Origin of the sequence: Streptomyces sp. AC558_RSS880 (assembly GCF_019049255.1) — a bacterium.
In the GTDB taxonomy this organism is placed as follows: domain Bacteria; phylum Actinomycetota; class Actinomycetes; order Streptomycetales; family Streptomycetaceae; genus Streptomyces.
The window spans coordinates 33,444-88,782 of record NZ_JAGMUJ010000070.1 but is presented as its reverse complement, the minus strand read 5'-3'; the positions used below and the strand labels follow the sequence as shown (position 1 = coordinate 88,782).

Below are 55,339 nucleotides of genomic sequence, written 5' to 3'. Positions count from 1 at the left end.
GCGTGAGGCAGGTCGAGTGCGGCAGGATGGACAACCAACGAGGCTCCCGCGCCGGTGGGTTGAGACGTAGAACACCTCCTCCAACGGCACGGGAGCCTTGTGCGTCGCGGGGACCGATCCCGTCACTCGATCAGTGGCCACGCTGAAAGAGCTCAATGATCGAGCCTCTGCACGCCTGGCTGAGTAACATCTGCGTCCGCCATCACCACCCACCACAGTGATGACCACCGAGGCAGTGCCGTCGACGGGCCGCGAGGGCCTACGCCATCTGCTGCGGGAGGACGCTCCGGGAGTCTCCGCACACAACGTCAACTCCCTCGCGGAGGTTCTTCATGGCGATGCTCCGCCCACTCGGACAGCAACCGGTTAAGCACCTTGCTGTGACACGACGGTGAGCCACGCGACCCAGCTGCCTGAATACGCCCTCATTACCCTCTGACCTGCGAAGATGACGCACCAAAAGGATCCAATGGGGTGGTGAGGGCAACGAGGAGGAAGGAGGGAGTCCCAGCGGCGGAGAAAGGGCAGCCCGCACCAATCTGCTAAACCGGTTACTTAACTTCCGCAGCGGCATGGACAACGCTGTCGTCATCCAGCACAGTCGGCACCACAACCGCCCAGGGTGCAGGCTCGGGCATGCCAGGACGCCGACGAGCGGACCGTCGGCGTGTGGTGCGCGCACCGGCCCGGCCTTGTGGTCAAGACCTCCCTCATTGTGAGACCCGGCCGCGTCCAAGGAGACAGTCATGCACAAGCCTGCCGTGAACCGCCGCTCGTTCGTCCTCCTTGGCGCCACAGCCGCCGTGGCGGGCGCAGGGACACCCATGGCCTCGGCAGCAACTCCCGCCGCGGCGCCGGCCGGCGCGCCGATGTCCGTCCGGATCGTCGATGACAAGGCGACGAGCGCCACGCGCGCGCTGTTCGCGTACCTGATGCGGCAGCAGGGCAACGGCATCCTCTTCGGCCACCAGCACGCCCTGTCCTACGGCTTCACCTTCACCACGCAGGACGGCAAGTCGTCCGACACCCAGGCGGCGGTGGGCGACCATCCCGCGCTGTTCGGCTGGGACACCCTCATCCTCGACGGTGACGAACGCCCCGGCGGAGAGGACGCGCCCGAGGCGGAGAACATCGCCGCGCTCAGCCGGTGCATCCGGCAGGCGGACGCGCTCGGCGGCATCAACACTCTCAGCGCGCACATGCCGAATTTCGTCACCGGCGACAACTTCTACGACACCTCCGGCCGTGTAGTCAGCCAGATCCTCCCCGGCGGCACGAAACACGCCCAGTACAACGCCTTCCTCGACCGCATCGCCAAGGCCGTCAAGGGCGCACGGCGGCCGGACGGCACGCTGATCCCGGTCATCTTCCGCCCGTTCCACGAGAACAACGGCGGCTGGTTCTGGTGGGGTGCCGGGCACACCACCTCGGCGGAGTACATCGAGATCTTCCGCTACACGGTCGAGTACCTCCGCGACACCAAGGGCGTCCGCAACCTGCTCTACTCGTACTCGCCCAACTCCAGCTTCGGCGGCGACCCCGCGGGCTACCTCAAGACCTACCCGGGCGACGGCTACGTCGACGTCCTCGGCTACGACGCCTACGACAACTCCGCCGGCTCGGACGCCTGGCTGCAGGGCCTGGCCCAGGACCTGGCGATGGTGGTCCGCCTGGCCGAGGGGAAGGGCAAGGTCCCCGCTTACACCGAGTTCGGCGAGAGCGGCGAGGAGGGCCGCAACCCGCAGTGGTTCACGAAACTGCTGGGCGCCATCAAGGACGACCCCGTGGCCCGCCGAGTGACGTACATGCAGACTTGGGCCAACTTCGGGGGCGACACGCGGCAGTACGTGCCGGTCCCGGGCCACGCGCTGCACGCGGACTTCGTCCAGTACGCCCAGGACCCCTACACCGTCTTCGCCGGTGATCTGCGAGGCGTGTACGCCGCGCGCACCCGCGCCGTCCGGAACGCCCCGTTCATGCACCTTGTGGCCCCTACGGACCGGCAGCGTCTGACGAGCGCCGAGAGCACCGTCCGGGTGCGGGTCACACAGGCGACGGCGAGCAGGGTCACCTACTCGGTGAACGGCGGACGCGACCAGCGGCTCCGCCTGGACGCGGACGGCTTCCACTCCGGCGACTGGTCGATCGACCCGGCCTGGCTGGACAACCGGTCGGTGACCCTCTCGGTGGACGCCCGGGTGAACGGCAGGACCCTCACCGACTCGGCCCTGGTCCTTCTCGGCGAGGTCACCCCCCTGCCCGCCGGATGGATCGACGACTTCGAGGGGTACGCGGGAGACGACGCCACCCTCAGCGAGGCCTACAGCCACATCAACGCCAACACCACGACCCTGTCGGCCGACCACAAGGCCTCGGGCTCGTACGGGCTGGCATACTCGTACGACTTCACCAGTGCCGGGTACACCGGCATCGGCAAGTCGGTCGACGCGGACTGGACCGCCTTCTCTTCGCTGGTGCTGTGGCTGCAGGGCGACGGTTCGGCGAACGGCGCGACACTCCAAATCGTTTCCAACGGCGCCTATTTCGAGTACAACATCCCGCTGTCCGACGCGACCGCCCGCGAGATCCGGGCCCCGTTCAGCGAGTTCAAGCCCGCCCCCTGGGACACCGCACACGCCGGGGAAGTGCTCGACGCCGCGCACCTCGCCAAGGTGACGACGTTCAACTTGTACCTCGGCCACGGCAGCGGCGCCCCAGTCACGGGTGTCGTGTACGTGGACGACATCAGGGCCGACTGACCGTTCCGTTCACGACGACCCCGGCGGCCAGGCCGTCGTGCATACCGATCAGAAACTCATGGGGGTTCTCGTCCAGGATGTAACGGACAGTGGGGCCGTCGAAGTAGCCCCAGCTGATGTTGGCGTCTGCGGAAGAAGCGGCGGGTCTCGGCGGCGAGTTCGGTCTGGTTCCGGGCCCGGTGCTGTCTGGGCCAAGCCGCGGCCGAACCGGTCACGGATCTTCGCCGCCACGCAGGACTTGCCGGACGCCGAGCTGCCTCGAACAACGACGAGCCGGGTGACTTCGCTTCCCACCATCACCCGGCCACGCTACCGGCCTGCAGACATACCGCGGGTCCGCTTCGACAAGGCCACGGCCACGGACCGTGCCATCGGGACCGGGGGACACAGGCGGTTCACGGGACGTCTCAATCCCCATCGGCACTCGGGCTGCTGAGCACTAGCCAGCCGCGTTCCACCAGCCGTTTCATGAGGCCGGCCGGTGACTGTGTGTGAAGGGTTTCATCCTGAGGACAACATCCGTTTTCTCACGCTCGCGAGGCTGCTCGAGTACGGCACGAAAGAAGCACCTCCCCAGGTTCAACAGGCCCTGTGTGAAAGGCTTCACGTGATACGACGCATGCTCGTCTGCTCCGTCACTCTGAGTGTCCTTGCTCTCGGCGCCCCTCTGGCCTGTCCGGTCTCCCCAGCCTCCCCTGCCGCGGTCGTGTCCCGCGTCGTGGTGTAGGGGATCAAGCGTTACGCGTTCCGGTACGTGGCCCCCGACGATCTCCGCAGAGGCCGTGGCCCACGGGGCGCCCTGCTGAGGCGCGTCGAGCACCCGCTCCGGCGGGTCCATCGCCTCATCCAGTCGAACCACCGTCGGCGTATGCCCCCTACCCGCCTCCGGCTCGTCCGCCAGCACTGCGGCCCTGTTCTCCCGAAGGCGCATCGAAGGGCTCTCGTCCTGGGGCCGTGTCACTCGGCGGCTGCGGTACGAGTGGCGCCACCTGTCGTCTCGGAGTGCGGCGGGCTACCCATGGCCAGCGGCTTCGCGGGCTCGTCGGAGGGCTGCGCCTGCTTCCGGGCCGCCTGCCACGTGCACCGACAGCCCCGGCAGGAACGGCAGCGTCGCCCAATGGGTGACGTGGTCCTCACTCGGTCCGCCCGGGGGGTAGCGGATGAAGCCGTCGGAGTCCACGAAACAGTCGTGGTAGTGGCTGTCGTCCTCGGACTGGTGCTGGAAGGTCATGGGGATGTACAGACCATGAAAAACCATGGGCCTGACCAGCCAGTAGTGTTCACCTGCGACGGAACGGTCATGGAAGTCGTGCGGGTAGGTGCCGAACGTCGCCGCCGCAACAGGCTCCCCGGGTTGAGGCAGCCTCTCGCGTGCGTCAACCCATTCCACATTCACCTGCATATTCGGCGTTCCTCCAGGGCGCTCGGTTCCTGACTGTCGCGTGTTGCCATTCCGCTCCGGCGCGTCGGGGAGAGACCCGATCACGCTCGTCTTCTGAGACGTCTCGACATCCGGCAGGGTTGCCTGTCCGCTTCCGACGCGCTGGGAGCGGGGGCGGGCCGTCCGGCTTCGGCGGCGGGGAGGGGAGCGCCGCCCACCGCGAAGACGCCCGGACGGGAGAACCTGGCCGGTCGGGCTGGAAGCCTGGCCAGTCGGACAGGAAGTCTGGCCGGTCGGCCGAGGCGGAGCCGGGAAACGCGGGGCTAGCGTTCCTTTTCGGCAGGTGACCCCACGGAGAGGGAGAGGCCCGATGGAGCAGCGCACGTCCGACCGCGACGCCGGCGTGACCACCGAGTTCGAGAGGGACGTCGTCAAGCTGTTGCTGGAGACCGTACGTACGGCGGCCAGGCAGGAACGCGACGACATCGGTACGGAAAGCTTGCTGAGCGCGCTCGTGTCGGGTGACTCGGCCGCGGGTTCCGCGATCGCCCCTGGAATGAGGGCCGCCGGCACGCTCGGCGGTTCGATCGGGTACCGGGGGACATCCGTGTGGGTCAGTGATGACGCGGGTGACGGCACAGCCGGAAGTCCGGACGACGAGCGGGAGATCGACGCCTGCTGGCGGGAGGTCCGGCAGGAGGAGGCCAAGAGGCTGCGCTGGAAGAACCGGAAGCGGAAGGAAGAGGAGCGGGCAAGCCTTGACCTTCCGCCGATGAGCGGTGCGTTGCGGGCCTGTCTGCGCAAGGCGCTGGAGGCCGCACGGGAGGAGGGCACCGTCTCCGTACGCGTACGTCACGTGGCGCGCGCACTGGTCGAGCTGCCCGATACGCGTGCCCGTGAGGCCCTGGTGGTGCAGAAGCTGGACGCCTCGGCTGCCTCGGCCGCGCTCGACGCCTTGCGGGGCACTGATGAAGCGCCGGAGCCCAGCCCGGTTCTGCTGCTGCGCAAGGCGGGGACCTTCGGGAAGAGCGGTAATCCGCTGACCCGGACGTTCATCGCCTGGGTATCCGGGGGCGGCGCCGGATTCGGCTCCGCGGTCGTGGGCGCGGTGCGCACGGAGGCACGACGGTCGGCGGTACGACGCGGGGTACCGGAGCTGGAACCCGTCGATGTGCTGCTGGGCATCCTGGCGCTGGACCGGTCGTTGACGGTCGCGGGGCGTGAGCTGCCCGAGAACCTGGCGGAAGCGAACCGGGGGGCGGAGTTCCTGCGCCGGTACGGCGTACGGCAGGATGCCGTCGCCCGGGTGCTGCTTCCCACCACCGGGATCGCGGAGGGTGAGCCTCCGGAGGTCGACGGCCCCGCCGACTTCGACCGGCGGCTCCTGCACGTCACCGAGTTCACCGCCTCCGCCAAGGGCTCGCCCACGGTCGGCACGACCCACCTGCTGGCCGCGCTGCTGGACAAGACCGGGACGGACGCGGAGTCCGTGGCGGAGATCGAGCGCGTGCTGACCGAGAGCGGCGCCGACGTCGCCGGGCTGCGAGCGGAGCCGGAGCTGCGGGTCCCGCGAGGAGCGGCACAAAGTGCCTGAGGCCGCGGCGGTTCGCCCACGCGTATGACCATAGCGGCCGCGTATGACCAGAGCGGCCGTGAAGAGCGGCACCCACACGGAGGAAACCATGAGCCCGGCAGTACGACCGTGGGGGCGGCTGCGCCGCGAGACCGCCGCGATCCGGGAGGCGGTGCGCGCCGCGCCCCGGCGGACGGTCGTCACCGAGTCCGCACTCACCGGTCTGGTCCTGCTGTGTTCACTGGCGCCGGTTCCGCTGGTGCCGCCGCCCCGCCCGGTGGCCTCGGCTCTCCTGGGGGTGTGGACGGCGCTGCTCGTGCCCGCGCGGCGGGTGTACCCGTCCCTCACGGTGCTGGGCTGCGTGCCGGTGGTCGCCGGGGACAACGTGTGGGCGATGGTGGCGGTGCCGTGCGTCGTATGGTCCGCCGTGCGCCGGATCACTCCCGCACGGCGCGCCTGGGGAGTGCTCGGGGCGAGCGGTGTCGGCGTCGCGCTCGTGTTGATCACCGTACAGTCCCTCGCCGGGCTCCCGGAGACGCCGTACCTGGCCGGCGGCCTCGGCCTGGGCGCGCTGTTCATCGTGCTGCCCGCGCTGTCCGGCCTGATGATGGGGCGCCGCCGCCCACTGACGCGGCTGCTGCGGGAACGCAACGCCTACCTCGAACACGCCCGCTTCCTCACCGACGAGGCGGCCCGCATGGAGGAACGGGCGCGCATCGCCGCCGAGATGCACGATCTGCTCGGCCACCGCATCAGCCTCCTCTCGGTGCACGCCGGAGCCCTCCAGCTCGCCACCGAACGACAGGCGCCCTCGCTGGCCTCCCGGGCCGAGCTTCTGCACACCACCGCCCGGACGGCCATGGAGGAGCTGCGCGGCATCCTCGGCGTCCTCCGTCACCAGCCCGGCGAGGACACCGGCGAGCGCGGGACCCGCGAGGATCTCGCAGCCCTGGTCGCGGGTTCCCGGAGCGCGGGGGTCGACGCCGAACTGCACTGGGAGGCGGCCGGGCCGACGGACGCGGACCCCCGCACCAGGCAGGCCGTCCACCGTGTCACCCGCGAAGGACTCACCAACGCGCTGAAGCACGCGTCCGGCGCGTCTGTGCGTGTGATGTTCCACGACGAAGGGGACACGGTGGTGATCGCCGTCATCAACGACGCCCCACCGGCGCCCCGTTCGCCCGGGGGCGGGAGCCGCAGCGGACTCGTCGGCCTACAGGAAAGGATCAGCCTGCTCGGTGGCACCCTCCACGCCGGACCGCGCCCGGAGGGCGGCTTCGTCCTTTCCGCCCGAATACCCGTACGGCCCGACTCGCCGCCCGTGTACGCCGCCCCGCCCCAGCCGGTGTCCGACGGGGCGGGCTCCCGGCCCCCGCTGCCCACGGATGTCCTCACGTGGCCCCGCCTCCTCGGCGGTGGCTGCGCGGCGCTCCTGGTACTGCTGCCGGTGACCGGCGGCACCATCGCCCTGCTGATCTTGGCGGTTCTACACTGAACCGATGATCCGAGTCCTGATCGCCGACGATGAAGCGCTCATGCGTGCCGGCATACGGCTGATCCTGGAGAACGCCGACGAGGTTCACATCGTGGCCGAGGCGCAGGACGCCCACGAGGCCGTCGAAGCCTGCCGTGCCCACCCCGTCGACGTCGCCCTCCTCGACATCCGGATGCCCGGTGACGGCATCGCCGCCCTCGCCGAGATCACCCGGCGCTCGCCCCGCACGCGGGTGGTGATGCTGACGGCTTTCGGCGAGGAAACGACCGTGGCCTCCGCCCTGCGCGCCGGAGCCCACGGCTATCTCCTCAAGGACACCGGTCCTCGCGACCTCATCGACGCCGTACGCCGCGCCGCCGCCGGAGAACCCGTCCTCGCCCCGCAGGTCACCCGCCAGCTGATCGAATTCCGGGCCCGGCCGGGCCACGGCAGCGACACCGCGGCACGCCGGATCGCGGACCTGACCCCGGCCGAACTGGACGTCCTCCGGCTGTTGGGCACCGGCCTCTCGAACGCCGGGATCGCCGCACAGCTCCACCTGAGCCCTGGCACGATCAAGGCCCACATCAGCAACATCCTCACCCGCACCGACTGCACCAACCGCGTCCAGGCGGCGGTGCTGGCGCAGGAGGCGGGGCTGCTCGACTGACGGCCGGCAGGCCGTGTAATCAGCGAAAGCAGTGAAACCGTGAAGATCGACATCGAGACGAGAGACCGGCCGGCCGCCATCGCCGCCGCCCGGGGCACGAACGTGCGCGCGCTGGTGGCGGAACTCGCCGTCCAGGAGGAGAACCGGCTGAAGCTGGGCCAGGCCACCGCCCCCTTCAGGGAGGCCGTCTCCCGGCCCGGGATCGCCGAGGCCTTCGACCGTGACTTCGGCGGCATCCCCCAGGCCGCCGGCCGCACAACATCCTGGGCACGCACCGCGTCATGTTCACCGTCGACGACATCGAGGACACCGTTGCCCGCCTGCGCCCCCACGGCGCCGAACTCGTCGGTGAGATCGCCCGGTTCGAGGACAGCTATCCGCTCTGCTGCATCCGCGGCCCGGAGGGCATCATCATCGGACTGGCCGAGCAACTGCGCTGAGAAGGAGGACCAGCGCCCGACCGCCGTCCTCTTCCGTGACGGCAGGCACCGGGCACCCGAGGGACCCGCCCGCTCATCCTCACCGCCGCCACGGTCCTCGGGGGTGCTCCTCGGGTTCGCGCCCCGGTCCGTCCTGTCTGCCGCCCGCGGTCAGCCCCGCACGTGCAGCCCGAAACCCGTACGGCCCGCAGGCTCCAGTCCCTCCTTCAAATGCAGCGAGGGGATCTCGTAGTCGCCGAAGTTCTGCCGCCGGAACGCGATCGGCTCGGTCGACTCCAGGGTGAGCAGGCGCCGCTCCCAGGCCTTGGCGACGTCCGGGTAGTCCTCGGCGGTCACCCGGTCGGCGCCGTACAGCACGAACGGCGGCAGCGCCTCGATGCCCGGGTAATAGAGGATGCCGTGGTGGATCGGGAACAGCAGATCGTCGATGGGACCGTTGATCCCGCGAGCGGCGTAGTGCGCCTCAGGGCCGCCGACGGTCACCGACAGCAGAGCCTTCCTGCCCGCGAGGGTGCCCTCGCCGAAGCGCTCGCCGTACTTGGTGTCGCTGTGCTCGCCGACGCCGTAGGCGAAGCGGTAGGTGAACACCCGGTCCACCCAGCCCTTGAGGATCGCGGGCATCGTGTACCACCACAGCGGGAACTGGAAGATGACCGTGTCGGCCCACAGCAGCTTCTCCTGCTCGGTGCGGACGTCCGGGGTGAGCGTCCCGGCGTCGAAGGCCCGGCCCGAGTCCCGGGCGACTTTCAGCGGACTCGAGGCATGGGGGCCGTAGTCCGCGGCGTCCACGACCGCCTTCCAGTTCATCGCGTACAGATCACTCACCCGCACCTCGTGCCCGGCGGTCCGCAAGGTGGACACCGCCAGGTCCTTCAGTGAGCTGTTGAGCGACTTCGGCTCCGGGTGGGCGTGGACGATCAGCGTCTTCACGGGAACTCCTTCGGATCGGATGCCTTCGATCCTGGGCGCCGCGGTGCCCGGCGTTCAGGGGCGCCTCTTCCGTCGGACGGGACTTCCTGGTAACGGCAAGACCACCTTCACGGGCAACACCGAGGCCATACTGGGGACATGGACGATCTGGCGGGCTTCCTGCGGACCCGGCGTTCCCGGGTCGACCCGGCAGCCGTCGGCATCCCCACCGACAGCCGCCGTCGGGTCGAAGGGCTGCGCCGCGAAGAGATCGCACACCTGTCCGGAGTCAGCGTCGACTACTACGTACGTCTGGAGCAGGGGCGCGCGACCCAGCCCTCCGAGCAGGTCCTCGACGCGCTCGCCCGTGTCCTCGGCCTCGACGAGATCGAACGCGGGCACCTCTCCCGGCTCGCCCGGCAGCGCCGCCGCCGCGCGAAGGCGCCGGGCGGGCGGGTGCGGCCGGAGTTGCTGCGCGTACTCGACCTGGTCGCCGACGCACCCGCGCTGATCATGAACCACCGCCTGGACGTGCTCGCCGGGAACCGTCTCGCCGGGCTCCTCTACGGCCGGCCGATGCCGGGCCTGAACACCGCCCGGCACCTCTTCCTCGAGGAGGCCGAGCGCGGCCTGTACCCGGAATGGGAGAACTGCACCCTCGACGCGGTCGGGCACCTGCGCCTGGCCGCCGGGAAATACCCCGAGGACCCCCGCCTGGCCTCGCTCATCGGCGAGCTGGCGATGGGCAGCGAGCGCTTCCGCCGCCTCTGGGCCCGGGCGGACGTGCGCGCCCGCACCCATGGCCGCAAGGCGTATCGGCACCCGCTGGTCGGACTGCTGGAACTGCACCAGGAGAACTTCGCACTGACAGACGAATCGAGCATGGAGCTGCTGGTGCTGTCCGCGGCCCCCGGCAGCCCCGCCGAGGACGGCCTGCGGCTGCTCACGGGCCTGGGCATGGACAGCGATGACGCGCATCCCACACTGAACGCTCAGGTTCGCGAGTAACTCGATGACGCCCACCCACCGTGGGAAGTTCGGGCAGGCCCACGCCGGCGCGCTGCGCCGCCGGCAGCCTCGGCCTGGGGACAGGTGGCATCTGGACGAAGTCTTCATCAAGATCAACGGTGAGCAGCGGTACCTGTGGCGGGCCGTCGACCAGGACGGCCACGTGCTGGACATCCTGGTGCGGAACCGCCGGGACAGGGGTGCGGCCAGGCGTTTCTTCCGCAGGCTGATGAAGAGGGCCGGTGCGGTGCCGCGGGTGGTGGTCACCGACAAGCTCCGCTCCTACGGTGCGGCCCACCGCGGCCTGACTCCAGGCCCGAAGCGCAAGCCCACCACGCCCCTGACGCACCGTCAGGCGCCCACTCACCCAACAACGCGACAGCGCCTATCGGGCGACAGCACTGCGGACCGTGTCAAGAACCCACGTCGACCGCGGCTGACTCGTAGCCCGTGATGTCGTCGGGCTTCACCAAGCCGTCTTCGATCGCCCGGGCCAGCATGTCCGCCTTTGTCGGTGCGGACCTGCCGACCTGCGCGTACTTGACTCTCGCCCGACGGATGTACACGTCCACGGTGTGAACGGACACCCCCATGCGCCGGGCGACCGAAGCCTTCGACATGGACTGGAACCACCACAGCAGAGCGGTACGTTCCTGCGAGGACAGCCTGGGCCTGTTCGAGCCGCGATCACCTACGAGAACCCCGGCGGCCGTCGGGGTGACGTACGGCCTGTCTCCCGCCGCCGCCAGCACCGTGTTCACCAGGTGCGCCCGTCCTTCGTTCTTCGCGACGAACTCGCATGCTCCGGCCTCCAGCGATTCGAGCACCACCCGCTGCTCGGTGAACTGCGAGAAGGCGATGACCCGTTGACCCGCCGCGGCCAGCGTGGCGATATCGCCGATGACGAGTCTGCCGTGCAGATTCAGATCGAGAATAAGAACATCGGCGACGCCGGGCGTCACATCGGCGGATTCGCCGGTGTATACCACCGAGATGCGCGGCTCCTCGGACAGCCAGGTCTGAATGCCTTCGATGACGACAGGGTGATCGTCGATGATGGCAACGGTCAGGGAGTCGGTCGTACCGGCCATCGGGTTTCCCACCACAACTGGTCCTCCTCCTGGTCGTACATGGAGGACACGGTGAGGGGACCCGGCGGTTCCACGAGCGTCTCCGGCGGGGCGTCGGCCACCACACTCACCACAACCTCCTCGGGAGTCGTCACGACGGTCACCCGCGCTTGGGTGGTGGCGGTGGCCAGGACCAACAGGGCCCTCTCCGCCAGCTCTCGGCGGGCAGACGACGGCAGTTCGGGCAAGTCACCGTAGCTCAGCAGGGTCACGCGTACACCACGCCGCTCAGCGACATCGGCGCAGGCCCGCAGTTCATGCAGGAGCGGGTGCGGGGTGTCGTCCGTCTCCATGAACAGCCTTCGCAGCCGTGCCGCCTCCACGGCGGCGCGCCGGCGTACGACAGGGTCCTCCGGGTCCAGTTGATGTCCTGCCAGACCACGCAGCAGCGGTTCCACTCTGCTGCCCAGGTACTCGTAGCGGCGTTGGCGCTCGGCGTGCACGGTCTCGTCGGCGGTGGCACGGGCGAGGTGCTCCGCCTGTCCCGCAGCGATCTCGGTGGCTTCCCGCGCACCGTCGTTGAGCTGCCGTGCCAGGTACGCGAAGGTCAACTGGATACCGGCAGTGGTGTAAACCGCGGCCAGCAGACGAGAGACGGTGACATGGCCGAGCGCGCCGTCGGCGGCCAGGAAGCCCGCCGTGACAGCCGTGTTGGCGCCGAGCAGGGTGATCAGTTCCCACAGCGGACGCTGCATCAGAAGCAGCACGCCGAACCAACCCACGGTGTTCCACGCCCAGCTCACGTCGCCGATCGCCCCACCCGGCGGGTATGTGGCGGTTGCGACGATGCCGGTGACCAGCGCCGCCCCCGCAAGCATCCGCGCGGTGTGCGTGCTGAGCGCGGAACGCAGCAGCAGGATGGAACCGGCCGCCTGGATGACCGTGAGGGCCAGCCAGGCGCCCGCGGCCACGGCCCGCGGCTCGTACACCGACCAGCCCTTGAGCACCAGCAGGGTATCCAAACCCAGGTGCCAGACGCCGACGATCGCCACCAGCCCGATATTGACAGCCTGGGCAAAGCGGGTGGCGACCACGCCCTCGACGACGCTCATGGTTCCCACCTCAGCACGACCCGGGTGCCGGCGCCGGGAGACGATACCGCTCGGGCGCTGCCGCCCACGGCACTCATCCGGCCGTAAACCGATTCCCGCAGGCCGCGCCGGTGGGAGGGAACAGCCACAGGGTCGAACCCGCCTCCCCTGTCGCAGACTTCGACGGCGACGCCCTGCCCGACGCGTCGGGCCGAGACTCGGGCAGCGCGGGTGTTCGCGTGCTGGGCCACGTTGGTCAGGGTTTCGGCGACCGCTTGCGAGAGGGCTACCACGACCTCGTGGGGCAGGTCCAGCGGCGGCACGTCGAACTCGATGTCCAGTGAGGGGAGGCCGACGCGGCGCGTCAGTACGACGGTGCGCAGCGCGACATCCAGCGGTGCTGGGACCTGCGCCACATCGCGTGCGATGTGGGGGTGGGCCCGCAGGTCCGCAATGACGGCCAGGTCGGCTGCGGCCCGTTCCGGCAGCGCGGCAGAGTCACGGGTGATGCTGCCGGTACCCACCATGGTGAGCGTGGCAAGCACGGTGTCGTGCAACAGCCGCTGCTGGTCCAGCTCGTCGGTGCGGGCGGCGGACCGGGCCCGCGCCGACGCACGCGCCGACGCCTCCTCGGCCAGCGCGAGATCCGCCCTACGCGCTCCATGCCGCAGCAGGACCATGACAGCGGCGGCGAGCAGCCCCTGGAGCACCAGGACGACGGAGGCCTCTCGTATGCCGCCGCCCACCGCGTGGGCCGCCGCGATGGCGATCGCCGCGGTCATCGCCAGGGGCTGACGCAGCATGAACTGTGCGATGAAGACACCGGTGCTGGCGACCATGTCGATCCATCCGGAGCCCGCACTCGCTTCCAGGACCTCGGCCGGGACAAGATTGCCCTGCGCCAGGCAGAGCACGAGAACGACGGCGACATCACCGGCGTAGAGCCAGGGACGAGGTTCTGGCCTGAGTGTCAGAACGGTGAACAGGCCGCTCCACAGAAGCAGTCCGACGACCGCGACGGCCACCCAGACGGAGCGGGCGGGCGGTGCGAAGCCGACCACGGCGACCAGGGCTGCTCCGACGGCAGTGGCTGCCCTCAGGACAGCGGCCAGGCGCGCGGACCTACGCCGAAGCTGGAGTTGGGCGGGCCCCCGCGTCACGCCGCCTCCATCAAGGGAATTCCCACCTCTGCTGAGCAGATCGAGGGATCTGGCCGCATTCCTCACAGTGTGCCCCCCGCATGTCGATGGGACCCGCTTCCCAACCTAAACGAACGCGAGTGGGACCGGCAGGGTGCGGGTGACATCTCCCCGCCACTGTTACGGGGCAAATGAACCTGCTTCCAGGCAAAAGACTCACATGGGTACAGGAGCGCCGGCGTTGTCACGTGTTCGCGTGACATGCCCGTCTTCAGTCCGCCACGTAATCTTCGGTACCGGGCCACCGGGGGCAGAGGGGGATCCCGGGTGCGATTCGAGGTTCGGCAGAAAACCTGAGAACCGGCCCGCCCTCGTGATCGAAGGCCCGATCCCTACGAGTTCCACCTGAGTACCTGGAAGGTAGGCTCATGCAACGATCTCGAAGATCAACCGCGTTGTTCATCAGCACACTTCTCGCCGTAGCGATTACCTTGGCGGTAGCTGCCCCGGCAAGCGCCGCGGACGCGCCGAGTCGGTCCAACTCCAAAAACAACGTGGTGTTCTTTGTCCACGGATTCGACCCAAGTGGCGCGGCGGATACGGACTGTTCCAGCTACTGGTCGAGCGCGCGTACGCACTTCAAGAACAAAGACTGGACCGGCGGCCTGGTCACGTTCGGCTACTACTCTGAGGGAAAGAACTGCACCTACAAGTACAACGGTACACGTGGAACGTCCATCACGACGGTAGCCAAGGCACTCGCCAACCGTATCTACAACAACTACTCCCGTCACGGCAGGAAGGTCGACGTGGTTGCCCATTCCATGGGTGGCCTCGTGATCCGCTCCGCGCTGTACAACGTCAGGAACGGCGCCTCGGGCTTTCCGCCGTACCTCTACATTGAGGACGTTGTCACGCTCGGCACTCCGCACAATGGGGCGAACGGGCTACAGCTCCTCGGGTGCAAGGCAGCCTTCCGCGGGCAGAAACAGTGTTCGCAAATGACTCCGGGCAGTGTCTTCCTCGAAAGACTTCCGGAGAAGCCGTCGATCTCGCGCATGGGAACGGACTGGACGGTAGTCTCGTCTTACGACGATGCCACGGTTTCGGAGAATTCTGGAGTCGGGGTCGACGCGAAGCACAAACTCCAGTACAACGCCAACGGCGCAAGGTCGATCGACCACACGGAACTGAAGAGCCTCCGAAGCGGCACTTATCTCGGTCGAACTAAGACCGGTAGTGGTACGTGGAGCGGCTGGGCCGACCGGGGTGCACCGCTTGAGCGGGCACGTCAGGCCGTTTACTGGCACTCCAGCAGGTAGTTTTCTCACCGCGGAGAGGGCGGCCGTGTTGATAACGGGCCGCCCTCTCCGCGGTTTCTGTCGCGTTGGATGCGGACGGCAATGTCCGGGCCCGCCGGCAGGGCCGCGACCTTCCAGTGGCCGCGGATCAAGCTCGCGAGCTTGGCGGGTGTGGCTTGTTCGGCAGTGAGGTTGGTGACCGCGTAGACGGTCTTGACGCTGATCTTGCTGGTCTTGCGGTCCACTCGGCGACGCTTGAGCTGGACGGCTTGGCGGGCCCCGGGGAAGAGCAGATTGCTCACCGTGCGCACCTTGACCCGGCGGCTCTCGCCCCGGCCGTGCCAGGTGTTGTGGGTGCGTGACGGCAACGGAATCTGCTGCCAGGGATCGGCATCCACCAGGCCGTCCAAGATGTCAGGCACTCGCTGGGTGGCTTCCTCCAGCGCTGCATGTACTGCTTCGAGGACCAACTCCAGGCGGGCGAGGTCCCGCGCGGCGGCTGGAACCTGGGTGGAGTCGGTGCGCTGCTTCCCGCGTTCGACGACCATGCCGGTGTCGCGCATCCGTTCCAGCGACAGGGAGGGCGCTGTCGCGTTGTTGGGGGGGGTGAATGTCTGACGGTGTGTCAGGGGCGTGGTGGGCTTGCGTTTCGGGCCTGGAGTCAGGCCGCGGTGGGCCGGCCGACAGCGCCGGTGATCTGGTCCCAGACGGCGAAGCGGACGGTCCTCTCGGCTCGGTGGTCGTGTGCGGGCATCAGATGGCGACGGGGCCGGAAGTGGGGTGCGATGCCGCTGAAGGGGACGGGAACCGCTGGGCCCCGCGCCGGTACCGTGGAAGCCCTTCATCGCGCGTTCGCGCTGGCGGGTGGGCCGGTGGCTGTTCTCCGCCCGGTTGTTCAGACCCTTGTGCGAGCGATGTTCCACCGAGGGCATGACCTCACGGTGGGCCGCACCGTGGGAGCGGAACCTGTCGGTGGCCACCACCCGCGGCACCGCACCGGTCCTCTTCATCAGCCTGCGGAAGAAACGCTTGGCCGCACCCCTGTCCCGGCGGCGCAGCGAGTCGGCGTAGGCGGCCTGCCCGAACTTCCCGCACCACCGCCGCACCGTCTCATAGGAGACCGTCACGCCACGCTCGAGCATCAGTTCCTCGACCTCGCGGAACGACAGCGGGAAGCGGTGGTGCAACCACACGCAGTGGGAGATGACCTCGACCGGTTACTGGTGCCCCTTGTACGACGTCGACGTACTTCCCACGGATGGCCCTCTCCACCATGATCAACCCGAAGATCATTCCACCCGGTCAGTCAACGTGACAATGCCCGCGAAAGGCCTGCGGGACGTTCACCCACACCCATTTCGGGGCGGCGCGGACCTTGGTGAGCACGCGCCAGTTCTTCAGGTGCGCGAACCCGTGCTCGACCGGCGCCCGGACGGCGGCCAGCGCCTTGGTGGACGGCTTCTGGCCACGGATGAGCGGCCGGTTGCGGGCGGCCTTGTAGCCGGTGATCACTACCGGGTCGGCGTCCGGGCCGCTGTCGTCGAGGGCGACGAAGCCCAGGTCGGCGATCGCGCCGACGCCGACCGCGCGAAGACGGCCGGTGAGCTGGTCGTGGCGGCAGGCCGTGATCTCCGACTTTGGCGGGGCGCCCTCGGCCCGTCCTTGGGGTCTCCACCCGGCCCCTTGACACGCCTTCGCCCTTTGCACCGCCAGCGTTCCAGCCAGAACCCGTGCCACCGTTCTCTGGCAGGCACCCGAGGGAACGACTACGAAGCGGCGCTAATCTGGAGCGAACGGCTCCTCGCCTTGGCGGCGGCGCTTCTCACGCGGTACGACGACAGGACAGCACCCTCGCGAAGGGACTCACGATGACCCCCGGAAGACTGGGCGTGCTGCTCGTCACCCCGCTGATGCTGACAGCCGGGTTCGGTGCATCGTTCACCGGGACGGTCGTGTTGATCGCCGGGCTGGTCACCACGGGTGATGGACCTCCGACGTGTGACGGCAAGGTCATGCGCCCTGGAGACCAATGCGTAATCACCGTCAATGAGCAGCGTTCATCGGCCGGATACGAAGAAATGACACGGCGCAACGAGAGTACGCAGCGGGACTCATTGATCATTGGGGGTTCCTGCCTCGGCGGCGGCGTGGTGCTGTTGCTCGGAGGCTGGGGGCTGATGCGCCGGATGAGCGCGGATCACTGAGCCCTTTCAGGGCGGCCACTGATCGGGCGACGGGCTGGCGTCCCGCAACGGACGAGGCCCCCGTGCCGTTGAGAGAGGTGTTCGACGTCTCAACTCATCAGCACAGGAGCCTCGTTGGTTCCCTGTCCTGCCGTACTCGACCTGCCTCGCGCGCTGGTCGAGTGGGTCACCATGCTCATCGTCACCCGTGAGGGTGACCGCCGCTGCAAGCTCCCGCCTCACCAGCGTGGTCTCGTCGCCCTGGTCTGCCTGCGCCGGCACGACCCGCCGGCGCAGATCGCCGCCGGGTTCGGGATATCCGTCGGCACCGCCCACGCCTACGTCACCGCCGTCGTCGACCACCTGTCCCGGCGGGCGCCCGGCCTGCTGCGCATCCTGCGGGAGACCGACCCCGACCACGTCCTGCTCGACGGAACACCCGCCGGGTGCGACCGGGTGGGCGACAGCCGGGCCGACTTCTCCCACAAGCACCGCCGACACGGCGTGAACGTGCAGGTCGTGGCCGATCCCGCGGGCAAGCTGCTGTGGATCTCGCCCGCCTTGCCCGGCCTCACCCACGACCTCATCGCCGCCCGCACCCACCGCGTCATCCGGATCTGTGAACGCCAAGGCGTGCCCGTCCTCGCCGACCGCGCCTGCATCGGAGCCGGCCCCTGGGTGACCACGCCGGTCGGACGCCCACCTCTCGGAGAGTTCACTCCCGCACAGCGGACGGTCAACCGAGCTCTGTCAGCAGCGCGGGCACCGGTCGAACGAGGTGTCGCAAGGCTGAAGTCCTGGCGGATCTTCCGCCGAGCCCGATGCGGCCCGAACCGCCTCTCGTCAATCGCTGCCGCCGTCCTCACCCTGGAGCGTCAGCGCTGAAAAAGCTCACTGGACTCGATGCCCTTGCGGGCGATGCGCACGCCGATGCGCTTGCCACGGAGCCATCCGCGCAGGTCAGCGCGGTCTTAGGCTTTATCCGCGTGCAGGCGCTGGGGCTTGAAGTAGCGGCCGTTGTGGGGGTCGTGTCTCGTGTGGTGACCCTCCACCATCGGCTTCAGCCCTTCGCTGTCGTGGGTGTTGGCGGCCGAGATGCCGACGAGGAGGGGCAGTCCGTTCGCGTCCGACAGGACGTCCAGATCGTCGATGCTGTCCGCGCCCACGACCATGCCGCCCACGATGCTGGTGACCTTGGCGTCCGCCGCCGCACCCGCGCCGTTCTTCGCCCCGGTCAGCTTCGCCTTCCCCGCGATCAGCCGCGACAGCCCGCACCGCTCGGCCAGCCGCATCACCGGGACCAGCCCGGCATGCGCGATCAGATTCGCGTCATCGAACGCAGCGGAGACAGCCGCCGGAGTGTGGCAAACTTTCATTTACGAGGTGCCTTGCCGAGTGTGCGTGATGGTTGTGTGGGAACTCCCATCTTCGCAGGTCAGCAGGCACCTCTCTTCGATTCTTTATCCACAGGACACGAGCTGACCGGTAGCCCCCGGCTCGTGCCTGCACCGTGGCGACCGGTGACACGGGAGCGGTGGAGCGGCTGCTGCGGCAGCAGTTGGCGTACACGCCGCCGACATGACGGAGAGTCCGTGCCCCGGGCTCGTCGGGGGCACGGACGCACTGGCTACGCCCGCACGATGCGCTCCACCAACTCCGGGACCCATTCCACGTACTCGACCTCTGCGCCACCGTGATGGCGCGCGTACAGGAACCGACCGGTGACGCTGGCGCTTTCCGGTGTGGTGATCTCGGCGTCGGCGGTCGCGAGCGTCTTGATCAGGGTATCGAGGTCGTCGACGATCACGGTGGCGCTGGCGTGGGAATAGCGGGCACGCTCCGCAGGCGGCCCTGCGATGACGAGGAAGTCACCGATCGCTGCGAGTTCGATGGAGTCGAAGGCGAAGCGGAGATCGGGCTCTGCGCCGGTCAGTTCACGCAGCAATGCCAGCGACCTGTCCAACTCGTCGGTCCACAGGCGGGCGTACGTCTTGAGAATGGTCATGGCGTGTCCTCACGGTAACTTGTGAATACCTGGGAACCGTAGGAGAGTGAAGAGGCCAGAGGGAAGAACGCACTTTTGCGAGAGAAGGGCACCTGGTGGTTACCGAAGAGGTCAGGCGCGCTTCGGAGGACGCCGATGTGACACGCGCCCACTCCCTCGCGCGTGAGATCTTCTCCGGCATCGCGAACAAGTGGACGCTGCTGGTGGTCAGCACCCTCGGCGAGCGCACCCTGCGCTTCACGCAACTTCGCGGTGAGGTGGAGGGCATCAGCCACAAGATGCTCACACAGACGCTGCGCGGCCTCGAACGCGATGGGCTCGTCGAGCGCACCGTCTACCCGACCGTGCCGCCGCGCGTGGAATACGCGCTCACGGACGCGGGTCAGGAGCTGCGGCACACCGTCTACGGCATGTGCGCATGGACTCGCCGGTACCTGGAACACATCGAGGAATCCCGCGAACGATACGGCCGGGCGCCACAGGCCGCGGCCACGCCCGTCAAGAGCCGACCGGCGTCAGCCGGTCGCTGATGGTGCGAACCGCGCTCTCGTGACCGCCTCGACCATCCGCGTCAACTGGCGAGGGGGCGCGGATGCCGCCGAGGCAGGCCGGCATGGCACCGTGCCGCAGTCGGCCGGCGTCCTCGATGCTGTCCCTGTCCGCCCCGGTGCACATCGCTGCGATCAGCGACATCACCTTCGCGTCCGGGTTCGCCCCGCCACCGTTATCCGCGTCCTTGATGCGTATCGACTCGCGGGCCGGCGCCGGCAGCCGGGCCCGCTCCGCCAGACGGACCACCGCAACCAGACCGGCGTCCGCCACCAGGTTCAGCCCATCGAACACGGCGGAGACCGCCGAAGCGGCATCGGAAGATCGCATCTCGCGGATGCTCTCCCGATCTAGAGATATGGAGCCGTAGGAAGTTCAATCGTCCCAGCTCAGAGGGCATCCGCGCTGTCATGTCTGGCTACTGGACCGACCATCAGCCGGTGGATCGAGGCTAAGGAGGCGCGCCACCGTCGCGCCGGCTGCGCCCACTCCACCCCCGGCTCCCGCAGCGCCTGCATGTCCAGAAATAGCGCTTGTGATCAGTAACGGGTGTTCTGACCTGGGCTGATCGGTTTGGGATGTGGCTGTGGTCAGACGGTGCTGCCTCGGTAGCCGTGGCGAGTGTGGACGCTGGTTCCGGGCTGGGGGTCTGAGCTGCAGGTCTGTCAGATAGCGGACCGTGGTGATCAAGCCGTGTCAGCTGCACTGTGCCCGGTGTGCTTTTGGTGATCGTTGGTATACGGCGGTGCTGGGACGGAGCCCTTGCTTTTAGAGCCGGGACATGGTCCACAGGCGTGGGGTCGAGGCTCGCCAGTATTCGGGCCCCCTTCGGTCCGAGGGGGTGCGGACGCGGCCGGGGGTGCTTGCTCCGCGTCCTTGCCGGGCCTTGATGGTGGGCTTCTTCGCGCTCCCGGGGGCGGGGCGCCGCGGACGCGGTTGTTCAGGGCGCGAGCGGAGAGATCGCCACGCGACCGAGCTTTGAGTAGATTGTCCGGTAATGTCGACAGTGATCACAAAGGGGCTTCGATATGGGAATCAGGCGTACCGACATGTTCGCGATCTACGACGATCACGAGGTAGCGCGCTTTGAGGGTAAGTGGATCGCTTTCGACCCTTCCGCAGGGGTGAGCGGCGACGTGGCCAAGTCCGGGGCGGGTTCCACCACAGCTATGACACTCACGGGAGCCCCGGCTTTGTGGGTCAAGTGCATTGACGGCTGGGAGGAAGGCGGGGACTGGGCCGGGCACCTGCAAGTTGCCTGCGAGCACGAGAAGGGCAAGTGGATCGACTCAGACGACGGATGGGTCAAGACCGTGGCCAGCAGGGACAAATGTGAACCCGTGTGGTTCGTCGACAAGGGCGACCACTACGAGCTGTGGCAGGGCAAGACCAAGCGCCGCCCCCTGACCAGGGAAAAGAACTACCTTCGTTTCAACCTGGGCGCGACCCCGGGTCGCTTCACCCTCCGCGACCTGGTCGACCGCGGACATCGCTGACAGCAGCGAGGCGCTTGATCCTGCCTGACAGCGGTGCTGCCGGCCCAGGCGGGGACGCGGGACCCTGGCGGACCGGGCCGGTGTTGGCTGCAGCAGGCACACGGTGAACCGCCTTGACGCCACCGAATGCGCCCGTCTGGCGGAACTGTCGGCGGGCTGCGGCCACCAGACCCTCGAATACACCCCGGCCCCGTAACAAGGCGGGCTTGGCTGCAGCCGTGGCAGGTGTGCGGTCACAGGCCGGCCCGTCAGCCGTCGCCGCCTGCGGTATCCCGGCCGTGCAGCGGGCGATATCCGTCCCGGTGCCGGTGCTGACGGCACGCACACCGCATCCGTCGCGGTCTGCCGTGTCCTTCCCACCATTCCGTCCTGTGAAAGGTGTTCGTGGTGAGCCGAGGTCTGATCGTGGTGGACGTGCAGAACGACTTCTGTGAAGGGGGCAGTGTCCCGGTCGCGGGCGGTGCGCGGATCGCCACGGCGATCGCCGATCTGGTCCGCGAGAGCCGGGGCCGCGACTACCAGTACGTGGTCGCCACCCGGGATCATCACATCGACCCGGGAAGCCACTTCTCTGACCATCCCGACTTCCAGGACAGCTTCCCCGTCCACTGCGTGGCAGGCGAGGAGGGCGGCGAGTTCCATCCGCACTTCGCCCCCGCTGTCACCGGCGGCCACGTCGACGCCGTGTTCTTCAAGGGTGCCCACAGCGCCTCCAAGAGCGGCTTCGAGGGCGCGGACACGCAAGGGACCTCCCTGGCGGACTGGCTGCGCGCCCGCGGGGTGGAGGACGTCGACGTGGTGGGCATCGCCACCGACCACTGCGTGCGGGCCACCGCGCTGGATGCCGTCGCGGCGGGATTCCGTGCACGGGTACGCCTCGACTACTCGGTCGGGGTGGCCCCGCACACGACCGCTGCCGCCCTGGACGACTTCCGCCAGGCGGGCGTCGCCGTATCCGGCGAGGCGCCCACCAGTTAGGCCCCGGCACGATTCGCGGCCGGTGCCGGGCAAGTGTCTGACCAACGCGCCGGATCTGCTGATCAGGAGAGACGTCCGTATGCTTCGCTGCGCCGGCACCTGAAGGAGGCCTGGGGGCGGCACCGTCCGGCCGGACGCGTACCGCGTCAAGCGAGGTCAGCGCGGCGCTGGGCAGATCAACGCAACGGTGAATCTGCGCGGCTGATGGCGGTCGGACTTCGTCCCAGCTCAGTCGCGGTCGCTGTGACCGTGGCGTTCTGGCTGGGCTGTGTGTCAGGTGATGCTGGGTGCGGGTGGGGTCCAGCGGTGGTTGCGGAGCACGGTGCCGGTGACACCGTAGTCGTTCTTCAGCTGTTCGGGGATGGCGTAGTGCATGACGCGTCCGCGGGTGAGGGAGGACAGTTCGAGGTTGGTGGTGAGGTGGCCGAGGCGGTCCAGTGCCCAGGCACCGAGCGGTGAGCGGTCCTCGATGGTTTCCAGGATGCCGAGCAGATGGGGGACCGCTTTGACGACGGTGTCCCAGGGAGTGCGGGGGACTTGGAGCCAGTCGGCGCAGGTGTCGCCGATCAGGTGGCGGATCAGCGCGGAGACGATCGGGTCGAAGAACGTGCCGGGGACGACTTCCTCATACAGGTCGATCAGCTGCCGGGTCAGATGCGCGCCCTCCTCGGACGGCCCCATGTGCCGGATCATGTACAGGTCGAGGAACCGGCGTGCCTCCTCGAGGGATTCGGGGACGGTGTCCTGGTCGACGCCGAGCATCGCTCCGACGACTCGCCAGGCGTAGAAGTAGGCCTCGGCGCCCTCGGTGGACATGTGGATGCCGAGGCGGTGCAGGGAGTCCAGGACGAGCAGCGAGAAGAACATCTGCCCGCCGATCATGTCCTCCTGGCAGATCGGCACGCCCAGCGTGGTGGTGTCCCAGCGATTCTCGCGCTTGAGGTGGTGACGGATGGAGGCGTGCAGGAGGCGAACCTTCTGGGCGGCCGGGATGAAGCGACTGCCGGCCTCGAACGCGCCGGGCTGCATGAGGTAGACGGTGAACTGGCCGGTCTCCGCCATCCGCTTGGAGGGGTACTTCAATCCGTGGGTGGCCGACAGCAGCCGGGCCACGTGCGGGACGACGTAGCAGGCCGGCATGGAGGCGAACGACAGCGCGGTGGAGATGTGCACGTTGTTGTCGATGAAGAACAGGCGGGCCTTTTCCATCTCGGCCCAGTCCACCCAGGTCGGCGGGGCGCTGGTGGCCTGGAGGTATTCCCGGGCCACGTCGGGCAGCCCGTCGGGCAGGGGAGCACCGGCGGTGGACACGTACCGCATGAGGGTGTTGAACGTGCCGACCTCGCCGCGTTCGAACAGGGTGGCGACGGTGGCGTCGGCGAGTTCGTCACCGGCCTGGCGCAGGGCGTCCATCGACGCCTCGGTGTAGCTCATCACAGGGCTCCTTGGTCGTGCGGGGCGAGCAGGGCACCGTCGCGGGCATGAGGCGGTGCGGTGCGGCTGCCGTTGTTCGAGGGAGTCAGTGGTGGCGGGCCGCCGCCGACTGAGCAAGGGCGGTCAGGGCCGCGGTGGCGTGCCCGGGAAGGTCCAGGTCGTGCAGGCTGCGTGTGGCCTCTTCGACTCGCGAGGTGATCATTTCTTCGATGCGGTCCGGCGCCTTCAGCCGCCGCATCAGCGCGCGCACGGCCTCCAGACCGCTTGCGTCCAGGTCGCGTCGGCCGAGCAGGGTGCGCAACTGCTCACGCTCCTCGCCACTGGCGATACGCCATGTCTCCGCCAGCAAGGCGGTGGGCCGGTGGCCGCGCACATCGTCGAGGTTGGCCTTGCCGGTGCGTTCCGGATCCCCGAACAGGCCCAGCAGATCGTCCCTGAGCTGAAACGCCTCGCCCAGCGGCAACCCGTACGCGGAGTACCCCTCCCGCAACCGCTCACCGGCGCCGGCCAGCGCGCCGCCGATCAGGAGGGGCTGCTCGACGGTGTACTTGGCGGTCTTGTACCGGATCACCTTCAGCGACGCGGAGGTGTCCGGGGCGGCACCGGTGTGCAGAATCTCCAGGCACTCACCGGCGATCAGCTCGCGGGCCAGAGCCGCCCACAGCGGGCGGGCCCGGCCGAGGTAGGCGGCGGGCAGGCCGCTGGTGACAAACAGCTGACCGGCCAGCGACATCAGCAGATCCCCCACCAGCATCGCAAGCGAGCGGGCCGCGTTCGCCGCCCGCGGCCGGCGCCGCAACGCGCTCCGCAAGGCGACATGCGCGGTGGGGCGTCCGTGGCGCAGCGCACTGTCGTCGATGAGGTCGTCGTGCACCATCGCGGCGGCGTGCACCAGCTCCATGGAAGCAGCCGCCCGCACCAGCGCATCACTGTCCGGCTGTCCAGCCGCACGCCAGCCCCAGTAGCAAAACGCCGCCCGCAGCCGCTTGCCGTCCGCGACCGCCTGCTCCAGCTGCCGGGCGACGGGGTCCAGAGCCGGATCGACCGCCGCGAACCGGTCGGCCTCCCTGGCGACGAAGTCGCACAGCACCTCATCCACGCGGGCCTTGAACGCAGCCGCTTCCCAGCGCTCAGACACCATCGCCGGCCTGCCGGGCCGTGGCATGCCGGGCGAGCACCTCCAGATGGGCCGGTGGCGCGGCTGCGTACTGGTCGAGCACCAGGCGCCCGCGCGCGATCAGGTCCTGCTCAGCCTCAGCCGCCAGCTCCGCCGTGTCCGAGCGACGCAACAGCCCCCGCACCGTGCCGAGCGCCGAACTCAAGGTGCTCACCGCCAGATCGGCCAACCCCGCCACCAGCAGCACTACTTGCTGTTCCGGATTTCCAGGGCGTTCCGCTTCCCGAGTCATGCCTACCCCCACCCACGAAAGAATGTGAAGGCGCCAATCCCGCGCCGCGTCTCCCAGCGTCCTGTCACACCAGGTGGAGAGAGCGGAGAACTCACCAACGAGCGATCACACCGTATGGATGTACGGCCCAGCACATCCCCACCCGCCGCCCTTCACCGGACCCGCCCCGCCGGAGTTGTGCGTGGTCGGATCGCTGACATCCCCGTTGCGGTCGCTTTGACGTTCTCACGTTGGCTGACCGGCCTGGGATGACCTTGGAGTTGGTTGTGCCGGGGAGGGGTTCGCTCGTGTCGTCCGCGTCGCCGTCGTACAAGGGGCACCGGTACCCGGTCGAGGTGATCGCGCACTGCGTGTGGCTGTACTTCCGTTTCCCGCTCAGCTTCCGCGAGGTCGAGGAGCTCATGCTCGAGCGCGGCGTGCTCGTCTCCCACGAGACGGTCCGGCGCCGGTGCGCGAAGTTCGGGCAGATCCACGCGAACGGCCTGCGCCGCCGACGGCACCGTCCTGGACATCCTCGTGCGGAACCGGCGGGACAAGACCGCGGCCCGGCGCTTCTTCCGCCGCCTGCTGAAGACGACCCCCGCGGCGCCCCGGGTGATCGTCACCGACAAGCCGCGCTCCCACGGCGCCGCCCACCGCCAGGTCATGCCCTTCGTCGAGCACCGCTCGCACAAGGGCCCGAACCACCGGGCCGAGAACAGCCACCAGCCCACCCGGCAGCGCGAACGCGCCATGAAAGGCTTCCGCAGCATCGGCGCAACCCAGCGGTTCCTGGCCGCGTTCAGCGGCATCTCATCCCACTTCCGGCCCCGCCACCACCTGACGACCGCCCCCGAATACCGCGCCGAGATGACCATCCGCTTCGCCATCTGGAACCAGATCACCCGCGCCGCCGGCCGGCCCGCCGAGGCCTGAGCACCGGCCCGGAACCCGGCCCCCACCACGCCCCGACGCGCCGCCAGAGACCCACGCACCCAATAATGTGACAGCGCCGCTCGGGGTTGTCGAAGCCAACGAGCTGTTCCGGGAGGCCCTGTTGTCGCAGTCTCTCGCGCTCGCGTGTGTGGAGTCCGATTCGGGTTCTCCGTCGTGTGACTGCCTCGCGCACAGGTTCGGCAATGCGGCCGACGGCCCAGAGCGCGCCCCTTGTTACGGCCCGGACATGAAGGAGGCGGAATGGCAGATCGTCCGGGCTTTGCTGCCCGTTCCGGCCTGGCTGGAAGGGCGGGGCGGCCGCCCGGAGGGGTATTGCCACCGGCAGATGATCGATGCGGTCCGCTATGTCGTGGACAACGGCGTCAAGTGGGCGAACCTCCTCTGCGACTTCCTACCGTTCAAGCGGGTGCACGCCTTCGCCCGCCGCTGGCAGATTCAGGGCCTGCTCACCGAGCTCCACGACCGGCTGCGTGACCGTGTCCGGCAGAAGGAGGGCCGCGCGGTGGACCCGACGGCGGCGATCGTGGACTCGCAGTCACTGCGAGCCGCGGCGAACATCCCCCGCTCGACGTCCGGCTGGGACGGCGGGAAGAAGGTGGCCGGGCGCAAGCGGCACCTGGTGGTCGACTGCCTCGGCCTTGCACTGGTGGTGATGGTGACCGAGTCGAGTGTGCACCGCGACCAGTCCAGCTCGCCGCGGGAGCCGAGTTCGTCGAGGACCAGGCGGTGGAGCCTGGCCCACACCCGGGCCTTGGTCCACTCGGTGAACCGGCGGTGCGCCGTGGCCCCGGACGGCCCGAATGACTCCGCGGGAAGCTGCTGCCAGGTGCAGCCCGACGTGGCCACGAACACGATCGCGGCCAGCACCTCGTGGTCCCCGTGCCGGCGCCGGCCGCCGCCTTGAGGTCGCGACGGTGCCTCCGGTACCACGCGCTGGAACAGCTCCCACAGCTCATCCGGCACCAGTCGCTCAACGATCCCTGCCACGGCCGACAGCCCACCGAGCCAGATGAGATGACCTCTTAAGCTTCATCCGCCGAATGTGACGCCGGTCCGGCCAGCCCGTGCAACAGCAGATCCGTGAGGGTGTCGATGACGCGCTGGTCGTCTTCGCCGCCGGGGGGCGTGAGCACAGCGTAGTTGAGGGTGACGAGCATCGCGCCTATCGCCGCCGCGATGAACTCGGGGTCGCCGGGCAGCTGGTGTCCGCGCTCGACCAGGTACTTCAGATGCTCCCGAATGGTTTCTGTCTGCTCGCGCAGGTCGCGCCAGGCCCGGCCTGTGCCGGGGTCGTCGGCCACCATCGCCTGGAACAGTGCGAGCGTGACCGGGCGGTTCTGCCGCATCACCGTCCACGCGACACCGAGGTGGTCGCGCAGCTGGTCGCGGTCGGTCAGGTCGTGGTCACGGGGGTGTTCCAGGCCGACCATGCGCTCGTCGATCGCATCCTCCATCTCGGCGAGGAGCGCCTGGAGCAGCTCGTCCTTGCCGGCGAAGTGTTCGTAGAACGAGCCGGTCGAGCGTCCGGCCGCGGCGGTGATGTCGGTGATCTTCGTATTGAGGTAGCCGCGATCGTTGAACAGCCCCCGCGCCGCGTCCAGCAGCGCGGCACGAGTCTGGGCCGCCCGGACTTTTCGACTGGCGGTACTCGCCTGCGGCATGTCGTCCTCCATCGACTGTTGACAGATGCCAGCGTATCGGAACAGACTTGCGCTGAATCAACATTCAGTGAAACCAAATTCAGGGAGGCATCGTGCGAACGATCGTGATCGGTGGCGGGATAGCCGGACCCGCCATCGCCCTTGCACTGCAGCGGATCGGTCACGACGTGACCGTCTACGAGGCGTACGATGTCCCGCCCGAGGACGTCGGCGCCCACTTCAGCCTGGCGGTCAACGGCCTGCGCGCGCTGGAGAAGCTGGGCTGCCTACGCGACGTACAGGCGGCCGGATACCCCATCGAACGGATGCGGTTCTATACGGCGGGCGGCCACCTCTTGGGCGACGTGCCACGCCTTCGGCGCGAAGCCGACTCGATGCGCAGCATCTCGCTCCAGCGCGGACGGCTCGTGGCAATCCTGCGGCGCGCGGCGCTCGACGCGGGCGCGCAGATCGTCACCGGCGAACGCCTGGTGGGCGGGACGGAGTTAGCGGACAGCGTGGTGGCCGAATTCGCCTCCGGCCGGCGCGACACCGCGGAGCTGCTCGTGGGCGCCGACGGCGTCTGGTCAACCGTGCGCGGGCTGATCGACTCGTCCGCGCCGCGCGCGGAGTACGCGGGGCTCTATGGGGTCGCCGGAATCGCCACCATGACGGGTCTCGAGCCCGGCGTCTGGAACCTCGCCTACGCGCGCAACGGTGCCTTCGTATACACCAGCATCGACGAAAAGACCCAGTGGTGGACGGCTCAGATCGGGGATCCGGTCAAGCCCGACCTGCGAGGCATCGACGACGCGCAATGGCTGCGGCGTGTCACCGAGCTGTTTCCGGAGGCAATGCCGAGGGCCATCGTTGGAGCCGCGACATCGATAGTCGCGTCCGGCTACCTGAACGTCTGCGATCCGGTCCGGACGTGGCACAGTGGACGCATGGTCCTGGTCGGCGACGCCGCCCACCCTGTCGGCGTCGGACACGGCGCCTCGATGTGCATCGAGGACGCTTTGGAACTCGCGGCGGCGCTGAGCAGCGCCCCGACCGTCCCAGCGGCACTCAAGGCCTACGACGCGGCACGTCGCCCGCGCATTGACAAGCTGCTCAAGCACGGGCACAACGCCCGTGAGAGCAAGCGGCCCGGTGCCGTGAAGCGACAGGTCAACGCGGCGAAGATGCGCGTACTCCTCCCGTTCTTCGAACGGGCGCAGGGATACCTGTACGACTATGAGCCGCCTTCCCTGTCCGCCGTAGGCGGATCACAGTCCGCCACGCGCTAGACGGCCTGTAGGCCCGACGCCTCGCTCGTGAAGATGGATGCGGGTTGCCGACGATGGGTGTCGGCGGGGCCTCATTCGCAGGGGGCGCCGGTGCATGTCGAGCGTACGAGTGCGGGGTCGGATTTTCACGCCCGTTCGGTGGTGGCGTGCAACGTCCGTAACGGACACGGCGCAAGACCGTACTGGCCGACCATTGACCGACCCGAACGGATGACAACCCGGTGTGGCGCCGTATCGAGGACGATGCGGCGCCACACCCATCGAGAAGGAGAAGCAGTTGCTGAAATCGCGGGTGAGGAAGAACCTGGCCATCGGGCTGGTGATCACGGCCGTCATCGCGTCGCTGTCGGTGGTTATTGCGGACGACGGCAGCAAGGTGGAGGAGCTCAGGAAGTCGCTGATAATAGGCTTATCGGTGACGGGGGCAGTGACAGGGGGTACCTGGTTGCTGCAGCGGAGGCGTTCGGCACCGTGACCGGCGTCCGAGCACCGGCCCTGTGGTTACCGGCGCTGCAACGGCATCACCTCGTCAGTAGGCGCCGCCTCGGTGGCCGAACCACCACGGGGCGAGGGGGTGGCCCGGCGACTCCTCGACGTCTGGGACTGTGTTTCAACGGCGGCTTGACGTGGACCTCGGAGAGGAGCGACGCGAAGTCGTACGTCCGCACGGCGTGACCTCGCCCCAGCGGACGCCCCTGCCGACGGCGGACTCGACGAGCGGGTGCTACTGCGCGTCGAGGTTGCGGAGTAGTGAGGCGACCTTGGCCGGTTCCAGCATGTCGACGGCCTCGCGAGTCAAGTCCCCGACGGGTCCACAGCCGCACCGGCAGTCGGACCGGGTCGTCGCGCCCGGCTCAGCGCGAAAGACCCCGATGACCTCAGCGGTGTCCTCGCAAGACGCCTACATGTTAGTACTCCAGCAGCACTTTGATGTTTTCCCTGTTCAGGGGCGGTTTGGGAGAGTGTGGTGGGCTGGGTTCCGGCTCGTGTTCTCTTTCCCGAACCGCCCCTCGATCGTGTGCAGCCGCCGCTGATAGGGGCAGCGGTCTGGGCAGCCTCCCGGCGTGATCGACGAGCGTGCAGTTGAGATCTGGAACGACGAAATCGAGGAACTCTTCCTGCGTACCGGCCACCGCTTCAGGCGCGTCGAGCCGCGTCGCAGGATGCGTGACTACATCCGTGGACTACTGGGCCCGGTCGGCCGGAAGAACGGCTGGCAGCTGGCCGAATACGCCGGGCGTCGCACACCCGACCGCCTTCAGCGGCTCCTCAACGGAGCCCGCTGGGACGCCGACGAGATCCGCGACGACCTCCAGCACTACGTAGCCGAACGACTCGGCGAGCCGGACGGGATCCTCATCCTCGATGACACCGGCTTCCTCAAGAAGGGCACCATCTCGGCCGGCGTGCAGCGCCGGTACTCCGGCACCGCCGGCCGCACCGAGAACTGCCGGATCGGCGTGTTCGCCGCCTACGCCACCACGCGAGGACGCGCCCTGGTGGACCACGAGCTGTATCTGCCCAAGTCCTGGACCGACGACCGCGACCGCTGCCGCGCCGCCCACATCCCGGACGAGCGGACCTTCGCCACCAAACCCGACCTGGCCAAGACCATGGTCCTGCGGGCGATCGCCTCACCGCTGCCGATCGCCTGGGTGACCGCGGACTCGGCCTACGGCCAGGAACGGAGGCTGCGCCGCATGCTGGAGGAGACCGGCCTGGGGTATGTGCTCGCGGTCCCCCAGTCCCAGCAGGTGCCCCACTTCGGACGCATCGATCACCTCTTCTCCCAGGCTCCCGACGAAGCGTGGGAGAGACGTTCGTGCGGTGACGGTGCCAAGGGCCCACGCGTCTACCGCTGGGCCGCCCTGCAGATCGCCTCCATCGAGGACTTCGACGGCGAACTGCCCACCCACCAGCGGTGGGCACTGGCGCGCCGCAGCATCAGCAAGCCCCCAGGAGATCGCCTACTACCTCGCCTCCGCACCGCTCGGCACCACGGTCGAGCACCTGGTCCGCGTCGCCGGAACGCGTTGGGCCATCGAGGAAGCTTTCCAGGCCGCCAAGAACGAGTGCGGCCTCGACCAGTACGAAGTCCGCCGCTACACCGGCTGGATGCGGCACGTCACTCTGGCCATGCTGGCGCACGCCTTCCTGGCGGTCATGGCCGCCGACGCCGCGGCAAAAGGGGTAGCAGAAACGGTTCCTGTCTCGTGCCCCTCACTGTGGCAGAAGTTCGGCGGCTCCTGGCAACTGGCCATCCACCCGCCACACACGCTCATCAATCCCTGACCAGAGCACGCGCACTGAGATGGTCACAGTGGCGCAGACGACGCCAAGCCGTCGCCTGCCGCTGCCACTATCGGCGGCGGCTGCACACGATCGAGGGGCGGTCCGGGCCACGGCACGCCAGGAGTAGTCCTCGTCGCATCGCCACCTGCGAATCTGAGCAGCCATCTCCGGCGTGACCGTCGCCGGGTCGACAGTGTTGTGTGTCATCCCGGCAACCCTAGGGACGTTGCGGTCAAGGTGGCCAACGGATTGCGCCCTCGCCCGCCTGGCAGGCAGGCCCAGGACTTCGCCCTCAGAAGCGGACAGGCGGACAACTTCGGGGCGCTCCCAGCCCCAGAGAAGTTGGGAACACCATCCAGCAAGGTGAAGCGGCGTGCCGAGCATCCCGCGAGTTCATGCCGGCCCGCATCCCTCGGGCCGGCCGCCCGGCTGCCGTGCACGGTGATGCCCGGCGTGACGACCGAGGGGGCACTCTGCTCGAGCACCAGGTCCCTCGCAGCGCGGCGTAGTGCCGCTGCCAGTCCGCCGGCCACTCCGGATTCCCGTGCTCATTCACGGCCTCCAGTGCGGACTTCCACTCGCGGTGGTCGTCCAGGACTCCGGCCGTGCACGAGGTGGGGAGGCGATCTCGTCCACCTCCGCCAGGGGCGCGGCCCGTCCTCGGGTGTCATCGGCTCTGCCGCTGTGGTCCGCCACGCTTCCCGAACAGCGCGGCCCGCCCGGTACTCTGCGGCGGTGCGTACGGTCGAGCTTCTGTTGGATGACGTGGCGGAGTCAGCGGTTCGGGAGGCCTGGCGGCGGCTCGCGGACGCGGGGCTGCCCAGTCAGGCGCTTCACCGCTCACCGACCAACAGCCCGCACCTCACCCTGGCCGCCTGCCCGGAGCTGACCGCCCCGATCCGCTGGGAGCTCGCCGAGGCGGCCGCTGCCCTGCCGTTGCCGGTGCGGTTCACCGGCGTGGTCCGCTTCGAGAAGCCCACCTCGGTGCTGGCCTGGGCGTTGGATCTCGACTCCGCGCTGGCCGGCTTGCACCGCCGGGTGTGGGAGGCGGTGGCCTCGGACAGCCCGCCCGCGACCCTCAACCCACTGCACGCACCTGGGCGCTGGAGCCCGCACATCACCCTCGGCCGTACCCGGCGGGCAGGTGCCTTCACCGATCGGCGCGTCCCCGAACTGCTACCGGCGCCGCCGCTGTCAGTCCGGCTCACCACCCTGCGCAGCTACGACACCGAGACCGGTGCTCTGGAGGTGCTGGCGCCCCGCCCCTGAAACGCCCCGACGCCAACCGGTCGGCTCTCCCTGGCCGAAGCGGCGACGGCCGGCCTGTCGAGCCGGACCGGGTGGCGACCGGACCTTTCATCGGCGTCTCCTTGATCATCGGATCCGCCGTTGATGAGACACTCCCGGTCGGTCCGCCCGGGTTCTCCGGGCGTGAGGTCCTGCCGTTCGGTGAACAGTCACCGTGACCGGCTGCCGAACGGCTCATCGGTCGGGAGGGCCACGAGCTGCCGCAGATGAAGCGGCCGGCCCGAGCAGTCCCGGACCGGCCGCTTCACAGCGAGGGTCTCAACACAGTGGTGGTCGCTGTGCTGCTCGCGTGCGGCAGGACTTCGGCAACCGGCGATGCCGCACAGGCCGGGTCAGTTGAAGGCCGTGGCCACAGCATCCGAGAGCCGGTTCAGTACGTCCCGTGAGAGTCGCACTGAACCGGTAAACGAGAGGAAGCCGTGAATGGCTCCCTCGACCGGGAGGTGCTGGACCGGCACACCGGCGTCGGCCAGCTTGCGGGCATAGTGGTCGCCCTGGTCGCGCAAGGGGTCGTTCTCGGCGGTGGCGATGACGGCGGGAGCAAGTCCGGCCAGTTCGTCGGAGCGCGCCGGCGAGACTCGCGGGTCGGCGCCCTGGTCAGGAGTGCTGAGGTAGGCGCCCCAGAACCACTCGAGGTAGGAACGGGAGAGGACCGGTCCCGTCATGTTCTCGTACATCGAGGGGCTGTCGTCGAACCGGTCGACCGCCGGGTAGGCGAGCACCTGGAGCATGATGCGAGGTCCGCCACGGCGCAGGGAGTCCTGTGCGAGAACCGCGGCAAGGTTGCCGCCTGCGCTCTCGCCGAACACGGCGATGCGTTCTCCGTCGCCCCCGAAGCCGGCGGCGTTGTCCGCGACCCAGGTCAGCGCGGCGTAGGCGTCGTCGACCGCGGCCGGGAAGCGGTGCTCGGGTGCCAGCCGGTAGTCGACGGAGACCACGATCGTGCCGGAGCGGCCGGCCACGGTGCGGGCCATGTTGTCCTGGGTGTCCAGGTCGCCGAAGACCCACCCGCCGCCGTGGAAGAAGAGCGTCACGGGCAGCGGCCCGGCGTTCGGCTCGGTGACGGGCCGGTAGATACGGACGGGTATGTCGCGGCCGTCGGCGACGGCCGTGGTGTCCCGGACATCGGCGACCGGTACGGGAGCGCCGGCCAGGGCGCCGAAGGCGCGCCCGAACGCGCGGTTCTCCGCCACCGTCAGAGTTTCGGGCGCCGGTCCGCCTTCGGCGGCCACTTGCTTGAGCAGGGTCTGGATCTGCGGGTCCAGGGACATAGCGCTCACCTGTCTGAAGAAGACGGCCGTCCAGTATGGAATGGCCTTTCCAGGATCATCAGTGGCGCAAAGTTGGAATGTCAATTCCAACTTTGGTAGCGTGGGCGCATGGGCACATCAGTGAAGGCCGAAGAGCCGAAGGAGCAGCGGCTCACCAAGGGCGGCCGCAGGACCCGCGAACGCATCATCGAGACCGCTGCGGAGCTGATGTTCCACAGGGGCGCGAGGGGTACGAGCATCCCGGACATCCAGGCAGCCGCCGGGGTCAGCGCGTCGCAGATCTACCACTACTTCGGCGACAAGCAGGGCTTGGTCCTGGCGGTCATCGACCACCAGACGGACGCCCAGCTCGCCCGGCAGCGTCCGCTGCTGGACAGCCTGGACAGCATCGAGGCCCTGCGCGAGTGGTGCGACAGGGCAGGGAGCCGACAGGAGGCCAGGGGATGCGAGGGCGGATGCGAGATCGGCTCGCTCGCCAGCGAACTCGCCGACAGTGATCAGTCGGCGCGGACCAGCCTCGTTTCTGCCTTCGACCGGTGGGAAGGCCCCATCAGGTCGGGACTCGCACGCATGCAGGCACGCGGCGAGCTGAGCGAGCGCGCTGATACCGCCGCGCTCGCCACCGCTCTGCTGGCCGCCATCCAGGGCGGCATGCTGCTGTCCCAGGTCCGCCGGTCCAGCACCGCTTACCGGCAGGCCGTGTCGGCGGTGATCGACCACATCGAGAGCCACCTCGTCCGGTAGCGGCTCTGGTGTGTCAGCTCACCGCTGACACCCTTGACCTGCTGATGCAGAGTGCAGAAACAGACACTGAACTTGTCGTTTGTGGTCCGGTGTCGAACGCGGCTCGAACTCGGTCGGCGTTTTCGCGGTCCAGCGGACGTGAAGGCGGCCTCCGTCCGAGTTCCCGAAATCGAGATCCCGCGGGTCGGCGTACAGCCATTCCTCGAAGTCGCAGATTCCCTTCGCCCTGTCCACGATCTCGCAGCCGCTGGTGATGACCGCGCTGTGCAGTGTGTCCCCCGCATCGGGCTTCCCCCGGCAGGGGAACACCGTCGGCCCGGAGTCGTATCCGAGCTTGGTCGTCATCCGGAAGACCGCCTGCACCTCAACCACCTCCTTGACCCCGATCACGATCGGCTTCCTGCCGTTCACCGCGACTCTGCCGAAGGAGACCCCGCCCGCCGCCGCGGCCGGCACGGCAGCGCCCCCTGTGCACGCGATCGCCGTTCCACCGGCCGCCACCGCGCTCCACATCCTCCTCCTTCCCCTCCCCGGACCCCCGTCCCTTCTCCCGCAGCCCGTCCCGGGCGCGAGGGGCACCGGCCAGAGGGCGACCTCACCGCTGACCGACTCGAAGTCGGCCTCGGCCCGCTCGTCCCGGGCCGAGACGTCCTGCGCGGGCGGCTGCCCGTCCCTCATCTCCATGGTGACCAGGCGCCGCAATCCGCCTGTCGCCGACGCCGTCCCGCCGGGGCAGTGACCTCCCACTCCGGTCGCGGCTGCCGATACACCAGCCGTGAACTCGCCTCGCCGGCGGCCGAGCACGAGGCGACCGCACCGGTGGAGTTCACGCCTGCCGGTACGGGCGTGCCCGAGACGGGACGACAGGCTCTGTGGCGGAAGGCCGTGGAGGGATCGAGGAACTGTTCGATCGCTCCCCTCTCCACCGCTTCCCGGCCGGCCGGTGGACCTGGCTCACCGACGCCGTCCCGCGCGGCCCGGCGGCACGGATCGATCGGCGGCTCGGCCTCGGCACCGCCTGGCCCTCGGCCTCGACGGCATCATCCCGGCCGGCCCGGACCGTCCGCGACGACTCGTCGGCCTGTGGCGCGCTCGCGTACCGTCGGGCGACGCCGGGCCGCAGGACGGCCCGGGGGCGCCCGCCGTCGTCATCGGCGACGCCGGCCGGTGAACCGCGCCGCCCCGGGGCCCGTCTTCCTGTAGGCGGCCGGGCCCGGGGACGAGCCGGAGAGGACCCGGGCAGATCCCGCCCGCCGGGGCGTTCCGCACGGGGTGCGCCGCGAACGGAAGGGTTCCGGAGAGACGGCCCGGCAGAGGGTTCGAGGAGAGGGTGAGGGCGATGGAGACAGCGGCGGATGCGCTGGTGGGCCTGGTGGCCGCGTTGCATGTGTACTTCCTGGTGCTGGAGATGTTCCTGTGGGAGAAGCGGCCGGGTCGTGAGCTGTCGGGCTTCGACGCCGAGATGGCGCGGGCCACCGCTCCGCTCGCCGCCAACCAGGGCCTCTACAACGGTTTTCTCGCCGCTGGGCTGGTCTGGGGCCTGATCGCCGGTGAGCCCACGGGCTTCCGGGTCCAGGTCTTCTTCCTCGTGTGCGTGCTGATCGCCGGAGCGTACGGCGGTGCCACCGCGAACCGCCGCATCCTGATCGCCCAGGCACTGCCCGGGGCGCTGGCCCTCGGCGTCGTCCTGGCGGCCCGGTAGTCCGCCGCCGCCCAGGAGCAGGGGGCCGAGGCCCGCGAACCGGGGCCGGGCCGCCGGTCCACGATGACCGGGTGCGTGCACGGAGATCGCCTGCACCACGCGAAGGGACGCCATTCGCGACGGCAGACCGTCCGTTGACCTCCGGTAGGTTGCGGTGCGAACCCGGTTCCCTGTCAAGAAGGACCTGTGTGAGCACGTTGGAAGCAGACGAGGTCCCGCGACACCTGGCGGCGTCGTACGCCACGGGCTTCGGTGAGGAAGGAAGAGCCTGGATCGCCGGACTGCCGGCTCTCGCGGCAGAGACGCTGGACCGCTGGGAGCTGGAACGGGACGGCACCGCAAGAGCCGGAGAGGCCTCACTGGTGCTGCCGGTGCTGCGCCGCAACGGCACTCCTGCGGTCCTCAGACTCCAGATGCCCAGACAGGAGACCACCGCTGCACTGATCGGCCTCCATGCCTGGAACGGCAAGGGGATGGTACGGCTGCTCGATCACGACCCCGTGAGCAGCAGCATGCTCCTGGAGCGCCTGGACGCAGCCCGCACGCTGGCTTCGATCGACGACGACGACGTGGCGATGAGCATTCTCGCCGAGCTTCACACGCGGCTGGTCGCAGTCCCTGCACCGCAAGGACTGCGCAGTCTCGGCGACATCGCCTCCGAGATGCTGGAGCAGGTCCCACGGGCGATCACGAATCTAACCGACCCGGCCGACCGTCAACGCCTGCGGAGCTGGGCATCGGCGGTGGCCGAACTGGTCGACGAGCCCGGGGACCGGATGCTGCACTGGGATCTGCACTACGGCAACGTTCTCGCCGCACAGCGCGAGCCGTGGATCGCCATCGACCCCGAACCGCTCGCCGGCGACCCAGGATTCGATCTGTGGCCCGCCCTGGACAGCAGGTGGGACGACGTCGTCGCGAAGGGCGACACCCCGCGCATCGTGCAGCGCCGCTTCGACCTGCTCACCGATGTCCTCGGCCTGGACCGTGCACGCGCAACCGGCTGGACCCTGGGGCGGCTCCTGCAGAATTCACTCTGGGACATCGACGACGGCGAGACCCGGCTCGCCCGGTCCTCCATCACGATCGCGGAATCGCTGCTCGATCGGTGACCCTGCGTCTGCCGAAGAGCTCATCCGCCCGGTTCAGGCGGCATGTCGGTCCTCGTGGAGGATGCCGCCGAGTCGTTGGTGTCGTCGTATGTCGAGGTGGGTGATCTGCTCCGGATCGCCGACCGGCATCGGCAAGGGGCGTAACGGGCAGGCGTTGGCGATGCCTTGATGGGGCCGGTGGGAGTTGTAGAAGGCTTCGAACTCGCGTAGCGCGTGGAGCGGGTGTCGCCGGTTCCGGATGTGCGACATCCCGTGAGTTCCCCTGAGCCCCGCTGGGCCTCCGAGGTCGTGGACAGAGGGTTGGCACCGACGATGGCCGAACACCGCGATGCGCTGCACGGACTCCGCACGGGCCCTGCTGGAACAGGCCGCCGAGCAGCCCTCGCAGTGAAACCCGCTCGACCTGGTCACCTCCTTGAGGAGATCTTTAGGCATGGAGTTCCTCTGCTACCACCGCGACCGGCCCGCCTCCCTGCCACTGCGCTACGAGCTGAGAGAAGAGCATTGGTCCTACATGGACCAGTACGCGAAGGAGATGATCGCCCGGGGCCCGACTCTCGCCGACGACGGCGACACGCCCACCGGAAGCGTGCACATCGTCGACCTGCCCGACCCCGCCGCTGCCCGCACCTTCGCCTTCGACGAGCCGAACTACCAGGCCGGCGTCTACCGGGACGTGCTCCTACGACGGTGGCGCAACACGCTGGGGCGCACCATGTGGGACTTCCCCGGCGGCCGGACAGACGGCAACCGGTACCTGGTGATCGGCCTCGGCGCAGGGCAAGCCGCAGACCTCGCGGTGCCGCCTGATCCCGGTAAAGGTCCGGGCGGTGTGCTGGATGCCAGGTCCTGTGCGGATGCCGCCGTGAGCGCTGCGGACGTCATGGCCGGGGCTTGTGCGCGAACACCCACCGGTTCCCCTCCAGCGCGTCGTTCGGCTCGGGGAGGGGGCCTCGTCCGTGCTGGTGGGTGAAGTCGAAGGGGGTGCGCACCGAGGTGGACCAGCCCTTGGTCCTCAGGCCGCCCGCGGAGTCGGGTCGTGGTCCCTTGTCGAAGAGACGGAGCAGGTCGATGCCGATCTGCTCTCGCGTCGCCGTGTAGATCGCGCTGTCGCGGTACTTCAGCAGGTCCTTCTCCAGCTTGGCTTCGAAGGCCAGTGCGCTGCCTTCGGCGGTCAGCCGGTCCACCGCGTCGATGAGGTATGTCTCGGCGGGGCTCGGCAGGTAGAAGAGCAGTCCCTCGGCCAGCCAGACGCTCGGTGCGGCCGGGTCGAAACCGGCGGTGGTCAGCGCGGTGACCCAGTCGGCGCGCAGGTCGACCGGTATGGGGACGCGCTTCGCCTTCGGGGTGGCCGGCAGGTCCGTGAGCACCCGGTGCTTGAACGCCAGCACGCCCGCCCTGTCGATCTCGAAGACCACGCAGTCGGACGGCCAGTCCAGCCGGAAGACGCGGGTGTCCAAGCCCGCACCCAGCAGGACCACTTGGCGGGCGCCCGTACGCACCGACCGGAGGAGGAAGTCGTCGAGGACCCTGGTCCGCAGGCCGAAGTAGCGGGCGAACCGCCCCCACAGCGGGTTGCCGTCTCCGTCCGGGACCTGCTGGACGCGCACCGGCCAGTCCGCGCACGCCGGGGCGGCGCGCACGAAGTGTTCCGCGTAGGCGTCCTGGGCGAGGCTGTCGGGACGGTGGGTCTCGAGCGCCCGTGCCGCGGCGACCAGGAGGGCGGTCAGACCTACGCCTGCGTCCACGCCTTCCACGTTCGTGTGCTGCGGCTCGGGACCGGCCATGCTTCCTCCGTCGGCGGGAGTGGGGACTGCGGGGTGCCTGCTCGCCGGATGCGGTGAGCCTGTGGTGCTGCATGCCTCGCTCATCGGTTCCTTCCCTCCGGGAGCAGGACGGGTTTGACCACACGGCCCGCGTCGCAGTCGCGTTCGGCCTTGTTGATGTCGGCCAGCGGGTAGGTGCGGATCAGCTGGTCGAAGGGGAAGCGTCCGGCCTGCCACAGGCCGGTCAGCCGGGGGATCAGCAGTCCGGGTACGGCGTCCCCTTCGCAGATGTGGCGGATGCTGCGGCCCCGGTCCAGCGTGCCCGGTTCGAGCGGCAGCGCGGTGTGGAGCCGTGCCACCAGGCCGAGGCTGCCGGTGGGGCGCAGTGTCCGGAGAGCGTCGTTGATGAGCGGGGACGAGGCCGTGGTGTCCAGCGCGTACTGTGCGCCGCCGTCGGTCAGCCGCCGGATCCGCTCGGGCAGTCCGGCCGCTGCGGCGGGCAGTGGGATCGCGCCGAACCGTTCGGCCAGGGCCAGCCGTTCAGGATGCCGGTCGACGGCCACGGTCAGCGCGCCGGCGGCGGTGGCCGCCATCACCGCGGCCAGGCCCACCGCTCCCGCGCCGAAGACCGCGAGGGTGTCGCCGGGGCCGGCCCCGAAGGTGTTCAGCACGGCTCCGGCGCCGGTGAGGAAGCCACAGCCGAGCGGCCCGAGCAGTTCGACGGGCAGTGCGGGGTCGACCCGGACCGCATTGCGGGCCGGGACGAGCGCGTACTCGGCGAACGAAGACTGTCCGAACCACCGGGGGGCCAGTGCACTGCCGGTCGCGTCAGTGAGCCGCGGCGCGTCCTCCTTGCGTCCTCCGAAGAGGTTGAGGGGGGCGAAGGAGTCGCAGTAGGCGGGGGCCGCGCCGCGGCAGTTCCGGCAGTGTCCACAGGAGTCGAAGCTCAGCACGACGTGGTCACCGACGGCGATCGCGGTGTCCGGGCCGCCGCCCGCCCGCACCACGATCCCGGCCCCCTCGTGGCCGAGCACCGCCGGCAGCGGGCTGCGGCCGGCCGATCGCCGGACCGCGAGATCGGTCCGGCACATCCCGCAGCCCGCGATCTCGACCAGGATCTCGCCGACGGCGGGTTCCGTGCGCAGGGCCACCTCCTCGACCGCGAACGGGTCCTCGTACGAGCGCAGCACGGCCGCCTGGAACCTCACCGTCATGCCTCCTGCGGACGGTGGACTACGAACGGCCGGAGGTTGCCGTAGAACCCCCACGGTCCGCCCGCGACGCCGACGCCGCTGTCCTTGACGCCCGCGAAGGGCTGGGCAAGGGACAGTTCGGCATGGTGGTTGATCCAGGCCGTGCCGCATTCGAGCCGGCCGGCCACCGCCTCGGCCCGGTCGAGATCGGTGCCCCATACGGAGCCGCCCAGTCCGAAAGCTGTGCCGTTGGCCGCGTCGACGGCTTCGTCGAGACTCCGGTACGGCAGCACCGGCAGGACCGGTCCGAACTGTTCCCCGGTCACCACCGGGCTGTCGGGCGGGACATCGGTGAGGACCGTGGGAGCGAAGAAGTAGCCCGGCCCGTCCAGCCGGTGACCGCCGGCCGCCGCCCGGGCTCCGTCCCCCAGGTCCTGCTTCGTGACCTGCTCGACGCGGGCGAGCTGGGGGGCGTTGCAGACCGGGCCCAGCCGGGTGTCCGGGTCGAGGCCGGCCCCGACGGCGACGGTCCTCGCGCGCTGGGCGAGGGCTTCGACGACCTCGGCGTGGAGCCGGGCGGGGGCATAGACGCGTTTGACCGCCATGCAGACCTGTCCGCAGTTGCGGAACGCGGCCCAGAACAGCCGGTCCGCGATCCGGTCCACCTCGACGTCGTCCAGCAGGACGGCGGCGTCGTTGCCACCCCGTTCCAGGGTGACCCGGGCGAGCGAGGCCGCCGCCGCTTCGGCGACGGCCCGCCCGGTGGGCACCGAGCCGGTGAAAGTGACGTGGCGGATGCCCGGGTGGGAGGCGAGGCGGGCGCCGAGCGGTTCGCGGCCGGTGACAACGGTCAGTACGCCCTCGGGCAGGGCGGTGGCGAGGACGGAGCCGAGCAGCCGGGTGGCGAGGGGGGTGAACGGGGACGGTTTGAGGACCATGGTGTTGCCCGCCGCGAGCGCGGGCGCGAACTTTGCCGCCGCGAGCTGGAGGGGAAAGTTCCACGGCACGATCGCGGCGACGGGCCCGAGAGGACGCCAGCGGATCTCGCTGCCCACAGGCCGGCCATCGGTGATCCGCCGGGTTCTGGGGGCCAGGTCCGCGAAGTAGCGCAGGCGGGCCACCGTACGGGCGACCTCCGCGTACGACTCGGCCAGGGGCTTGCCCTGTTCCCGGGTGAGCAACCGGGCGAGGTCGTCGCCGGCCGCCTCCACGGCCTCGGCCGCCCCGTGCAACGCGGTGGCACGGGCGGCGGGGGCGGCGCGCCAGCTGCGCCAGGCCCGGTGGGCCCGGTCGACCACGCCGTCCAACTCGTCGGGCTGCTGGTCGGGGGCCTCGTCGAAGATCTCCCCGGTGGCCGGGTCGACGACGGCGAAACGAGGGGTGCGGTGTCCGGGGACGCGGTCGGGCTCAGAGGCCGGCATGCCGGTGGTCAGCTCACGGCGGGGACGCCGGCCGCATGCTCCTGGGCCTGCCGGTCCATCTCCGCCCGGAAGGCAGCCACCAGATGCGGCTGAATCCTTCCGGTACTGCGGTCGCCGCCCTCGCAGACCGCTCCGCGCACACCCACGATGTCGGTGCCGATGCGGGTCAGCGGACCGAGGTCGGACTGTTTGACACTGCCCGCGAGGGCGGCGAGCAGACCGGACGCGTGCGCCAGCCGGACGAACTCGGCACAGACGTCCGGCGGAACGTGGTCGAACAGCCGCGTCCCGTCCTTGACGGCGGTGTCGAGCATGGCCGCGTCGGCGCCGGAGCGGGCGGCGATGTCGGGCACGGCGAGCGGATTGACGCAGCCGATCCGGTGGGCGTCGGCGTAACCCGAAGCGACGACGAGTGCTTCGGAGCGGTGGTCCTTCACCGCCCGCACGACCGCGCGCATGACCTCGATGCCCTGATCGGGCGTCGTGCATCCGTAGAGGCCGACCTTGATGTACGTGGCGCCGGAGACGACCGCGCCGAGCGCGGCCTGAGCCACCGTGCCGGGCTTGTACGGGACGTCTCCCACAGTGGCGGACACCGGTATGTCCACCGGGACCGCGTCACGGATCTCCCTGATGACCCAGGGGAAGTTGGCGCCGAGCGAGCCCTCGTCGGGCTTCTTGACGTCGACGATGTCGAGGTGCTCCGCCGCCTTCGCGCAGTCGAGGGCCTCCTCGACACCGTCCGGGGAGATGAGAAGCAACACCATGGACTCCTTCTGCCGTATGTCCGCCCGGCCGGAGGACAGAGGGGGATCACCTGGTTCATGTGCGGTGTGCCCATCATTTCCGCCGCCCGTGGGCACCGGTAGAGCGTGCGGAGACTGAACGGGGTATTGCCGGTGTGCGCCGTGCGCGCCGGTCCGAACCGCTCCCGCCCGATCAGCAGCCTTCGGGAGCAGTTCCTCCAGCGCGGCCAGGACGCGCAGGAGACACGAGGTCGAGAGGTCTCTGCTCTGGCGGCCCGTTGCGGGGCCTCGATGCGCTGGAGCACGGCGAAGGCAGGGCCGGACACGTGAGCTGCTCGTCGGCGGTCCGCCCGGCGGCAGGATCGGTGCACGTTTCATGCCGGAGCGGCGCCATTTTCATTCTTTCCGTTGAACAGCCGGCCTTCCCCGGGACACCGGATTCCGCAGCCCGCATAGTGACAGCGCGACGGCCGTACGACCGGACACCGGTTCCCGCGCCCTGCGCGGGTGTTCGCCGCACCTGTCGGCGGCTCACCGGTGCGCCGCCGGGCCGTGGCGCACCGTGCGGTGCGGCCGGCATGCACGACCGTCCCGTCTCCTGGTCCGGCGAAAGGCAACAGCCCATGCGGAACGAAGCGATCAATCGGGTCAAACTCGTGTTCACCCTGTTCGACGCCGACGGAAACGAGGTTCTGGAACCCGACGACTTCGATCTGATGAGCAGCCGGGTCGCCGCAGCCGTTCCCGAAGCCGACGAGACACGGAAGCAGGCCATGCGTGCCGGCTTCACGCGCTACTGGAACACGCTGGTCGGTGAACTCGACGCCGATCGCGACGGCCGGATCACTTACGACGAGTACCAGGCGTGCGTCCTGTCGCCGGAGCGCTTCAGCGGAGCGATCGACGAGTTCGCGGCCGGCTTCGCGCGCCTCGGTGACCTGGACGGCAGCGGTACGGTCACCCGACCGGTGTTCGTCGGCATGATGAGGGGGGTCGGCTTCGACCTGCCGAACATCCATGCACTCTTCGACGCCTTCGAGCCCGATGACGACGACCGGATCCGGGTGGACGTCTGGGAAGCCGAGATCAAGAACTTCTACGCCCCTGACAAGGGCGGTATCCCTGCGGACCTGCTGGCGACTTCTCCGGCAGCCTGATTCGGCACGGCCCGGTGGCTCGCTCCGTGCGGGGTGAGCCACCGGGCTCCCGGCCCGCTCCCACGCGTATCTCGTAGTCGGCGTCCTCAATGCGCGTCAGGGTGCGCCGGGTGGCCGACTCGCTGAGCGACGCTGCCGGGGACGCCCGCCGTGGTCAACGCCGGGAAGCACACGACGTTGTCCTCGACGATCACGTCCGGCGTGAGGACTACGCCGAGCCCCACCATGCCGTCGCCGGTCCGGTCTCCGACCGCTCCGCCCGCAGAGCGACCCGCCGCAGGACGAGTACCGAGCCGGTGCCTGTCCGCACGACGGCCTGCTGATCACCCGACGACCAAACCGCCGGACCAGCACGTCCCGATCTCGGTCGCCCCCGTGATCGTCAGGCCGGGGCGCGGGCGTGACCGGCCGAAACCCGTCCTGCCGTGGCCGGAGCGGTCGTAGCGTCGTGCCATGAGCACTGTGGGCAACACGGCTTACCGGTACCGCATCGCCGCTCCCCAGGACACCGAGGCCATCGAGGCCCTGGACGACTCCTTCACCACCGACACCGTCTTCCAGGTGACCGTCACCGAGGAGGGTTTCGCGCTGCGGGAGATCCCGGTGGAACCACCCCTGACCAAGGTGTTCCCCGAGGACAACCCGGGCGGCGGCGACGCCGAGGATGACGCGGACTCCCGCACTTTCGTCGCCCACGGCGCCGTCGGCGACCTGGCCGGCTTTCTCGCCGTCTCGTACTCCGGCTGGAACCGCCGGCTGATCATCGAGGACATCGCAGTCGCCCCGCAGCACCGGGGCCGGGGAGTGGGACGCGCGCTGATGGGACTCGCGAGGGAGTTCGCCCGCGAGCGGGGTGCCGGCCACCTCTGGCTGGAGGTCACCAACATCAACGCGCCGGCGATCCACGCATACCGGCGGATGGGCTTCGTCTTCTGCGGACTCGACACCACCCTCTACGAAGGCACCCCCTCAAGAGGTGAGCAGGCGCTCTACATGAGCATGCCCTGCCCCTGAGCCGACCCCAGGTGACCTTGCTGATCATTCACCGTGTCGATTTCCATACCGACCGGGTCCTCTTCAGCAGCCGGCGGAAGAACCGCCGGGCCGCGGCGGTGTCCCGCCGGTCCCGCACGAGGACGTCCAGCACCGTCCCCTCCTGGCCGACGGCCCGCCACAGGTACTTCAACTCACCGTTGACCTTGATGAAGACCTTGTGCGGGTGCCACTTGTCTCCCGGCCGGGGCCGGCGGCGCAGCGCGCCGGCGTAGGCCTGCCCGAACTTGGCGCACCACCGCCGGACCGTCTCACAGGAGACGATCATCTACGGGTTTCTTCGCCGGACCGGAACTCAGCTCGCCGCGGCGCGGAACGTGCTTGGGCTCAGGCCCTTGTGGCGTTTGAACGCGGCACTGAAGCCGAAAGCGTCGGCATAGCCGACGGACCTTCCGACCTGGGCGATGCTGAGGTCGGTGTCGGTCAGAAGCGTCTCGGCCTCGTCCATGCGGCATTCGGTGAGGTAGGCGAGGGGCGGGCGGCCCATCAGCTTGGTGAAGCGCTTGGCGAACAGCGCCCTGGAGACGCCGGCTCGAGCGGCCAGTGACGCCACCGTCCAAGCCTCGGCGGGCCGGTCGTGGAAGGCCTGCAGGGCGGGGGCGAGGACCGGGTCGGCGAGGCCCCGGTACCAGCTGGGCGCGTCGGCGCCGGCCTGGTCGAACCAGCTGCGCAACGTGCACACCAGAGCCCAGTCGAGGAGCCGGTCCATCAGCGCCTGCGAACCGGCCGAGAGCCGGGCGGCGTCGGCGGCGGCTGTCTCCAGCCAGGCACAGACCTCGACGTCCTCCTTGATCACCAGGACGGGCGGCAGGGCACGCAGAAGCCGTTCGTGGCGGTGGCCCGAGGCGCGGTAGGCGCCCACGATCAGCGCGGTCACCTCCTCCGAGTCGGTGCCCCAGTGGATACCGCCGAGTTCCTGAGCGGTGCGCTCGGTGTCCATGGTGAAGCAGGCGATCTCGTACGCGGCATGGGACCTGTGGACGGAGGCGGGATGGTCCGCGAGATGGAACGGTGCGGGGCCGCTCACGATGGCCGTATCGCCCACGCCGACCACTCGCTCGGTGCCGTCGGGCAGCATCAGGGTGCCCCCGCCGCGCAGCACGCTGATCATGGTGAGCGGTGCGTCATCGGCGAAGCGGATGGTCCAGGGCGCCGTCAGCACGGTGTGACTGACGACCGAGCCCTCGGCCCGGATGCCACGCAGTAACGAGCTCAAAGGATCCACGGAACGCATCGTAGACGACCTCCTATGTTTCGGAGTGTTTCTCACATGGATCGTCTACGTCGCTGCGGCTGTACTGGATTCATCGAATCGACCGAGACCAGCCGGGAGAAACCGTGACGCAGCACGACAGCCATGCCGGAACAGCCCTCGTAGTCGTCGCGCACCACCGCACCGATTCCCTCACCGCGCACACGGCCCGCCGTGCTGCCGTCCGGCTCGAAGCCGCCGGGTACCGCATTGACCTGCTCGACCTGCACGCCGAGGGATTCGACCCACGGATGAACACGTCGGACCAGCCGGACTGGAGCAACAGGGAAAAGGCGTATTCGGGCGAAGTCCACGCCCATATGCAGCGCATCCTCGACGCTGATGTCGTCGTCGCCGTCTTCCCGGTGTACTGGCAGAACGTGCCCGCCATCCTCAAGGGCTGGATCGACCGCGTATGGAACTACGGGTTCGCCTACGGCCGCAGCAAGCCCCGCCTCGCCGGCAAGCGCATGCTGTGGCTGGGCCTGGCCGGCGCCACTGCCGACGATCCCATCGTGGAAGGAATGCAAACCGTCCTCGAAGCCAACCTGAGCGAAGGCATCGCCTACTACTGCGGCTTCTCCCATTCCGCCGTCGGCCTGCTCACCGACGCGGAGGAGCGCCCGCAACGCGTCGACACCGAAGGCAACCTCCGGGTCGGCGAAGCGGTCACGGGCGCTGAGCGAGAGGCTCAGTACGCCGATCTCGACCGGCGTGCACGAGAGTTCGTGGAAAGGTTCGTCGCCGGGGCACTTGTGGCGGCCTGACCGCCAGGGAGACATCAGGTGGTCGTGGACGACCCGTGGGTGCCGAACGTCAAGACCGTGTCCTGTGCGGTGAGTTCGAGGAGCCGCTTGTGGCAGCGGAGGGCGGCGGAGGGACCTGGAAAGACCAGGTGGTTGAGGGGATCGTGTTCGTAGCGGTGGTTGAGCCGACGGCAGCCGGTCAGCCAGGACATGGTCCGTTCGATCACCCGACGACGCCGGCGCAGCCGTTCGCCGGACTCGATGCCCTTGCGGGCGATGCGGACGCCGATGCGCTTGCCGCGTACCCGTTTCCGCAGCTCGGGGACGTCGTAGGCCTTGTCGACAGACAGACAGACAGACAGACAGACAGACAGACAGACAGACAGACAGGCAGGCGCTGGGGCTTGAGGTACCGGCCGCCCAAGGAGGCGTGTCCCGTATGGGTGTCGGGGTCTTGCTGTCGTGGACGCCTGCCGCGGAGACACCGACGAGAAGGGGCAGTCCGGCCGCGTCCGCCCGGAACTCCGCCGAGTACTTGTAGGTCCCCACTCGGGACTCCTCTCCCTGGACTCAAGATCCAGTGTCGAGGTGTCCGCGATCAAGGTGGAGGGCCCGACCGGGCTGGCACCGCACAGTGCGGCAAAGGATGCCTCGTTGGATGCCTCGTTGTTTAGCCGCTCAGGGTTGTCTCCGGCAGCGATCAGCAGGGCCGCGGCGCTGTCCGGTCCGATCCCGAACCGCTCCGGCAGGCTGGGTGCGCTGGCCCGCACCGCTGCGGTGATTCGCCGCGCGAGCTCGGTGACCTCCTGCCGAAGCCGCAGAACGCGCTGCGCGAGCAGTCGGAGCGTGAAGACTGCCGTCTCGGCTGCCGGGTTACCCTCACAGGGGTCGACCAACTCCGCGCAACGGCGGGCCAGTATCCAGGTCGAGAGCGGCTCCAGCGTCTCGCGCGGGACGGATGGAGCCAGGACTGTGACGGTGCCTTCTGGGCCAAGGCCCCTATCGGGACACGCTCCGCCGGCCCGATGCCGGTACGCGCCACTCCGACCAGGCCGACAGATCAAACACAAGGCACAAGCAGCCAGCCAGAGTACGAGTCAAGCCACGGCCGGAACGGCACGACCATCATGCTCACAGCCGGAGTAGTTCTTGCGGTCGGCCTTCCCGGTGCGGCGCTGGGTGGGGATGAGGGTGCCGTCGATCGGGACCACCTCCCCACCCTGCCGGGCGCTCTTCTTGCACGCGCGGTCCAGGCGCGGGGTCTGTGCGGCGAGCAGTCCGATCGCCTCGTCGCGCCAGCGTCGGACGGTGGACTCGGAGATGTTGTTGCCGCCGGCCATGTCGGCCAGGCGCTGGTCGTGGCGCAGTACGGCCAGGACGATCACCGCGATCTTCCCGGGCGGCAGGATCCGCCACCGGGACCGGATAGCCTTCAGATGGCGCCGCAGCAGACCGGTGAGGTGGTTGACGGTGCGCGTGGACAGTGGCAGACGGCACTGTAGACAAGCGGGCAGGCGCCCTCGGCGTGCTCTTCGGCTCTCTTCACACAGTGCCCAACGGCTGCCGGAGGCACCGTGGTTACGTTCGTGCTGCACCATTCCGGGCTGCTCTTGTCGGGCTCGCCACGAGCGCCGATTCCAGTCAGCAGGTCCGTGGGGTGTCGCCGTCCTGGTCGGCCGAGTGAAGCAGTTCGATGACACGTTCCTCGTACCGGACGCGGGCCGGGGAGAAGTCGTACGGCATCTTGCCGATGGCCTCCATCGCGCTCATCCTCGCCCCGTCTTCTTCCTCGCCGGCGTGCTCGTCCTCCTGGTCCAGGAGGCCGTCGAGGGCCTCGTCCAGGCCGGATCTTTCGATGGCGGCTGCCAGGGCGGTCTCGTGATCACATCGCTGGACGGCCAGGTCTTCGATGCGGGGGTCGTCGGGGGACATGGTGTCGTCCAGAGCCGCCTCGGCCTCGGCCAGTCGGTCCTCCTCGGCCCGCAGCTCGGGGTGGATGGCCAGGACGATGAACCGGTCGGCCTGGACAGCGGCGCCCAGAGGGCCGAAGACGCGCTCCGTGACCAGGAGGGTATCGAGGTCGGCGGAGCGCAGGGCTCCGGGCGGTAGATCGCGCAGGCGGCCAGTGACCAGCGGTGAGAGCAGGCCCAGAGGGCTGCCCACCTCGCGGAGGCGGTTCACGGCGGCCCGCTGGGCCTCGATGGCGGCAGCCTTGGAAGCGAGGGACTCCTCCAGCCGGGCCAGGGACTGCTCGATGCCGGTGGCGCCCTCAAAGCCGGCCCGGATGTCATCCAGGGAGATACCCGCATCAGCCATCTTGCGGATCCACAGCAAGCGGATCATGTCGTCGTATCCGTAGCGGCGGCGGTCGTCGCTGCCGCGTTCCGGTTCGGCGAGGAGCCCGATGGCGTGGTAGTGGCGGATGGCGCGGGGTGTGGTCCCGGCGAACGCGGCGGCATCGCCGATCTTGACCCGGCGGGGAATCGCAGGAAGGGGCATGCGAGGGAACCTCTCAATGTCGTGCTCGCCACCTACTGGACCACATGCCGCTACGGCACATGCAAACCCCTCTGCTGTAGGCGTGCCCCGCGCTCCCGCACCATCAAGGGGCGTACGGATCGCTGCACGGGCAGAGAAAACGCCCCGGATCAGCAGACTTGGGAACAGAGCAGGGGTGGGGAAGTCAGTCAATGAGTGCCATCAGGGCGGCAGCGTCCCTGGTCACAGGCGAGTGGGGCGCTGTCACATTATTGGGTGCGTGGGTCTCTGGCGGCGCGTCGGGGCGTGGTGGGGGCCGGGTTCCGGGCCGGTGCTCAGGCCTCGGCGGGCTGGCCGGCGGCGCGGGTGGTCTGGTTCCAGATGGCGAAGCGGGTGGTCATCTCGGCGCGGTATTCGGGGGTGGTCGTCAGGTGGTGGCGGGGCCGGAAGTGGGGTGAGATGTCGCTGAACGCGGCCAGGAACCGCTGGGTTGCGCCGATGCTGCGGAAGCCTTTCATGGCGCGTTCGCGCTGCCGGGTGGGCTGGTGGATGTTCTCGGCCCGGTGGTTCGGGCCCTTGTGCGAGCGGTGCTCGACGAAGGGCGTGACCTGGCGGTGGGCGGCGCCGTGGGAGCGCGGCTTGTCGGTGACGATCACCCGGGGCACCGTGGGGGTCGTCTTCAGCAGGCGGCGGAAGAAGTGCCGGGCCGCGGTCTTGTCCCGCCGGTTCTGCACGTGGATGTCCAGGACGGTGCCGTCGGCGTCCACCGCCCGCCACAGGTACCTCCATTCTCCATTGATCTTGATGAAGACCTCGTCCAGGTGCCACGTGTCGCCCGGCCGGGGCCGTCGGCGGCGCAGGCCGGTCGCGTAGGCCTGCCCGAACTTCGCGCACCGGCGCCGGACCGTCTCGTGGGAGACGAGCACGCCGCGCTCGAGCTCCTCGACCTCGCGGAAGCTGAGCGGGAAACGGAAGTACAGCCACACGCAGTGCGCGATCACCTCGACCGGGTGCCGGTGCCCCTTGTACGACGGCGATGCGGACGACATGAGCGAACCCCCCGGCACAACCAACTCCAAGATCATCCCAGGCCGGTCAGCCAACGTGACAACGCCGTCCAGAGGCTTTGTCAGGGCCAGTCAGGCGGGCGTGTGCCACTTCAGGTAGCTGCGCCGGCGTCGGGCGCGGACGAGCCGTTCGAGGAGGAGGGCGGCGGCGGGGGAGTAGGGCGTCTTCGACGACTTGCCCCGCCCGAGGCGGGCGAGTCGGCGTGAGGTGACGGCCTGGAGGGCTGCGGCTGCCAGAGTCTTGTTCCGAATCCGTGTGCGGGGCAAAGTCGCCTGCGCCTCATGTCCGGCCAGCCACTGTCTGGGCAGGGTGGGGTCGATCGCCAGCGCCGTGGCCATCCCTGCCACGGCGACTCCGGAGTCGATCACCTGTTGGGCGACCACGCGTCGCCGGATCCCGCCGGTCAGCAGCAACGGCAGGGGCGAGGCGGCCAGGAGTTGCTCGGCGAGTGTCAGGAAGTACGCCTCGCGGGCAAGGGTGCGGCCGTCCGCGGGAGCGCCGGCCGTGGCGAGACTCTCGATGCTGCCGCCGGACAGCTCGACGAGGTCAACTCCCGCATCGGCCAGCATCTTGATGACGTCACGTGCGTCGTCGGTGTCGAAGCCGCCGCGCTGGAAGTCGGCCGAGTTCAGCTTCACGCCCACGGCAAGGCCCCTACCGGCGCGCTCGCGGACCGCGGTCACGACATCAAGGAGCAGGCGGGCGCGGTTGGGCAGGTCGCCGCCCCACCGGTCGTCGCGCCGGTTCACCAGAGGAGAGAGGAACTGGGAGAGGAGGTACCCGTGGGCGGCATGGATCTCGACCCCGTCGAATCCGGCCTCCCGGGCCCGTCGCGCGGTCACGGCGAAGCGCTCCACCGTCTCCTCGATGTCCTGGGCGGTCATCGGCCGGGGGGTCGGATACATGCCGGACAAACCGCCGACGTCGATCGGCACCTCCGACGGGGCCCAGGTGGTGCGGGTGAGGTCCTTGGGTATGACACGCCCGGGATGGTTGATCTGCATCCAGATCTGTCCACCTGCCGACTGACCGGCCTCCGCCCAGCGCCGGAAGGGCTCCAGTGGCGTGTCGTGTTCGAGGACGACGTCGCCGGGCTGGGCCACCGCTCTGCGGTCGATCATGACGTGTCCGGTGATCAGGAGCCCGGCGCCTCCCGCGGCCAGACGGCGGTAGAGCGTGAGGAGCGCGTCACCGGGCAGTTGTCCCGGCACGGCCAGCAACTCCTCCATCGCGGCCTTCGCAATCCTGTTGGGCAGCACGGAGCCGTTGCTCAGCCGCAGCGGCTCGTTCAGCGTGGTCATCACTTCTCCCGTGCGGGGTCGAGGTCGCTGACGTCCTGGAGCCCCAACTTGCGGTTGAGGCTGCCGGTCAGGCGGGCGACGGTGCTGCGGGGCAGCAGACGCGGCACGAGGACTCCGGCGCGCTGGGAGGCGCGGCCGGGGAAGGAGAGGTATCGGCCGCGTGCGAAGGCGTCGAGCGTCTTGGCGGCGACGTCGGCGGGGGCGTCCGTGGACTTCGGGTTCATGGACGCGGTCGTACGGTCGAAGAACCCGGTGTCGGTCGCTCCCGGATGGGCCGCCATCACGCGTACACCGGTACCTCGTACCTCCTCGGCGAGCGCCTCGGTGAACGAGAGCACGAACGCCTTCGTCGCCGCATAACTCGCCTGGTACGGCATGGGCTGGAAGGCGGCGGTGGAGCCGACGTTGACGATGCCGCCGCGGCCGCGTTCGACCATGCGGGCGCCCAGGAGGTACACCAGGCCGACCAGCGCGGTGATGTTCACGTCGACGGACTGGAGGGTGGGTTCGAGGGGGCGGTGGAGGAAAGGGCCCACGGCCCCGAGCCCGGCGTTGTTGACCAGGAGATCCACGTCCAGGCCGAGTTCATCGACGGCATCGACGACCCTCTGCGCCGACCGACGGTCCGAGAGGTCGGTGGCAACCACGTCGACTCGGACGGAACGCGCCGACCGAATCTCCTCGGCAAGGGCGTGAAGTGCGTCGGCCGACCGTGCCACCAGGATCAAGTGAGCGCCTCGGGAGGCGAGCTCCCGGGCGTATGCCTCGCCCAGCCCCTTCGAAGCGCCGGTGACCAGGGCGGTCGTGTTCGTGTAGTCGTGCATGTGTGAGTGCTTCCTGTTCGGTGGCCGGTGCCGGACCACGGCGGAGCGGGCAGGCGTCGGCAGGACGACGAGACGTGGGCAGCGGAGACGGAGCGGTCCCGCCCTCGCAATGCTTCGAGCCTCGAAACAACATACACTTCGAGGCTCGAAGTAAAAAAGGCTAGGATGGAGGCCATGACGCGAAGCGCCCTCGAGACGGCGGTAGTGGCCAACCACGAGCTGTTCATGCAGACCAGTGACCGCATCGAAGCCGTCCTGGCCCAACACGGTCTGACCCACGCGACCGCCCACGCACTCTGGGCGATCGACCCGGACCAGGCGCCGCCTTCGATGAAAGAGCTGGCCGCCCGCCTCTACTGCAACGCGCCCAACCTCAGCTTCGTCATGAACCAGCTCACCAACCGGGGCCTCGTCGAACGCTCCGCCGACCCGGCAGACCGCCGTTCACGTGTGGTGGCGCTGACGGAGGAGGGCCGACGGGTGCGGTCCGCGGTCATCGAGGTGACGCTGGCGCTGACTCCGTTCGCGCGGCTGTCGCCGGACGAGCTGAACAGCCTGGTGAATCTCCTGGGGAAGGTCCTTGGGCCGCCTGCAGATCCAGCGGGCAGCGACCGAGAGTGAGGCCGCCGCACAGCGCCTTTGAGTCACAGGTGTTTACCCGTGCCTCGTCGTCATGGTGATGGCCTCTAACTGGCCCTAACAAAGCCTCTGGACGTGCCTATGGGTGATCAGGCAGACGGCGAGTCCGAGGAAGGCCTCGTGGATGTCATCGCGTCGTTCCCATCGGATGCGTAGGCGGCGGAAGCCGTGCAGCCAGGGGATCGTCCGCTCGACGACCCAGCGGAAGGTGCCCAGGCCAGTGCCGTGCGGCTGGCCACGTTCGGTGATCACCGGGCGGATCCCGCGCTGCCGAAGGAGTCGGCGGTACTTGTCGTGGTCGTAGCCGCGGTCCGCGAAGAGCGTGTCGGGCCGCCTGCGAGGCCGGCTCACGGCTCCCGCCACTGCCGGGATCTTGTCTAACAGCGGCAGAAGTTGGGTGACATCATTGCGGTTCCCGCCGGTCAGCGACACCGCGAGCGGGATGCCCTGGCCGTCGGTGATGACGTGGTGCTTGCTGCCCGGCCGTGCGCAGTCGACCGGGCTGGGCCCGCTTTTGGGCCCCTGCGTGCGGCCCGGACGTGGGTGGGGGTGCCCCCGGCGAAGCCAGGGGGAGAGTCGATCACCGCCCGGGACCAGTCCAGCTGGTTCTTCGACCGCAGCTTGTTCAGCAGCACCTGGTGCAGCTGGTCCCAGACGCCGGCCTCGTTCCAGGCCGCCAGGCGCCGCCAGCACGTCATGCCCGAGCCGAACCCGAGCTCTTGGGGCAGGTACTCCCACTGGATGCCGGTGTGCAGGACGAACAGGATCCCGCACAGAGCCTGCCGGTCCGGCACCCGCGGCCGCCCTTTCACCTGCTTCGGCGGCGGTTCGGGCAGTAACGGCTCGATGAGCGACCACAGTTCGTCCGACACGATCCACGGCCGCGACTGACGCTTCCCCATGCCCCCATCAACGAACGATCAAGTCGACAGTCACATGATCAAATCGCTTTTGTTAGAGCCAGTAAGGACGTTCTTGGGCTCCAGTCGACGGAAGTGTTCTGGCTCCATGGTTGGACTGGCGGGGGCGTGAAGCGGTGTGATTCACGCCCCCGTAGCAAGGTGATTTGGCCTCACTTCGATCGAGTGGTTCCGCTGGCCATGAGGGTGGGGTCTCGCGGTAGCTTGGAAGCCTCGGCCAGCCTGCCGTCAGCGCGCCCCCGACAGGTGCGTGGAGGTTGCCGAACCGGCTCGACTCAGACCGTGGACCGCCCAGTATCCGCGGTGGCTGGACGAGAACGGGCGTTGGTCCGGCGGTACTGGGACCCGGCGGCCGGACCCGGAACGGCTGCGGCCAGCCTCCCGTCAGGGAAGCCGGCCGCGGTCATCTGTGAGGGTCAGCTGCGGCGCCGTAGCTAACCCTCGGCTTGGCGGGGCATGCGCAGGGACGCGTCCAGGATGGTCATGAGCTGTGCAACACGGCTCTTGCCAGTCGGCGCCAGAGGGTATCTGTTCAGAACATCGATCAGGACGGGTGTGGCGCGTTGCCGGGCCTCCTCGATCAGCCGGAGCCCGACGCCGAAATCATCGTCCGCACTCAATTCTCCAACGCGCGCGGCGCTTGCGGCGGCTCTCAGGATGTGACCCACTTGGGTGGCTTTCGCGATCGGATGGAGGTAGGCCGCAGAGGCGGCATCTCCAGCAGCGCGCGCAGCGAGCCGTGCGCCCTCCGTGGTCGCCTCCTTTGCCGCCCGGTGGGCATCCAAGGAGGTGATGCGCTGAAGTTTGGTCCTTCTAGCGCCGTTCACGAACTCCCGTGCGGCGTTGATGGCTGCACGAGGCCGAGGATCACCGGGGTTGGCGTCCTCGAACACAGGAAGAACTTCCTCAGCGCTCTCCAGAACGTAGTGGGCGACGACGCGCAGTTCATCCATGGTCAGTTCAAAGTCCCCAGATACGATCGTCACGGACCCGATTCTTCCATCGAGCGATCACCTGCGGTCTCAGACGGAGGCTATGGGACAGCCTTGCCGAGGGTCGAGGCAAGGGTCAGCTGCGGCGCCGCCTGCGCTGGGTCTGGGTGAACCGGTAGGACTCAGTGCCGGTCTCGACGATGTGCGCGTTGAACGTCACGCGGTCGACGATCACGGTGCAGAGCCGGGGATCGGTGAAGGTCTGCTTCGGCGCTGTCACATTATTGGGTGGGTGGGTCTCTGGCGGTGCGTCGGGGCGTGGGGAGGGGCCGGGTTCCGGGCCGGTGCTCAGGCTTCGGCGGGCTGGCCGGCGGCGCGGGTGATCTGGTTCCAGATGGCGAAGCGGATGGTCATCTCGGCTCGGTAGTCGGGGGTGGTCATCAGGTGGCGGTGGGCGGCGTCGTGGGAGCGCGGCTTGTCGGTGACGATCACCCGGGGCGCCGCGGGGGTCGTCTCCAGCAGGCGGCGGAAGAAGCGCCGGGCCGCGGCCTTGTCCCGCCGGTTCCGCACGAGGATGTCCAGGACGGTGCCGTCGGCGTCCACCGCCCGCCACAGGTACGTCAACTCACCGTTGATCCTCACGAAGACCTCTTCCAGGTGCCACGTGTCGCCCGGCCGGG

The 55,339-nt window shown here is 69.1% G+C and carries 50 protein-coding genes and 14 pseudogenes (1 of these 64 running past the window's edge); 27 read left to right on the top strand and 37 right to left on the bottom strand.

Annotation, left to right across the window (positions count from 1 at the left end):
• Positions 1–7, bottom strand: a pseudogene (locus KUM38_RS22505) (DDE-type integrase/transposase/recombinase) (its annotated part extends 323 nt beyond the left edge of the window); the annotation flags it as partial.
• 739 nt (positions 8–746) lie between these two features.
• Between KUM38_RS22505 and KUM38_RS22500 the strand changes: the two are divergent.
• A complete protein-coding gene (locus KUM38_RS22500; protein WP_217131221.1) occupies positions 747–2,759 on the top strand; it encodes a glycosyl hydrolase in 2,013 nt (670 codons plus the stop codon).
• A 189-nt stretch (positions 2,760–2,948) separates the two neighbouring features.
• On the opposite strand, the pseudogene KUM38_RS42050 reads toward KUM38_RS22500, so the two are convergent.
• Together KUM38_RS42050 and KUM38_RS22495 are read right to left on the bottom strand one after the other, a co-directional pair.
• Positions 2,949–3,056, bottom strand: a pseudogene (locus KUM38_RS42050) (kinase); the annotation flags it as partial.
• Positions 3,057–3,771: 715 nt separating this feature from the next.
• A complete protein-coding gene (locus KUM38_RS22495) occupies positions 3,772–4,161 on the bottom strand; it encodes an AQJ64_40280 family protein (RefSeq protein WP_217131220.1) in 390 nt (129 codons plus the stop codon).
• 349 nt (positions 4,162–4,510) lie between these two features.
• On the opposite strand from KUM38_RS22495, the gene KUM38_RS22490 reads away from it, so the two are divergent.
• From KUM38_RS22490 to KUM38_RS22475, 4 genes and pseudogenes are all read left to right on the top strand, one after another.
• On the top strand, positions 4,511–5,734 hold the full coding sequence (locus KUM38_RS22490) for a Clp protease N-terminal domain-containing protein (RefSeq protein ID WP_217131219.1): 1,224 nt from the start codon (positions 4,511–4,513) through the stop codon (positions 5,732–5,734).
• An 88-nt stretch (positions 5,735–5,822) separates the two neighbouring features.
• Positions 5,823–7,208, top strand: coding sequence for a sensor histidine kinase (locus KUM38_RS22485; protein WP_254397588.1), 1,386 nt, complete (start codon positions 5,823–5,825; stop codon positions 7,206–7,208).
• A gap of 4 nt (positions 7,209–7,212) precedes the next feature.
• Positions 7,213–7,857, top strand: coding sequence for a response regulator transcription factor (locus KUM38_RS22480; protein ID WP_217131217.1), 645 nt, complete (start codon positions 7,213–7,215; stop codon positions 7,855–7,857).
• Between the two features lie 239 nt (positions 7,858–8,096).
• Positions 8,097–8,297, top strand: a pseudogene (locus KUM38_RS22475) (VOC family protein); the annotation flags it as partial.
• 150 nt (positions 8,298–8,447) lie between these two features.
• Here the strand turns inward: KUM38_RS22475 and KUM38_RS22470 are convergent.
• Positions 8,448–9,227, bottom strand: a complete 780-nt coding sequence (locus KUM38_RS22470) for an NAD(P)H-dependent oxidoreductase (RefSeq protein ID WP_217131216.1) — start codon at positions 9,225–9,227, stop codon at positions 8,448–8,450.
• A gap of 138 nt (positions 9,228–9,365) precedes the next feature.
• On the opposite strand from KUM38_RS22470, the gene KUM38_RS22465 reads away from it, so the two are divergent.
• Together KUM38_RS22465 and KUM38_RS22460 are read left to right on the top strand one after the other, a co-directional pair.
• On the top strand, positions 9,366–10,214 hold the full coding sequence (locus tag KUM38_RS22465) for a helix-turn-helix transcriptional regulator (protein WP_217131215.1): 849 nt from the start codon (positions 9,366–9,368) through the stop codon (positions 10,212–10,214).
• 25 nt (positions 10,215–10,239) lie between these two features.
• Positions 10,240–10,599: pseudogene (locus tag KUM38_RS22460) on the top strand (DDE-type integrase/transposase/recombinase); the annotation flags it as partial.
• A 28-nt stretch (positions 10,600–10,627) separates the two neighbouring features.
• Here the strand turns inward: KUM38_RS22460 and KUM38_RS22455 are convergent.
• The 3 genes from KUM38_RS22455 to KUM38_RS22445 are packed head-to-tail and all read right to left on the bottom strand — an operon-like array spanning position 10,628 to position 13,400.
• Positions 10,628–11,305, bottom strand: coding sequence for a response regulator (locus KUM38_RS22455; RefSeq protein ID WP_217131214.1), 678 nt, complete (start codon positions 11,303–11,305; stop codon positions 10,628–10,630).
• Entirely contained in the window at positions 11,281–12,396 is a 1,116-nt protein-coding gene (locus KUM38_RS22450; protein WP_217131213.1) for a hypothetical protein, read from the bottom strand. The genes KUM38_RS22455 and KUM38_RS22450 overlap by 25 nt, the downstream gene beginning before the upstream one ends.
• Positions 12,393–13,400 carry a sensor histidine kinase gene (locus tag KUM38_RS22445; protein ID WP_217131212.1) on the bottom strand — a complete coding sequence of 336 codons (1,008 nt, stop codon included), beginning with the start codon at positions 13,398–13,400 and terminating at the stop codon, positions 12,393–12,395. Before KUM38_RS22445 ends, KUM38_RS22450 begins: the two co-directional genes overlap by 4 nt.
• 569 nt (positions 13,401–13,969) lie before the next feature.
• Between KUM38_RS22445 and KUM38_RS22440 the strand changes: the two genes are divergently transcribed.
• A complete protein-coding gene (locus KUM38_RS22440; RefSeq protein ID WP_254397587.1) occupies positions 13,970–14,836 on the top strand; it encodes a triacylglycerol lipase in 867 nt (288 codons plus the stop codon).
• Positions 14,837–14,841: 5 nt separating this feature from the next.
• Here the strand turns inward: KUM38_RS22440 and KUM38_RS22435 are convergent, their stop codons facing one another.
• From KUM38_RS22435 to KUM38_RS22425, 3 genes and pseudogenes are all read right to left on the bottom strand, one after another.
• Positions 14,842–15,378: a hypothetical protein gene (locus KUM38_RS22435; protein WP_217131210.1), complete on the bottom strand. Its 537-nt coding sequence runs from the start codon at positions 15,376–15,378 to the stop codon at positions 14,842–14,844.
• Between the two features lie 98 nt (positions 15,379–15,476).
• Positions 15,477–16,020 (bottom strand): annotated as a pseudogene (locus tag KUM38_RS22430) (transposase).
• A 97-nt stretch (positions 16,021–16,117) separates the two neighbouring features.
• Positions 16,118–16,522 carry a hypothetical protein gene (locus KUM38_RS22425; RefSeq protein ID WP_254397586.1) on the bottom strand — a complete coding sequence of 135 codons (405 nt, stop codon included), beginning with the start codon at positions 16,520–16,522 and terminating at the stop codon, positions 16,118–16,120.
• 182 nt (positions 16,523–16,704) lie between these two features.
• On the opposite strand from KUM38_RS22425, the gene KUM38_RS22420 reads away from it, so the two are divergent.
• A complete protein-coding gene (locus KUM38_RS22420) occupies positions 16,705–17,019 on the top strand; it encodes a hypothetical protein (protein ID WP_217131209.1) in 315 nt (104 codons plus the stop codon).
• A 114-nt stretch (positions 17,020–17,133) separates the two neighbouring features.
• Entirely contained in the window at positions 17,134–17,883 is a 750-nt protein-coding gene (locus KUM38_RS22415; protein WP_217131208.1) for a transposase family protein, read from the top strand.
• On the opposite strand, the pseudogene KUM38_RS22410 reads toward KUM38_RS22415, so the two are convergent.
• Both KUM38_RS22410 and KUM38_RS22405 read right to left on the bottom strand, forming a co-directional pair.
• Positions 17,877–18,134 (bottom strand): annotated as a pseudogene (locus KUM38_RS22410) (transposase); the annotation flags it as partial. The gene KUM38_RS22415 and the pseudogene KUM38_RS22410 overlap by 7 nt on opposite strands.
• Positions 18,135–18,625: 491 nt before the next feature.
• The gene (locus KUM38_RS22405; protein ID WP_217131207.1) at positions 18,626–19,003 is read right to left on the bottom strand and encodes a VOC family protein; all 378 of its coding nucleotides are present in this window, start codon (positions 19,001–19,003) and stop codon (positions 18,626–18,628) included.
• A 95-nt stretch (positions 19,004–19,098) separates the two neighbouring features.
• Between KUM38_RS22405 and KUM38_RS22400 the strand changes: the two genes are divergently transcribed.
• Positions 19,099–19,533 carry a helix-turn-helix domain-containing protein gene (locus KUM38_RS22400; protein ID WP_217131206.1) on the top strand — a complete coding sequence of 145 codons (435 nt, stop codon included), beginning with the start codon at positions 19,099–19,101 and terminating at the stop codon, positions 19,531–19,533.
• Here KUM38_RS22400 and KUM38_RS22395 read toward each other — a convergent pair.
• Positions 19,502–19,846 (bottom strand): hypothetical protein, encoded by a 345-nt coding sequence (locus tag KUM38_RS22395; protein WP_217131205.1) that lies wholly within the window; start codon positions 19,844–19,846, stop codon positions 19,502–19,504. The genes KUM38_RS22400 and KUM38_RS22395 overlap by 32 nt on opposite strands.
• Positions 19,847–20,601: 755 nt before the next feature.
• On the opposite strand from KUM38_RS22395, the gene KUM38_RS22390 reads away from it, so the two are divergent.
• Positions 20,602–21,048, top strand: a complete 447-nt coding sequence (locus KUM38_RS22390; RefSeq protein WP_217131204.1) for a hypothetical protein — start codon at positions 20,602–20,604, stop codon at positions 21,046–21,048.
• Between the two features lie 387 nt (positions 21,049–21,435).
• The gene (locus KUM38_RS22385) at positions 21,436–22,026 is read left to right on the top strand and encodes an isochorismatase family protein (RefSeq protein ID WP_217131203.1); all 591 of its coding nucleotides are present in this window, start codon (positions 21,436–21,438) and stop codon (positions 22,024–22,026) included.
• A gap of 273 nt (positions 22,027–22,299) precedes the next feature.
• Here the strand turns inward: KUM38_RS22385 and KUM38_RS22380 are convergent, their stop codons facing one another.
• The 3 genes from KUM38_RS22380 to KUM38_RS22370 form a co-directional block, all read right to left on the bottom strand.
• Positions 22,300–23,460 (bottom strand): oxygenase MpaB family protein, encoded by a 1,161-nt coding sequence (locus KUM38_RS22380; RefSeq protein WP_217131202.1) that lies wholly within the window; start codon positions 23,458–23,460, stop codon positions 22,300–22,302.
• A gap of 85 nt (positions 23,461–23,545) precedes the next feature.
• Positions 23,546–24,601, bottom strand: a complete 1,056-nt coding sequence (locus KUM38_RS22375) for a polyprenyl synthetase family protein (protein ID WP_217131201.1) — start codon at positions 24,599–24,601, stop codon at positions 23,546–23,548.
• Entirely contained in the window at positions 24,591–24,869 is a 279-nt protein-coding gene (locus tag KUM38_RS22370; protein ID WP_217131200.1) for a polyprenyl synthetase, read from the bottom strand. The genes KUM38_RS22375 and KUM38_RS22370 overlap by 11 nt, the downstream gene beginning before the upstream one ends.
• Positions 24,870–25,156: 287 nt before the next feature.
• Here KUM38_RS22370 and KUM38_RS22365 point away from each other — a divergent pair.
• A pseudogene (locus tag KUM38_RS22365) lies at positions 25,157–25,784 on the top strand (transposase).
• Between the two features lie 247 nt (positions 25,785–26,031).
• Positions 26,032–26,421 (top strand): annotated as a pseudogene (locus KUM38_RS43645) (transposase); the annotation flags it as partial.
• Positions 26,422–26,456: 35 nt separating this feature from the next.
• On the opposite strand, the pseudogene KUM38_RS22360 reads toward KUM38_RS43645, so the two are convergent.
• Together KUM38_RS22360 and KUM38_RS22355 are read right to left on the bottom strand one after the other, a co-directional pair.
• A pseudogene (locus KUM38_RS22360) lies at positions 26,457–26,792 on the bottom strand (transposase); the annotation flags it as partial.
• 35 nt (positions 26,793–26,827) lie between these two features.
• Positions 26,828–27,478: a TetR/AcrR family transcriptional regulator gene (locus tag KUM38_RS22355; RefSeq protein WP_254397585.1), complete on the bottom strand. Its 651-nt coding sequence runs from the start codon at positions 27,476–27,478 to the stop codon at positions 26,828–26,830.
• Between the two features lie 80 nt (positions 27,479–27,558).
• Between KUM38_RS22355 and KUM38_RS22350 the strand changes: the two genes are divergently transcribed.
• The 4 genes and pseudogenes from KUM38_RS22350 to KUM38_RS22335 all read left to right on the top strand — a co-directional run bounded on the left by KUM38_RS22350 (position 27,559) and on the right by KUM38_RS22335 (position 32,295).
• The gene (locus KUM38_RS22350; RefSeq protein WP_217131199.1) at positions 27,559–28,734 is read left to right on the top strand and encodes an NAD(P)/FAD-dependent oxidoreductase; all 1,176 of its coding nucleotides are present in this window, start codon (positions 27,559–27,561) and stop codon (positions 28,732–28,734) included.
• Positions 28,735–29,011: 277 nt separating this feature from the next.
• A complete protein-coding gene (locus KUM38_RS22345) occupies positions 29,012–29,209 on the top strand; it encodes a hypothetical protein (protein ID WP_217131198.1) in 198 nt (65 codons plus the stop codon).
• Between the two features lie 592 nt (positions 29,210–29,801).
• A pseudogene (locus KUM38_RS22340) lies at positions 29,802–31,026 on the top strand (IS701 family transposase).
• A gap of 765 nt (positions 31,027–31,791) precedes the next feature.
• Complete coding sequence (locus tag KUM38_RS22335; protein ID WP_308409016.1) at positions 31,792–32,295, top strand: 2'-5' RNA ligase family protein; 504 nt, start codon at positions 31,792–31,794, stop codon at positions 32,293–32,295.
• A gap of 371 nt (positions 32,296–32,666) precedes the next feature.
• Here the strand turns inward: KUM38_RS22335 and KUM38_RS22330 are convergent, their stop codons facing one another.
• Entirely contained in the window at positions 32,667–33,605 is a 939-nt protein-coding gene (locus KUM38_RS22330) for an alpha/beta hydrolase (RefSeq protein ID WP_217131196.1), read from the bottom strand.
• 108 nt (positions 33,606–33,713) lie between these two features.
• On the opposite strand from KUM38_RS22330, the gene KUM38_RS22325 reads away from it, so the two are divergent.
• A complete protein-coding gene (locus KUM38_RS22325) occupies positions 33,714–34,349 on the top strand; it encodes a TetR/AcrR family transcriptional regulator (RefSeq protein ID WP_217131195.1) in 636 nt (211 codons plus the stop codon).
• Positions 34,350–34,367: 18 nt separating this feature from the next.
• On the opposite strand, the gene KUM38_RS43325 is transcribed toward KUM38_RS22325, so the two are convergent.
• Positions 34,368–35,033 carry a hypothetical protein gene (locus KUM38_RS43325; protein WP_217131194.1) on the bottom strand — a complete coding sequence of 222 codons (666 nt, stop codon included), beginning with the start codon at positions 35,031–35,033 and terminating at the stop codon, positions 34,368–34,370.
• A 655-nt stretch (positions 35,034–35,688) separates the two neighbouring features.
• Between KUM38_RS43325 and KUM38_RS22315 the strand changes: the two genes are divergently transcribed.
• Together KUM38_RS22315 and KUM38_RS22310 are read left to right on the top strand one after the other, a co-directional pair.
• Entirely contained in the window at positions 35,689–36,051 is a 363-nt protein-coding gene (locus KUM38_RS22315; RefSeq protein ID WP_217131193.1) for a DUF1304 domain-containing protein, read from the top strand.
• A 188-nt stretch (positions 36,052–36,239) separates the two neighbouring features.
• The gene (locus KUM38_RS22310) at positions 36,240–37,163 is read left to right on the top strand and encodes an aminoglycoside phosphotransferase family protein (protein WP_217131192.1); all 924 of its coding nucleotides are present in this window, start codon (positions 36,240–36,242) and stop codon (positions 37,161–37,163) included.
• Between the two features lie 33 nt (positions 37,164–37,196).
• On the opposite strand, the gene KUM38_RS22305 is transcribed toward KUM38_RS22310, so the two are convergent.
• Positions 37,197–37,412 (bottom strand): integrase, encoded by a 216-nt coding sequence (locus KUM38_RS22305; RefSeq protein ID WP_217131191.1) that lies wholly within the window; start codon positions 37,410–37,412, stop codon positions 37,197–37,199.
• 184 nt (positions 37,413–37,596) lie between these two features.
• Between KUM38_RS22305 and KUM38_RS22300 the strand changes: the two are divergent.
• Positions 37,597–37,974, top strand: a pseudogene (locus tag KUM38_RS22300) (YciI family protein); the annotation flags it as partial.
• Positions 37,975–38,044: 70 nt separating this feature from the next.
• Here KUM38_RS22300 and KUM38_RS22295 read toward each other — a convergent pair.
• From KUM38_RS22295 to KUM38_RS22280, 4 genes are all read right to left on the bottom strand, one after another.
• Positions 38,045–38,950, bottom strand: coding sequence for an SAM-dependent methyltransferase (locus tag KUM38_RS22295; RefSeq protein ID WP_217131190.1), 906 nt, complete (start codon positions 38,948–38,950; stop codon positions 38,045–38,047).
• Positions 38,951–39,030: 80 nt separating this feature from the next.
• A complete protein-coding gene (locus KUM38_RS22290) occupies positions 39,031–40,143 on the bottom strand; it encodes an NAD(P)-dependent alcohol dehydrogenase (protein ID WP_217131189.1) in 1,113 nt (370 codons plus the stop codon).
• On the bottom strand, positions 40,140–41,543 hold the full coding sequence (locus KUM38_RS22285; RefSeq protein ID WP_217131188.1) for an aldehyde dehydrogenase family protein: 1,404 nt from the start codon (positions 41,541–41,543) through the stop codon (positions 40,140–40,142). Before KUM38_RS22285 ends, KUM38_RS22290 begins: the two co-directional genes overlap by 4 nt.
• A gap of 8 nt (positions 41,544–41,551) precedes the next feature.
• On the bottom strand, positions 41,552–42,307 hold the full coding sequence (locus KUM38_RS22280; protein ID WP_217131231.1) for a (5-formylfuran-3-yl)methyl phosphate synthase: 756 nt from the start codon (positions 42,305–42,307) through the stop codon (positions 41,552–41,554).
• A gap of 605 nt (positions 42,308–42,912) precedes the next feature.
• Here KUM38_RS22280 and KUM38_RS22275 point away from each other — a divergent pair.
• Entirely contained in the window at positions 42,913–43,446 is a 534-nt protein-coding gene (locus KUM38_RS22275; RefSeq protein ID WP_217131230.1) for an EF-hand domain-containing protein, read from the top strand.
• 453 nt (positions 43,447–43,899) lie between these two features.
• Positions 43,900–44,460, top strand: coding sequence for a GNAT family N-acetyltransferase (locus tag KUM38_RS22270; protein ID WP_217131187.1), 561 nt, complete (start codon positions 43,900–43,902; stop codon positions 44,458–44,460).
• A 46-nt stretch (positions 44,461–44,506) separates the two neighbouring features.
• Here KUM38_RS22270 and KUM38_RS22265 read toward each other — a convergent pair.
• Positions 44,507–44,767: pseudogene (locus KUM38_RS22265) on the bottom strand (DDE-type integrase/transposase/recombinase); the annotation flags it as partial.
• Positions 44,768–44,794: 27 nt separating this feature from the next.
• Entirely contained in the window at positions 44,795–45,733 is a 939-nt protein-coding gene (locus KUM38_RS22260) for an AraC family transcriptional regulator (protein WP_217131186.1), read from the bottom strand.
• 104 nt (positions 45,734–45,837) lie between these two features.
• On the opposite strand from KUM38_RS22260, the gene KUM38_RS22255 reads away from it, so the two are divergent.
• Positions 45,838–46,518: an NAD(P)H oxidoreductase gene (locus KUM38_RS22255; protein ID WP_217131185.1), complete on the top strand. Its 681-nt coding sequence runs from the start codon at positions 45,838–45,840 to the stop codon at positions 46,516–46,518.
• 14 nt (positions 46,519–46,532) lie between these two features.
• Here the strand turns inward: KUM38_RS22255 and KUM38_RS43640 are convergent.
• From KUM38_RS43640 to KUM38_RS22225, 6 genes and pseudogenes are all read right to left on the bottom strand, one after another.
• Positions 46,533–47,013: pseudogene (locus KUM38_RS43640) on the bottom strand (transposase); the annotation flags it as partial.
• Between the two features lie 581 nt (positions 47,014–47,594).
• A complete protein-coding gene (locus KUM38_RS22245; protein ID WP_217131184.1) occupies positions 47,595–47,882 on the bottom strand; it encodes a transposase family protein in 288 nt (95 codons plus the stop codon).
• 256 nt (positions 47,883–48,138) lie between these two features.
• On the bottom strand, positions 48,139–48,996 hold the full coding sequence (locus tag KUM38_RS22240) for a MerR family transcriptional regulator (protein ID WP_217131183.1): 858 nt from the start codon (positions 48,994–48,996) through the stop codon (positions 48,139–48,141).
• A 314-nt stretch (positions 48,997–49,310) separates the two neighbouring features.
• Positions 49,311–50,024 (bottom strand): IS6 family transposase, encoded by a 714-nt coding sequence (locus KUM38_RS22235; RefSeq protein ID WP_217131182.1) that lies wholly within the window; start codon positions 50,022–50,024, stop codon positions 49,311–49,313.
• Between the two features lie 90 nt (positions 50,025–50,114).
• The gene (locus KUM38_RS22230) at positions 50,115–51,344 is read right to left on the bottom strand and encodes an NADH:flavin oxidoreductase/NADH oxidase family protein (RefSeq protein ID WP_217131181.1); all 1,230 of its coding nucleotides are present in this window, start codon (positions 51,342–51,344) and stop codon (positions 50,115–50,117) included.
• Positions 51,344–52,168, bottom strand: coding sequence for an SDR family oxidoreductase (locus KUM38_RS22225; protein ID WP_217131180.1), 825 nt, complete (start codon positions 52,166–52,168; stop codon positions 51,344–51,346). Before KUM38_RS22225 ends, KUM38_RS22230 begins: the two co-directional genes overlap by 1 nt.
• Before the next feature lie 174 nt (positions 52,169–52,342).
• Here KUM38_RS22225 and KUM38_RS22220 point away from each other — a divergent pair, with 174 nt between their 5' ends.
• Positions 52,343–52,789 carry a MarR family winged helix-turn-helix transcriptional regulator gene (locus KUM38_RS22220; protein WP_217131179.1) on the top strand — a complete coding sequence of 149 codons (447 nt, stop codon included), beginning with the start codon at positions 52,343–52,345 and terminating at the stop codon, positions 52,787–52,789.
• 75 nt (positions 52,790–52,864) lie between these two features.
• Here the strand turns inward: KUM38_RS22220 and KUM38_RS22215 are convergent.
• The 4 genes and pseudogenes from KUM38_RS22215 to KUM38_RS42035 all read right to left on the bottom strand — a co-directional run.
• A protein-coding gene (locus KUM38_RS22215) for an IS5 family transposase (protein WP_374227068.1) occupies positions 52,865–53,709 on the bottom strand; the annotation gives its coding sequence in 2 pieces (ribosomal slippage) (positions 52,865–53,337 and positions 53,337–53,709; 846 coding nt in all).
• Positions 53,710–54,161: 452 nt separating this feature from the next.
• Complete coding sequence (locus KUM38_RS22210; protein WP_308409015.1) at positions 54,162–54,713, bottom strand: putative immunity protein; 552 nt, start codon at positions 54,711–54,713, stop codon at positions 54,162–54,164.
• A gap of 82 nt (positions 54,714–54,795) precedes the next feature.
• Positions 54,796–54,939 (bottom strand): ATP-binding protein, encoded by a 144-nt coding sequence (locus KUM38_RS22205; RefSeq protein WP_217131178.1) that lies wholly within the window; start codon positions 54,937–54,939, stop codon positions 54,796–54,798.
• 68 nt (positions 54,940–55,007) lie between these two features.
• Positions 55,008–55,339 (bottom strand): annotated as a pseudogene (locus KUM38_RS42035) (DDE-type integrase/transposase/recombinase); the annotation flags it as partial.

What these genes read in the sequence shown, in the direction of transcription:
- KUM38_RS22500 (WP_217131221.1), top strand. Translation starts at nt 747, where the DNA reads ATGCACAAGCCTGCCGTGAACCGCCGCTCGTTCGTCCTCCTTGGCGCC.
- KUM38_RS22495 (WP_217131220.1), bottom strand. Translation starts at nt 4,161, where the DNA reads ATGCAGGTGAATGTGGAATGGGTTGACGCACGCGAGAGGCTGCCTCAA.
- KUM38_RS22490 (WP_217131219.1), top strand. Translation starts at nt 4,511, where the DNA reads ATGGAGCAGCGCACGTCCGACCGCGACGCCGGCGTGACCACCGAGTTC.
- KUM38_RS22485 (WP_254397588.1), top strand. Translation starts at nt 5,823, where the DNA reads ATGAGCCCGGCAGTACGACCGTGGGGGCGGCTGCGCCGCGAGACCGCC.
- KUM38_RS22480 (WP_217131217.1), top strand. Translation starts at nt 7,213, where the DNA reads ATGATCCGAGTCCTGATCGCCGACGATGAAGCGCTCATGCGTGCCGGC.
- KUM38_RS22465 (WP_217131215.1), top strand. Translation starts at nt 9,366, where the DNA reads ATGGACGATCTGGCGGGCTTCCTGCGGACCCGGCGTTCCCGGGTCGAC.
- KUM38_RS22455 (WP_217131214.1), bottom strand. Translation starts at nt 11,305, where the DNA reads ATGGCCGGTACGACCGACTCCCTGACCGTTGCCATCATCGACGATCAC.
- KUM38_RS22450 (WP_217131213.1), bottom strand. Translation starts at nt 12,396, where the DNA reads ATGAGCGTCGTCGAGGGCGTGGTCGCCACCCGCTTTGCCCAGGCTGTC.
- KUM38_RS22435 (WP_217131210.1), bottom strand. Translation starts at nt 15,378, where the DNA reads ATGCGCGACACCGGCATGGTCGTCGAACGCGGGAAGCAGCGCACCGAC.
- KUM38_RS22405 (WP_217131207.1), bottom strand. Translation starts at nt 19,003, where the DNA reads ATGACCATTCTCAAGACGTACGCCCGCCTGTGGACCGACGAGTTGGAC.
- KUM38_RS22390 (WP_217131204.1), top strand. Translation starts at nt 20,602, where the DNA reads ATGTTCGCGATCTACGACGATCACGAGGTAGCGCGCTTTGAGGGTAAG.
- KUM38_RS22380 (WP_217131202.1), bottom strand. Translation starts at nt 23,460, where the DNA reads ATGAGCTACACCGAGGCGTCGATGGACGCCCTGCGCCAGGCCGGTGAC.
- KUM38_RS22375 (WP_217131201.1), bottom strand. Translation starts at nt 24,601, where the DNA reads ATGGTGTCTGAGCGCTGGGAAGCGGCTGCGTTCAAGGCCCGCGTGGAT.
- KUM38_RS22370 (WP_217131200.1), bottom strand. Translation starts at nt 24,869, where the DNA reads ATGACTCGGGAAGCGGAACGCCCTGGAAATCCGGAACAGCAAGTAGTG.
- KUM38_RS22355 (WP_254397585.1), bottom strand. Translation starts at nt 27,478, where the DNA reads ATGGAGGACGACATGCCGCAGGCGAGTACCGCCAGTCGAAAAGTCCGG.
- KUM38_RS22330 (WP_217131196.1), bottom strand. Translation starts at nt 33,605, where the DNA reads ATGTCCCTGGACCCGCAGATCCAGACCCTGCTCAAGCAAGTGGCCGCC.
- KUM38_RS22325 (WP_217131195.1), top strand. Translation starts at nt 33,714, where the DNA reads ATGGGCACATCAGTGAAGGCCGAAGAGCCGAAGGAGCAGCGGCTCACC.
- KUM38_RS43325 (WP_217131194.1), bottom strand. Translation starts at nt 35,033, where the DNA reads ATGGAGATGAGGGACGGGCAGCCGCCCGCGCAGGACGTCTCGGCCCGG.
- KUM38_RS22315 (WP_217131193.1), top strand. Translation starts at nt 35,689, where the DNA reads ATGGAGACAGCGGCGGATGCGCTGGTGGGCCTGGTGGCCGCGTTGCAT.
- KUM38_RS22305 (WP_217131191.1), bottom strand. Translation starts at nt 37,412, where the DNA reads ATGTCGCACATCCGGAACCGGCGACACCCGCTCCACGCGCTACGCGAG.
- KUM38_RS22295 (WP_217131190.1), bottom strand. Translation starts at nt 38,950, where the DNA reads ATGGCCGGTCCCGAGCCGCAGCACACGAACGTGGAAGGCGTGGACGCA.
- KUM38_RS22290 (WP_217131189.1), bottom strand. Translation starts at nt 40,143, where the DNA reads ATGACGGTGAGGTTCCAGGCGGCCGTGCTGCGCTCGTACGAGGACCCG.
- KUM38_RS22285 (WP_217131188.1), bottom strand. Translation starts at nt 41,543, where the DNA reads ATGCCGGCCTCTGAGCCCGACCGCGTCCCCGGACACCGCACCCCTCGT.
- KUM38_RS22275 (WP_217131230.1), top strand. Translation starts at nt 42,913, where the DNA reads ATGCGGAACGAAGCGATCAATCGGGTCAAACTCGTGTTCACCCTGTTC.
- KUM38_RS22270 (WP_217131187.1), top strand. Translation starts at nt 43,900, where the DNA reads ATGAGCACTGTGGGCAACACGGCTTACCGGTACCGCATCGCCGCTCCC.
- KUM38_RS22260 (WP_217131186.1), bottom strand. Translation starts at nt 45,733, where the DNA reads ATGCGTTCCGTGGATCCTTTGAGCTCGTTACTGCGTGGCATCCGGGCC.
- KUM38_RS22240 (WP_217131183.1), bottom strand. Translation starts at nt 48,996, where the DNA reads ATGCCCCTTCCTGCGATTCCCCGCCGGGTCAAGATCGGCGATGCCGCC.
- KUM38_RS22235 (WP_217131182.1), bottom strand. Translation starts at nt 50,024, where the DNA reads ATGTCGTCCGCATCGCCGTCGTACAAGGGGCACCGGCACCCGGTCGAG.
- KUM38_RS22230 (WP_217131181.1), bottom strand. Translation starts at nt 51,344, where the DNA reads ATGACCACGCTGAACGAGCCGCTGCGGCTGAGCAACGGCTCCGTGCTG.
- KUM38_RS22225 (WP_217131180.1), bottom strand. Translation starts at nt 52,168, where the DNA reads ATGCACGACTACACGAACACGACCGCCCTGGTCACCGGCGCTTCGAAG.
- KUM38_RS22220 (WP_217131179.1), top strand. Translation starts at nt 52,343, where the DNA reads ATGACGCGAAGCGCCCTCGAGACGGCGGTAGTGGCCAACCACGAGCTG.